General features: G+C 62.1%; 49 protein-coding genes and 1 other RNA gene (2 of these 50 running past the window's edge). 25 read left to right on the top strand and 25 right to left on the bottom strand.

Features of this window, described 5'->3' with window-relative positions; all coding sequences use genetic code 11:
- The 12 genes from algK to M2394_RS06340 all read left to right on the top strand — a co-directional run.
- On the top strand, nt 1–779 hold the 3' portion of the coding sequence (gene algK / locus M2394_RS06285; RefSeq protein WP_405046553.1) for an alginate biosynthesis TPR repeat lipoprotein AlgK. 646 nt of this gene lie to the left of the window's left edge; only the last 779 of its 1,425 coding nucleotides appear in the window; the start codon falls outside the window, past its left edge; its stop codon occupies nt 777–779.
- Entirely contained in the window at nt 776–2,263 is a 1,488-nt protein-coding gene (locus tag M2394_RS06290) for an alginate export family protein (RefSeq protein ID WP_176995001.1), read from the top strand. Before algK ends, M2394_RS06290 begins: the two co-directional genes overlap by 4 nt.
- Nucleotides 2,263–3,852 (top strand): mannuronan 5-epimerase AlgG, encoded by a 1,590-nt coding sequence (algG, locus tag M2394_RS06295; protein ID WP_178922813.1) that lies wholly within the window; start codon nt 2,263–2,265, stop codon nt 3,850–3,852. Before M2394_RS06290 ends, algG begins: the two co-directional genes overlap by 1 nt.
- Nucleotides 3,853–3,863: 11 nt before the next feature.
- Nucleotides 3,864–5,312, top strand: a complete 1,449-nt coding sequence (locus M2394_RS06300) for an alginate O-acetyltransferase (protein ID WP_178922972.1) — start codon at nt 3,864–3,866, stop codon at nt 5,310–5,312.
- A gap of 8 nt (nt 5,313–5,320) precedes the next feature.
- Nucleotides 5,321–6,430: a mannuronate-specific alginate lyase gene (locus tag M2394_RS06305; RefSeq protein WP_176995003.1), complete on the top strand. Its 1,110-nt coding sequence runs from the start codon at nt 5,321–5,323 to the stop codon at nt 6,428–6,430.
- A 142-nt stretch (nt 6,431–6,572) separates the two neighbouring features.
- Nucleotides 6,573–8,105, top strand: coding sequence for an MBOAT family protein (locus M2394_RS06310; protein WP_178922812.1), 1,533 nt, complete (start codon nt 6,573–6,575; stop codon nt 8,103–8,105).
- Nucleotides 8,106–8,116: 11 nt separating this feature from the next.
- Nucleotides 8,117–9,289: an alginate O-acetyltransferase gene (locus tag M2394_RS06315; protein WP_259171918.1), complete on the top strand. Its 1,173-nt coding sequence runs from the start codon at nt 8,117–8,119 to the stop codon at nt 9,287–9,289.
- A 16-nt stretch (nt 9,290–9,305) separates the two neighbouring features.
- Complete coding sequence (locus M2394_RS06320; protein WP_176995006.1) at nt 9,306–9,962, top strand: alginate O-acetyltransferase AlgF; 657 nt, start codon at nt 9,306–9,308, stop codon at nt 9,960–9,962.
- Nucleotides 9,963–10,111: 149 nt separating this feature from the next.
- On the top strand, nt 10,112–11,563 hold the full coding sequence (locus tag M2394_RS06325) for a mannose-1-phosphate guanylyltransferase/mannose-6-phosphate isomerase (RefSeq protein ID WP_176995007.1): 1,452 nt from the start codon (nt 10,112–10,114) through the stop codon (nt 11,561–11,563).
- Between the two features lie 274 nt (nt 11,564–11,837).
- Complete coding sequence (locus tag M2394_RS06330) at nt 11,838–12,302, top strand: multidrug transporter (protein WP_178922808.1); 465 nt, start codon at nt 11,838–11,840, stop codon at nt 12,300–12,302.
- A gap of 14 nt (nt 12,303–12,316) precedes the next feature.
- Entirely contained in the window at nt 12,317–13,129 is an 813-nt protein-coding gene (locus M2394_RS06335; protein WP_259171919.1) for an SDR family oxidoreductase, read from the top strand.
- On the top strand, nt 13,129–13,530 hold the full coding sequence (locus M2394_RS06340) for a DUF4440 domain-containing protein (protein WP_178922804.1): 402 nt from the start codon (nt 13,129–13,131) through the stop codon (nt 13,528–13,530). The genes M2394_RS06335 and M2394_RS06340 overlap by 1 nt, the downstream gene beginning before the upstream one ends.
- Before the next feature lie 41 nt (nt 13,531–13,571).
- Here the strand turns inward: M2394_RS06340 and M2394_RS06345 are convergent, their stop codons facing one another.
- The 4 genes from M2394_RS06345 to M2394_RS06360 are packed head-to-tail and all read right to left on the bottom strand — an operon-like array spanning nt 13,572 to nt 18,323.
- Nucleotides 13,572–14,423, bottom strand: coding sequence for an HlyD family secretion protein (locus M2394_RS06345; protein WP_178922802.1), 852 nt, complete (start codon nt 14,421–14,423; stop codon nt 13,572–13,574).
- Nucleotides 14,424–14,433: 10 nt separating this feature from the next.
- Nucleotides 14,434–14,634: a DUF1656 domain-containing protein gene (locus M2394_RS06350; RefSeq protein ID WP_176995013.1), complete on the bottom strand. Its 201-nt coding sequence runs from the start codon at nt 14,632–14,634 to the stop codon at nt 14,434–14,436.
- The gene (locus M2394_RS06355) at nt 14,624–16,801 is read right to left on the bottom strand and encodes an FUSC family protein (RefSeq protein ID WP_259171920.1); all 2,178 of its coding nucleotides are present in this window, start codon (nt 16,799–16,801) and stop codon (nt 14,624–14,626) included. Before M2394_RS06355 ends, M2394_RS06350 begins: the two co-directional genes overlap by 11 nt.
- A gap of 10 nt (nt 16,802–16,811) precedes the next feature.
- Nucleotides 16,812–18,323, bottom strand: a complete 1,512-nt coding sequence (locus M2394_RS06360) for an efflux transporter outer membrane subunit (protein ID WP_259171921.1) — start codon at nt 18,321–18,323, stop codon at nt 16,812–16,814.
- Between the two features lie 181 nt (nt 18,324–18,504).
- Here M2394_RS06360 and M2394_RS06365 point away from each other — a divergent pair, with 181 nt between their 5' ends.
- The 5 genes from M2394_RS06365 (at nt 18,505) to M2394_RS06385 (ending at nt 23,120) form a co-directional block, all read left to right on the top strand.
- Nucleotides 18,505–19,473 carry a LysR family transcriptional regulator gene (locus M2394_RS06365; RefSeq protein WP_176995016.1) on the top strand — a complete coding sequence of 323 codons (969 nt, stop codon included), beginning with the start codon at nt 18,505–18,507 and terminating at the stop codon, nt 19,471–19,473.
- A 214-nt stretch (nt 19,474–19,687) separates the two neighbouring features.
- Nucleotides 19,688–20,662 (top strand): D-glycerate dehydrogenase, encoded by a 975-nt coding sequence (locus M2394_RS06370; RefSeq protein WP_259171922.1) that lies wholly within the window; start codon nt 19,688–19,690, stop codon nt 20,660–20,662.
- Between the two features lie 217 nt (nt 20,663–20,879).
- Nucleotides 20,880–21,782 carry a chemotaxis protein CheV gene (locus M2394_RS06375; protein WP_176995018.1) on the top strand — a complete coding sequence of 301 codons (903 nt, stop codon included), beginning with the start codon at nt 20,880–20,882 and terminating at the stop codon, nt 21,780–21,782.
- A 3-nt stretch (nt 21,783–21,785) separates the two neighbouring features.
- A complete protein-coding gene (locus tag M2394_RS06380; protein ID WP_259171923.1) occupies nt 21,786–22,268 on the top strand; it encodes an N-acetyltransferase in 483 nt (160 codons plus the stop codon).
- A gap of 108 nt (nt 22,269–22,376) precedes the next feature.
- Nucleotides 22,377–23,120 (top strand): YkgJ family cysteine cluster protein, encoded by a 744-nt coding sequence (locus tag M2394_RS06385; protein ID WP_178922792.1) that lies wholly within the window; start codon nt 22,377–22,379, stop codon nt 23,118–23,120.
- Between the two features lie 109 nt (nt 23,121–23,229).
- Here M2394_RS06385 and M2394_RS06390 read toward each other — a convergent pair whose 3' ends face one another.
- The 3 genes from M2394_RS06390 to M2394_RS06400 form a co-directional block, all read right to left on the bottom strand.
- A complete protein-coding gene (locus M2394_RS06390; protein WP_259171924.1) occupies nt 23,230–24,798 on the bottom strand; it encodes a PAS domain-containing methyl-accepting chemotaxis protein in 1,569 nt (522 codons plus the stop codon).
- Between the two features lie 107 nt (nt 24,799–24,905).
- Entirely contained in the window at nt 24,906–25,688 is a 783-nt protein-coding gene (locus M2394_RS06395; protein ID WP_259171925.1) for a transporter substrate-binding domain-containing protein, read from the bottom strand.
- Nucleotides 25,689–25,851: 163 nt separating this feature from the next.
- Complete coding sequence (locus M2394_RS06400; protein WP_178922786.1) at nt 25,852–26,085, bottom strand: hypothetical protein; 234 nt, start codon at nt 26,083–26,085, stop codon at nt 25,852–25,854.
- 214 nt (nt 26,086–26,299) lie between these two features.
- On the opposite strand from M2394_RS06400, the gene M2394_RS06405 reads away from it, so the two are divergent.
- The 7 genes from M2394_RS06405 to M2394_RS06435 all read left to right on the top strand — a co-directional run bounded on the left by M2394_RS06405 (nt 26,300) and on the right by M2394_RS06435 (nt 37,391).
- Nucleotides 26,300–27,466, top strand: coding sequence for an efflux RND transporter periplasmic adaptor subunit (locus M2394_RS06405; RefSeq protein WP_259171926.1), 1,167 nt, complete (start codon nt 26,300–26,302; stop codon nt 27,464–27,466).
- A complete protein-coding gene (locus tag M2394_RS06410) occupies nt 27,463–30,558 on the top strand; it encodes a multidrug efflux RND transporter permease subunit (protein WP_178922782.1) in 3,096 nt (1,031 codons plus the stop codon). Before M2394_RS06405 ends, M2394_RS06410 begins: the two co-directional genes overlap by 4 nt.
- A gap of 9 nt (nt 30,559–30,567) precedes the next feature.
- A complete protein-coding gene (locus M2394_RS06415) occupies nt 30,568–31,245 on the top strand; it encodes a heavy metal response regulator transcription factor (protein ID WP_064450771.1) in 678 nt (225 codons plus the stop codon).
- On the top strand, nt 31,235–32,599 hold the full coding sequence (locus tag M2394_RS06420; RefSeq protein WP_259171927.1) for a heavy metal sensor histidine kinase: 1,365 nt from the start codon (nt 31,235–31,237) through the stop codon (nt 32,597–32,599). Before M2394_RS06415 ends, M2394_RS06420 begins: the two co-directional genes overlap by 11 nt.
- 323 nt (nt 32,600–32,922) lie before the next feature.
- The gene (locus M2394_RS06425) at nt 32,923–34,245 is read left to right on the top strand and encodes an OprD family porin (protein WP_259171928.1); all 1,323 of its coding nucleotides are present in this window, start codon (nt 32,923–32,925) and stop codon (nt 34,243–34,245) included.
- A 76-nt stretch (nt 34,246–34,321) separates the two neighbouring features.
- A complete protein-coding gene (locus tag M2394_RS06430; RefSeq protein ID WP_259171929.1) occupies nt 34,322–35,815 on the top strand; it encodes a sensor domain-containing diguanylate cyclase in 1,494 nt (497 codons plus the stop codon).
- Nucleotides 35,816–35,891: 76 nt separating this feature from the next.
- Nucleotides 35,892–37,391, top strand: coding sequence for a sensor domain-containing diguanylate cyclase (locus tag M2394_RS06435; RefSeq protein WP_259171930.1), 1,500 nt, complete (start codon nt 35,892–35,894; stop codon nt 37,389–37,391).
- A gap of 169 nt (nt 37,392–37,560) precedes the next feature.
- Here M2394_RS06435 and lpxC read toward each other — a convergent pair whose 3' ends face one another.
- The 18 genes from lpxC to rsmI all read right to left on the bottom strand — a co-directional run bounded on the left by lpxC (nt 37,561) and on the right by rsmI (nt 57,099).
- Entirely contained in the window at nt 37,561–38,472 is a 912-nt protein-coding gene (gene lpxC, locus M2394_RS06440) for a UDP-3-O-acyl-N-acetylglucosamine deacetylase (RefSeq protein WP_003171886.1), read from the bottom strand.
- A gap of 112 nt (nt 38,473–38,584) precedes the next feature.
- Nucleotides 38,585–39,790 carry a cell division protein FtsZ gene (gene ftsZ / locus M2394_RS06445; protein WP_178922772.1) on the bottom strand — a complete coding sequence of 402 codons (1,206 nt, stop codon included), beginning with the start codon at nt 39,788–39,790 and terminating at the stop codon, nt 38,585–38,587.
- Between the two features lie 82 nt (nt 39,791–39,872).
- The gene (gene ftsA, locus M2394_RS06450; protein WP_178922770.1) at nt 39,873–41,135 is read right to left on the bottom strand and encodes a cell division protein FtsA; all 1,263 of its coding nucleotides are present in this window, start codon (nt 41,133–41,135) and stop codon (nt 39,873–39,875) included.
- Nucleotides 41,136–41,150: 15 nt separating this feature from the next.
- Nucleotides 41,151–42,020 carry a cell division protein FtsQ/DivIB gene (locus tag M2394_RS06455; RefSeq protein WP_176995031.1) on the bottom strand — a complete coding sequence of 290 codons (870 nt, stop codon included), beginning with the start codon at nt 42,018–42,020 and terminating at the stop codon, nt 41,151–41,153.
- A gap of 4 nt (nt 42,021–42,024) precedes the next feature.
- Nucleotides 42,025–42,981 (bottom strand): D-alanine--D-alanine ligase, encoded by a 957-nt coding sequence (locus tag M2394_RS06460; protein ID WP_178922768.1) that lies wholly within the window; start codon nt 42,979–42,981, stop codon nt 42,025–42,027.
- A complete protein-coding gene (gene murC, locus M2394_RS06465) occupies nt 42,978–44,423 on the bottom strand; it encodes a UDP-N-acetylmuramate--L-alanine ligase (protein WP_178922766.1) in 1,446 nt (481 codons plus the stop codon). The genes M2394_RS06460 and murC overlap by 4 nt, the downstream gene beginning before the upstream one ends.
- Entirely contained in the window at nt 44,416–45,486 is a 1,071-nt protein-coding gene (gene murG, locus M2394_RS06470; protein WP_178922765.1) for an undecaprenyldiphospho-muramoylpentapeptide beta-N-acetylglucosaminyltransferase, read from the bottom strand. The genes murC and murG overlap by 8 nt, the downstream gene beginning before the upstream one ends.
- Nucleotides 45,476–46,699, bottom strand: coding sequence for a putative lipid II flippase FtsW (gene ftsW, locus M2394_RS06475; protein WP_259171931.1), 1,224 nt, complete (start codon nt 46,697–46,699; stop codon nt 45,476–45,478). The genes murG and ftsW overlap by 11 nt, the downstream gene beginning before the upstream one ends.
- The gene (murD, locus tag M2394_RS06480) at nt 46,696–48,042 is read right to left on the bottom strand and encodes a UDP-N-acetylmuramoyl-L-alanine--D-glutamate ligase (RefSeq protein WP_259171932.1); all 1,347 of its coding nucleotides are present in this window, start codon (nt 48,040–48,042) and stop codon (nt 46,696–46,698) included. The genes ftsW and murD overlap by 4 nt, the downstream gene beginning before the upstream one ends.
- 6 nt (nt 48,043–48,048) lie before the next feature.
- Nucleotides 48,049–49,131, bottom strand: coding sequence for a phospho-N-acetylmuramoyl-pentapeptide-transferase (mraY, locus tag M2394_RS06485; RefSeq protein WP_123714635.1), 1,083 nt, complete (start codon nt 49,129–49,131; stop codon nt 48,049–48,051).
- Nucleotides 49,131–50,501: a UDP-N-acetylmuramoyl-tripeptide--D-alanyl-D-alanine ligase gene (murF, locus tag M2394_RS06490; RefSeq protein ID WP_259171933.1), complete on the bottom strand. Its 1,371-nt coding sequence runs from the start codon at nt 50,499–50,501 to the stop codon at nt 49,131–49,133. Before murF ends, mraY begins: the two co-directional genes overlap by 1 nt.
- Complete coding sequence (locus M2394_RS06495; RefSeq protein WP_259171934.1) at nt 50,494–51,957, bottom strand: UDP-N-acetylmuramoyl-L-alanyl-D-glutamate--2,6-diaminopimelate ligase; 1,464 nt, start codon at nt 51,955–51,957, stop codon at nt 50,494–50,496. Before M2394_RS06495 ends, murF begins: the two co-directional genes overlap by 8 nt.
- Entirely contained in the window at nt 51,957–53,699 is a 1,743-nt protein-coding gene (locus M2394_RS06500) for a penicillin-binding protein 2 (protein WP_176995252.1), read from the bottom strand. The genes M2394_RS06495 and M2394_RS06500 overlap by 1 nt, the downstream gene beginning before the upstream one ends.
- Nucleotides 53,699–53,992 carry a cell division protein FtsL gene (ftsL, locus tag M2394_RS06505; RefSeq protein ID WP_003171871.1) on the bottom strand — a complete coding sequence of 98 codons (294 nt, stop codon included), beginning with the start codon at nt 53,990–53,992 and terminating at the stop codon, nt 53,699–53,701. The genes M2394_RS06500 and ftsL overlap by 1 nt, the downstream gene beginning before the upstream one ends.
- Nucleotides 53,989–54,936, bottom strand: coding sequence for a 16S rRNA (cytosine(1402)-N(4))-methyltransferase RsmH (rsmH, locus tag M2394_RS06510; RefSeq protein ID WP_405046554.1), 948 nt, complete (start codon nt 54,934–54,936; stop codon nt 53,989–53,991). The genes ftsL and rsmH overlap by 4 nt, the downstream gene beginning before the upstream one ends.
- Nucleotides 54,933–55,388, bottom strand: a complete 456-nt coding sequence (mraZ, locus tag M2394_RS06515) for a division/cell wall cluster transcriptional repressor MraZ (protein ID WP_003171868.1) — start codon at nt 55,386–55,388, stop codon at nt 54,933–54,935. Before mraZ ends, rsmH begins: the two co-directional genes overlap by 4 nt.
- A gap of 355 nt (nt 55,389–55,743) precedes the next feature.
- Nucleotides 55,744–56,097, bottom strand: an RNA gene (gene rnpB, locus M2394_RS06520) — RNase P RNA component class A.
- Nucleotides 56,098–56,193: 96 nt separating this feature from the next.
- Nucleotides 56,194–57,099, bottom strand: coding sequence for a 16S rRNA (cytidine(1402)-2'-O)-methyltransferase (rsmI, locus tag M2394_RS06525; protein ID WP_178922761.1), 906 nt, complete (start codon nt 57,097–57,099; stop codon nt 56,194–56,196).
- A 176-nt stretch (nt 57,100–57,275) separates the two neighbouring features.
- Here rsmI and M2394_RS06530 point away from each other — a divergent pair, with 176 nt between their 5' ends.
- Nucleotides 57,276–57,671, top strand: the beginning of a protein-coding gene (locus M2394_RS06530; protein WP_178922760.1) for a penicillin-binding protein activator. It continues 1,416 nt past the right edge of the window; only the first 396 of its 1,812 coding nucleotides appear in the window; it begins with the start codon at nt 57,276–57,278; its stop codon lies off the right edge, out of view.

Below are 57,671 nucleotides of genomic sequence, written 5' to 3' on the forward strand. Positions count from 1 at the left end.
ACCAGAAAAAAGCCGAACCCGAAAAACAGGCCGAGCTGCTCAAGCAAATGGAAGCCGGCTACAGCCGTGGCACCGTCACCGCGCAACGGGTCGACAGCGTCGCTCGCGTCCTCGGCGATGCCACCCTGGGCAAGCCGGACGAGAAAACCGCCCAGGCCCTGCTGGAAAAAATCGCCCCTGGCTACCCAGCGTCCTGGGTCAGCCTGGCACAACTGCTTTACGACTTCCCGGAACTCGGCGACGTCGACCAGATGATGAAGTACCTGGACAACGGCCGCGCCGCCGACCAACCGCGCGCCGAGCTGTTGCTGGGCAAGCTCTACTACGAAGGCAAGTGGGTGCCGGCCGATGCCAAGGCCGCCGAAGCACACTTCGAAAAAGCTGTGGGCAAGGAAGTGGCGGCCGATTACTACCTCGGCCAGATCTACCGCCGTGGCTACCTGGGCAAGGTCTACCCGCAAAAAGCCCTGGACCACTTGCTGACCGCTGCGCGCAACGGCCAGAACAGCGCCGACTTCGCCATCGCTCAATTGTTTTCCCAAGGCAAGGGCACCAAGCCCGACCCGTTGAACGCCTATGTCTTCAGCCAGTTGGCTAAAGCCCAGGACACGCCAGAGGCCAACGACTTGGCCACTCAGCTTGAAGCCCCGCTGACCCCGGAGCAACGCACCCAGGGCCAACGCCTGGTGCAACAAGAGCTGGCCGCCCGCGGCACCCTGGCCCAGAGCACGCTGCAATTGCACGCCCTGGATGAAGAAGACGGTGAGGAATCCCTATGAAGCTCAATCCATTCGTCAAGGCCGGTATCGGCCTGACCTTCGCCCTGTTGTGGTCGTGCCCGACCCTGGCTGCGCTCACCGAAGCCAAGAACTTCGGCCTGGAAGTCAAAGCCACCGCGCAGTCCGAAGATGACCGCGACCTCGGCACCCAGAAAGGCGGCGACGTCAACGGCATCGGCCTCGACCTGCGCCCGTGGATCTACGGCGAAAGCGGCGCGTGGAGTGCCTACGCCATGGGCCAGGCCGTGACGTCCAGCGACATCATCGAGACCGACACCCTGCAACAGTCGGCCGATGACACCACGGAACAGTCGAGCAACGATGACCGCAAGGCCAAGAAAAACTACCTGGCCCTGCGCGAGTTCTGGGTCGGCTACAGCGGCTTCACGCCCTACCCCGGCGAGATCCTCAAGTTCGGTCGCCAGCGCCTGCGCAATGACGACGGCCAATGGCGCGACACCAACATCGAGGCGCTGAACTGGACCTTCGACACCACCCTGCTCAAGGCCAATATCGGCGCCGCTGAACGCTTCAGCGAATACCGCACTGACCTCAAGGAACTGTCGCCCAAGGACAAGGACCGCCAACACTTCTACGCCGACGCCGCCTACCAGTGGACGCCGGGCCAGTGGATCGGCCTGCGCGGTCACCACACCCATGACGACGGCAAGCTCGACTACGCCGAACCGGGCGTGGCGTCCGACCCGTTGGACAAGCGCGAAAACGGCGACCTGACCTGGCTCGGTATCGAAGCCAACAGCGACGCCTACAACTGGCGCAACACCAACACCGTCAACTACTGGGCCAGCGTCACCGGCATGCAGGGCAACCGTGACACGGTCAACGCGCTGAATGCCGACGGCACCCGCCCAACGAATGCCAAGCGCAGCGATGACGTGAACGGCTGGGCCACCGACCTGGGTATCCGCCTGCGCCTCGACCCGCAATGGCAAGTGGGCGCGGCCTACGCCCGTGCCAGCGCCGAGTACGAACAGAACGGCCTGCAAAGCAACCGTTCGAACTGGACCGGCACCCAATCGCGCCTGCACCGTTTCGGCGAAGCGTTCCGTGGCGAGATGAACAACATGCAGTCCATGAGCCTGTTCGGTTCCTGGCAACTGCGCGAGGACTACGACGCCAGCCTGGTGTACCACAAGTTCTGGCGCGTCGACGGCAACAAGCCGGTGGGCAGCAACGGCATCGATGCGGTGCAGAACAACACCGATGACGTGACCGGCGCGATCCTCTCCAGCACCTCCCTGCCCCTTGAAGACGGCAAGAAAGACCTGGGCCAAGAGATGGACCTGGTCGTCACCAAGTACTTCAAGAAAGGCCTGCTGCCGGCCGCGCTCAGCCAGTCGATCGACGAACCGTCGGCCCTGGTGCGCTTTCGTGCCGGCGTGTTCAAACCGGGTGACGCCTATGGCAGCCAGGTGGACTCGTACATGCATCGCGCCTTTGTCGACGTGATCTGGAAATTCTGATGGGAGCCTGCGCGATGAACCCTCAAGCCCTCAAAGGCTCGGTCAGCCTGCTGGTCGCAGCCATGCTGCTGGCCAGCACTTCGGCCTTTGCCGACGGTGCGGCGGTGAAGGCGCCGACCATCGCCAAAGAGCTGCAACAGGCCAAGACCTACACCATTTCCAGCCCGCCGACGGCGCCGCTGGAAATGACCAAGCCGGCCCTGCCAGACCTGTCGGGCTATACCGCCGCCGCGATGGACAAGAAAATCGTGCGGACCAAGCCGGGCAAAATCAGCCTGCGTCGCATGATGCAGGAAGACGCCCTCAAGGACTTTATCGGTGGTGACAACAAGATGGCCGAGTGGGTGGTGCGCCAGCACGGCATTCCCCAGGCGATCTTCGTCGATGACGGCTACATGAACCTCAAGGACCTGCTGGGCAAGGTGCCCAAGCAGTACTTCAGCGAAACCTCGCCGGGTGTGTTCCTGGCCAAGCTGCCGATTGTGGTCGGGCGCAAAGGCATCCTGGAAATCGACAAGAAGACCCAGGAATTGCGCCTGTCCCAGGAAGCCGGTTCGTTCCTGATCAACGACGGCCAACTGTTTGTGCGTGACACCCGGATCACCGGCTGGAGCGAAAAAGCCAACGGCCCGGCGCTGTTCAAGTCGCCCAAGGAATTCCGCCCGTTCCTGCTGGCCTGGGGCGGCACCGAGACCTACGTCGCCAACAGCAAGATGGCCAGCTTCGGCTACGCCAACAGTAAGTCGTACGGGGTGAGTATTTCCCAGTACACGCCGAACATGGCCAAGGTGCTCAAGCGCCCGGAACCGACCGGCTGGATTATTGATTCCGAATTCTCGGACATGTGGTACGGCTTCTACTGCTACGAGACCACCGGTTTTGTACTCAAGGGCAATACCTACAAGGACAACATCGTCTACGGCATTGACCCCCACGACCGTTCCCACGGCCTGATCATCGCGGACAACACCGTGTACGGCACCAAGAAGAAGCACGGCATCATCATTTCCCGGGAAGTGAACGACAGCTTCATCTTCAACAACCGCAGCTACGACAACAAGTTGTCGGGCCTGGTGATCGACCGTAACAGCGTGAACAACCTGATCGCCGACAACGAGATCTACCGCAACCACACCGACGGCATCACCCTCTATGAGAGCGGCGACAACCTGCTGTGGGGCAACAAGGTGATCAGCAACCGTCGCCACGGCATCCGCGTGCGTAACAGCGTGAACATCAAGCTGTACGAGAACACCGCCATGGCCAACGGCCTGACCGGCGTCTACGGCCACATCAAGGATTTGACCGACACCGACCGCGACATCGCCCTCGACCCGTTCGACGCCAAGGTCTCGCTGATCCTGGTGGGCGGCGAGCTGGCCGGTAACGGCAGCGGGCCACTGTCGATCGACTCGCCCTTGAGCATCGAGCTGTACCGCGTGTCGATGTTGGCGCCGACCAAATCCAGTGGCATCAGCTTCTCCGGCGTTCTTGGTGATCGCCAGGAAGAGATTCTCGACCTGCTGGTGCGCCAGCAGAAAGCCGTGCTGATCGACCCTGTCGAACGCCAGACCGAAATGCAGGACTGAGGATGACCCTTATGCACCCACACATGATCAAACTGCTGAGCCTCTCGGGTCTGACCCTCGGCCTGCTGGCGGCCAGCCAGGGCGTACGCGCCGACGAAGCAAAGGCCCCGACCTTTACCGCCGAACCCTGCTGCAGCCTGTGCCCGGCCGCCCACGATGCGCGCAACTACACCACACGCTACCAGCAGAACTTCACCACCCTGGTGCAAGCCCAGGGCGACTGGTTGTTCCGTACCCAGGAAGACCTGCGCACCGAGTTCGACACCAGCCCGGCCGGCTACAAGCGCATGCAACAGTTGCACGATGCGTTCAAGGCCAAGGGCGTGGAACTGGTGGTGGTCTACCAGCCAACCCGTGGTTTGGTGAACCGCAACAAGCTCAATCCTGAAGAAAAAGCCAAGTTCGATTTCGACAAGGCCCTGGCCAACTACAAGACCATGCTCGGCCGTTTCGCCAAGATGGGCTACGTGGTGCCGGACCTGTCGCCGCTCACCAACGAGCAACTCCCGGATGAACTGCCGGCCCACGATTTCTACTTCCGTGGCGACCAACACTGGACGCCGTACGGCGCCCAACGCACGGCGAAAATCGTCGCTGAAAAAGTGCGCGCCATGCCGGAGTTCGCCGACATTCCCAAGCGCGAATTCGAGACCAAGCGCTCCGGGCGCATGGGCAAGACCGGCACCCTGCACAACATGGCCGGGCAACTGTGCGGCACCAGCTACGCGATCCAGTACATGGACCAGTTCACCACCGAGCCCAAGGGCGAAGCGGGTGACGGCGACCTGTTCGGCGATTCGGGCAACCCGCAGATCACCCTGGTGGGCACCAGCCACAGCGGCAAGAACTACAATTTCGCGGGCTTCCTGGAACAGGAAATCGGCGCTGACATCCTCAACGTCGCCTTCCCGGGCGGTGGCCTGGAAGGCTCGATGATCCAGTACCTGGGCAGCGATGAATTCCAGAAGAGCCCGCCGAAAATCCTCATCTGGGAATTCTCGCCGCTGTACCGCCTGGACCAGGAAACCATCTACCGCCAGATGATGGCGTTGCTCGACAACGGCTGCGAAGGCAAGACCGCGCAGATGACCTCCAGCACCACCTTGAAACCCGGCAAGAACGAATTGCTGGTGAACAGTTCGAACAAAGACCTGCGTAACGCCAACCACCAGGTAGACATCCGCTTCGCCGATCCATCGGTGAAAACCTTGCAAGCCACCCTCTGGTACATGAACGGGCGCCACGAGGACCTCAAGATCGAAAAACCCGAAACATCCGATACAGACGGGCGTTTCGCCTTCGAACTGCGCACCGATGAAGACTGGGCCTCGCAGAACTTGCTGGCCGTGGAAGTCCAGGGCCCCGAAGCAGGCCAGGCCGCGCAGAAGGTTGAAGCGAAAATTTGCACACGCAACGTATTCCCAGCCGGTGGTCAACAGACCGCTTCAACTGGGCAATGAGGTTACCTATGCAGAAGTTATTGATCCCCACGTTACTCGGCCTTGCGATCTTCGCAGGCTCGGTTAACGCCGCCGCGCCACTGCGCCCGCCTCAGGGCTACTTCGCCCCGATCGAGGCGTTCAAGACCGGCGACTTCAAGAATGACTGCGACGCCATGCCGGCGCCGTACACCGGTTCGCTGCAATTTCGCAGCAAGTACGAAGGCTCCGACAAAGCCCGCGCCACCCTGAACGTGCAATCCGAAAAAGCCTTTCGCGACAGCACGGCCGACATCACCAAGCTGGAAAAAGACACCAGCAAGCGTGTGATGCAGTTCATGCGCGACGGTCGCCCGGAGCAGTTGGAATGCACCTTGAATTGGCTGGCGACTTGGGCTCGGGCGGATGCGTTGATGTCCAAGGACTTCAACCACACCGGCAAGTCCATGCGCAAATGGGCGCTGGGCAGCATGGCGTCGGCCTATGTGCGCCTGAAGTTTTCCGACTCCCACCCGCTGGCCAACCACCAGCAGGAATCGCAGTTAATCGAGGCGTGGTTCAACAAACTCGCCGATCAGGTCGTCAGCGATTGGGACAACCTGCCGCTGGAAAAAACCAACAACCACTCCTATTGGGCTGCATGGTCGGTGATGGCAACGTCCGTCGCCACCAACCGTCGCGACCTGTTTGATTGGGCGGTGAAGGAATACAAGGTCGGCGTGAACCAGGTCGATGACCAAGGCTTCCTGCCCAACGAATTGAAGCGTCAGCAACGCGCCCTGTCGTACCACAACTACGCCCTGCCGCCGCTGTCGATGATCGCCAGTTTTGCTCTGGTCAACGGTGTTGATTTGCGTCAGGAAAACAACAGCGCACTCAAGCGCCTGGGCGACAAGGTGCTGGCCGGGGTCAAGGACCCGGACATCTTCGAGCAGAAAAACGGCAAAGAGCAGGACATGAAGGACTTGAAGCAGGACATGAAATTCGCCTGGCTCGAACCTTTCTGCACCCTCTACACCTGCGCCCCGGATGTGGTGGAGCGCAAGCACGGAATGCAGCCGTTCAAGACGTTCCGCCTGGGGGGTGACCTGACCAAGGTCTACGACCCGGCGCATGAGAAAGGCAACAAAGGCAGCTGATTACATGGCTCCCGGTTGGACTCGGTCCAATGTGGGAGCTGGTTTCGACAGTTGGAATGCTGTACCGCCCTCCCCCGAATTTTCGTGGGGGGGTTTGGGGGGGCTCTGGCCCTTGACTGTGATTAAACATGGAGAGATCGGGATGGTTTTCTCGTCCAATGTGTTCCTGTTTCTGTTCTTGCCGATCTTTCTCGGCTTGTACTACTTGAGCGGGCAACGCTATCGCAACCTGCTGCTGCTGATTGCCAGCTACGTGTTCTACGCCTGGTGGCGAGTGGACTTCCTGGCGCTGTTCGCCGCCGTGACGCTGTGGAACTACTGGATCGGCCTAAAAGTCGGTGCAGCCGGCGTGCGCACCAAGCCGGCCCAGCGCTGGCTGCTGCTCGGCGTGGCCGTCGACCTGTGCATCCTCGGCTACTTCAAGTACGCCAACTTCGGCGTCGACAGCATCAACGTGATGATGAAGTCCATGGGCCTTGAGCCGTTCATCCTCACCCACGTGCTGTTGCCGATTGGTATCTCGTTCTACATCTTCGAGTCCATCAGCTACATCATCGACGTGTACCGTGGCGATACCCCGGCCACCCGCAACCTGATCGACTTCGCGGCGTTCGTGGCGATCTTTCCGCACCTGATTGCCGGCCCGGTGCTGCGCTTTCGCGACCTGGCCGACCAGTTCAACAACCGCACCCACACCCTCGACAAGTTCTCCGAGGGCTGCACGCGGTTCATGCAGGGTTTCATCAAGAAAGTCTTTATCGCCGACACCCTCGCGGTGGTGGCCGACCATTGCTTCGCCCTGCAAAACCCCACCACGGGCGATGCCTGGCTCGGCGCGCTGGCCTACACCGCGCAGCTGTACTTCGACTTCTCCGGCTACAGCGACATGGCCATCGGCCTGGGCTTGATGATGGGTTTCCGCTTCATGGAAAACTTCAAGCAGCCGTACATCAGCCAGTCGATCACCGAGTTCTGGCGGCGCTGGCACATCAGCCTGTCCACCTGGCTGCGTGACTACCTGTACATCACCCTGGGCGGCAACCGCAAAGGCACGCTGATCACCTACCGCAACCTGTTCCTGACCATGCTCCTCGGTGGCCTGTGGCACGGTGCAAACATCACCTACATCGTGTGGGGTGCCTGGCACGGCATGTGGCTGGCGATTGAAAAAGCCATCGGCCTCAACACCGCGCCACGCAGCTTCAACGTCGTGCGCTGGGCCTTCACCTTCCTGCTGGTGGTGATGGGCTGGGTGATCTTCCGCGCCGAGAACCTGCACGTTGCCGGCCGTATGTACGGTGCGATGTTCAGCTTTGGCGAGTGGTCGCTGTCGGAACTCAACCGCGCCAGCCTCACCGGCCTGCAAGTGGCGACCCTGGTGGTGGCGTATGCAACCCTGGCGTTCTTCGGCCTGCGCGACTTCTACACCAACCGCCCAGCCGATAAAACCAAGCCCGCTGACCCGAGCCTGATCAAGGCCGTCCCGGGCGACACCCCCGGCAGCATCCACCAGCCCGGTTTCACCGTGGGCCAGGACGCCGCCGTGCAACCGGCCTACTGGACCGCTGACTGGCCACGCTACGCCATGCGCGCTGCGGTGCTGCTGCTGTTCGTGGCGTCGATTCTCAAACTGTCGGCGCAGAGTTTCTCGCCGTTCCTTTACTTCCAATTCTGAGGGAGCCGACCATGACCCGTTCATTACGCGTCCTCTATATCGGCCTGTTCCTGGTGGTGCTGCTGGCCCTGGGCGCCTGGTCGCTGCGCAGTTTTTTCGGCTTCAGCACCAATGCCGACGCTACCGTGCTCAACGGTCGCTGGACCAAAGCCGTCGAGACCCATTACGACGACGAGTTCCCGATCAAGCGCCTGGGCACCAACCTGTGGGCCGCGCTGGACTACAAGCTGTTCAATGAAGGTCGCCCTGGCGTGGTGCTGGGCCGCGATCACTGGTTGTACAGCGACGAGGAGTTCAACCCCGCCGTCAACGAAGACCAGAACCTTGAAGGCAACTACGCGCTGGTCGAAGGCGTGCGCCAGAAGCTCAAGGCCCAGGGCATCCAACTGGTGATGGCGATCGTGCCGGCCAAGGTGCGCCTGTACCCGGAGCACCTGGGTGAGGTGAAACCGGCGAGCATCCACGCCAACCTCTACCAGGACTTCCACGCCCGTGTCGCCGCCGACAAGATCATCGCCCCGGACCTGCTTGGCCCGCTGCAACAAGCCAAGCTGGGCGGCAAGCAAGTGTTCCTGCGCACCGACACCCACTGGACTCCAGACGGTGCCGAGATCGCCGCCAAGCAACTGGCAGCGACCATTCGCGAGAAAACCCCGCTGAGCGGCGAGCCACAGCGCTTCGTCACCGAGGCCGAGAACACTGCACCGCACAAAGGCGACCTGCGCCTGTTCCTGCCCCTGGACCCGCTGTTCGAAAACCTGATGCCGCCCAAGGAGCCGCTGGAAAAACGCGTCACGCACCTGGCCGAAACCAAAGGTGACAATGCCCTGTTCAGCGACAGCGAAACCCCGGTGGCTCTGGTCGGCACCAGCTACAGCGCCAACCCCAACTGGAACTTTGTCGGTGCGCTCAAGCAAGCCCTGCACAGCGACGTGGTCAGCTACGCCGAAGACGGCCACGGCCCGATCCTGCCGATGCTCAGCTACCTCAAGAGCGACGACTTCAAAAACAGCCCGCCCCAGGTGCTGATCTGGGAGTTTCCTGAACGTTATCTGCCCGTGAACAACGAAATCGGTGATGCCGACCCGTCCTGGGTTGCGCAGCTTAAACAAGCCGGTTCGCGCCAACAAAACATGGCTATCAACACACAAAAATCCGAGACGCCCGACCGGGCGCAAAACTGAAAGAGAGGTAACTCACATGACTTTCACTACAACTCCTCGTCGTCTCGCTAAAACCCTGGCCATTGCAGCCGGTTTGAGCGTCGTATCGATGTCCGCCTTCGCCGGCGGTGACGCCGCGCTCTATGGCCCAACCGCGCCGAAAGGTTCGAGCTTCGTGCGGATCTACAACGCCAGCAACCAGGAAGTCAGCGCCACCGTCGGCGCGACCAACCTGAGCGACGTTGCGCCCCTAGCCAGCAGCGACTTCAGCTTCATGCCGGGCGGTGACTACAGCGCCAAGGTGGGCAGCCAGACCGTGCCGGTCAAGCTCGCCCCCGACCACTACTACACCCTGGTCAACAGCGGCAGCGGCCAGCCCCAGCTGATCGAAGAGCCGCCGTTCAAGAACAAGCAGAAGTCCCTGGTGCGTGTGCAGAACCTGAGCGACAAGGCCCTGACCTTGAAGACGGCAGATGGCAAGACCGACGTGGTCCAGTCGGTGGCCGCCAAGGGCCGTGGCGAACGTGAAATCAACCCGGTGAAAGTGAGCCTGGCGTTGTATGACGGTGACAAGAAAGTCGGCGATGTGAAGCCGGTTGCGTTGGAACGTGGTGAAGCGGCGGTGCTGTATGTGACGGGCTCCGGTTCGAGCCTCTCGCCAGTCTGGGTGAAACGCCCGGTGTCGACCCGCTGATTAGCTTTTGAAATTGACGCTCCCTCTGTGGGAGCGGGCTTGCTCGCGAATGCGGTGGTTCATCCACAGATGTGCCGACTGACACGCCGCTTTCGGGAGCAAGCCCCCTCCCATAGGCTCTGACCCATATCGATTCAAGGAGAAACAGCATGATCCCAGTAATCCTTTCCGGTGGTAGCGGCTCACGTCTTTGGCCGCTTTCCCGTAAACAGTTCCCTAAACAATTCCTGGCGCTGACCGGCGAGCACACCTTGTTCCAGCAAACCCTGGAGCGCCTGGTGTTCGAAGGCATGGACACGCCAATCGTGGTCTGCAACAAGGACCACCGTTTCATCGTCAATGAGCAACTGAGCGCCCGCAAGCTGGAAAGCCAGCGCATCCTGATGGAGCCGTTCGGCCGCAACACCGCGCCGGCCGTGGCCCTCACCGCGATGATGCTGGTCAATGAAGGCCGCGACGAACTGATGCTGGTGCTGCCCGCCGACCACGTGATCGACGACCAGAAAGCCCTGCAACGCGCCCTGGCCCTGGCCACCGTGGCCGCCGAGCGTGGCGAGATGGTGTTGTTCGGCGTGCCGGCCACCCGCCCGGAAACCGGCTACGGCTACATCAAGTCCACCAACGATTCGCTGCTGCCCGAGGGCGTGAGCCGCGTCGAGCAGTTCGTGGAAAAACCCAATGAAAAACGCGCCGTCGAGTTCGTCAAAAGCGGCGGTTACTTCTGGAACAGCGGCATGTTCCTGTTCCGTGCCAGCCGCTTCCTCGAAGAGCTGAAAAAGCACGATCCGGACATCTACGACACCTGCCTGCTGACCCTGGAGCGCAGCGAGCAGACCGCCGACACCGTGTCCTTCGACGAAGCCACCTTCGCCTGCTGCCCGGACAACTCCATCGACTACGCCGTAATGGAAAAAACCCAGCGCGCCTGCGTGGTGCCACTGAGCGCCGGCTGGAGCGACGTGGGTTGCTGGGCGTCGCTGTGGGCCGTCAACGATAAAGACGCCAACGGCAACGTGAGCAAGGGCGATGTGGTGATCCAGGACAGCAAGAACTGCATGATCCACGGCAACGGCAAGTTGGTGTCGGTGATCGGCCTGGAAAACATCGTGGTGGTGGAAACCAAGGACGCGATGATGATTGCCCACAAGGACAAGGTCCAGGGTGTCAAGCAGATGGTCAACACCCTCAACGAACAGGGCCGCAGCGAGACCCAGAACCACTGCGAAGTCTACCGTCCGTGGGGCTCCTACGACTCGGTGGACATGGGCGGTCGCTTCCAGGTCAAGCACATCTCGGTCAAGCCGGGCGCGTGCCTGTCGTTGCAGATGCACCACCACCGCGCCGAACACTGGATTGTGGTCAGCGGCACCGCCGAAGTCACTTGTGACGAGAACGTGTTCCTGCTCACCGAGAACCAGTCCACCTACATCCCGATTGCCTCGGTGCACCGCCTGCGCAACCCGGGCAAGATCCCGTTGGAAATCATCGAAGTGCAATCGGGCAGCTACCTGGGCGAAGACGATATCGAGCGGTTTGAAGATATCTACGGTCGCTCGACGCCGGTTGAGCGTGGCGTGTCGGTGAAAACCATCGCGCAGTAATACTGTCGTACAAGAAGCCCCCGTCCAGCCGACTGCGTCCCCTATCCGCAGCCGGTTGGGCGGGGGCTTTTTCTTTGGGTTTTGCAGTGATGCTGAAGGCGCCATCGCAGGCAAGCCAGCTCCCACAGTTGACCGAGTACATCCTTTGGAACACGGTCAACTGTGGGAGCTGGCTTGCCTGCGATAGCGCCCGCCGAATCAACACTTATCTCAAGCTGACCAATCCCACCTACGCTTACGTTAGGATGCTCGTTCCCAATTCGAGGTGGTCTCCATGTTCTTCGGCGTTCTCCTGATCATCACCTGGCTGATCCTGCTGCTGCGCTACCCCGCCAAGGCCTTGCCGGTGTCCCTCGCGGCCGCCGTGGGCCTGGGTTTCGTGGCGATCTGGGTGGTGTGGCTGGACAACCGCGAAGCCTCGCAACTGGCGCGCCTGGAGCTGCGCATCACCTACGCGGCCGACGAATGCCCTGCCGATCGGCCGCTCAAGCTGACCCTGAACAACGGTAACGACGTGCCCCTCACCGAACTGCGCTGGCGCGTCGCCGCCTATGCGCCGGGTGACACCGTCAACCTGGCCGACAACGTCTACGCCGCCCCGCGCTACCGCGGCCCCGGCGAGCTGCAAGCCGGCGCCACCTGGGAAGACTGCTTGCCCACCCCGCCACTGCGCCCCGGTTACCGCCCGCAAACCCTGGAATTTCGTGCCGAACACCTGCAAGGTGGCTTCTCGGACTGACAAAGGATTGACCCATGCCCAACGTACTCATCACCGGCTGCTCCAGCGGTATCGGCCGCGCCCTGGCGGATGCCTTCAAGGCGGCCGGCTATCACGTGCTGACCAGCGCCCGCCGCGAAGCCGACGTGATCGCCCTCAACGACGCCGGTTTCCACGCCGTGCTGCTGGACGTGAATGACAGCACCGCCCTGCAAACCCTGGCCACCCAGGTGGGCGAACTGGACGTGCTGATCAATAACGCCGGCTACGGCGCCATGGGCCCGCTGCTCGACGGCGGCACCGACGCCCTGCAGCGCCAGTTCGAAACCAACGTGTTTTCCATCGTCGGCGTGACCCAGGCGCTGTTCCCGGCCCTGCGCCGCAGCAAAGGCCTGGTGGTGAATATCGGCAGCGTTTCCGGCGTGCTGGTCACCCCGTTTGCCGGCGCCTACTGCGCCTCGAAAGCCGCCGTGCATGCCTTGAGTGATGCGCTGCGCATGGAATTGGCGCCGTTTGGCGTGCGAGTCATGGAAGTCCAGCCCGGCGCCATCAACACAAGCTTCGCGAAAAATGCCGGGGCCCAGGCGGAATTGCTGATCAACGAACAATCGCCGTGGTGGCCCATCCGCGACGGCATCCGCGCACGCAGCCAGGCCTCCCAGGACAAACCAACCCCGGCCACGCAATTCGCCGCCGAGGTGCTCAAGGCCGTTCAGCAACCCCGGCCACCACGCCTGCTGCGCGCGGGCAATGGCAGCCGGGCGTTGCCGTTGATGGCGGCGTTGTTGCCCAAGGGTTTATTGGAACGCGTCTTGAAGAAGCGCTTTGGCTTGGAACGGAGTTTGTAATGATCGACTACAGCGACTTTTTTGAAGAAGTGATCCAGACCCACGTCGAGATCGAGCAATGGTTTGCCGGAGTTGCGCCTGAGGGCACGTTGGAAAACCTGCTGGCGCGCTTCTCCCCCGAGTTCAGCATGGTGGCGCCCGCGACGGGGACGCGGGTCAATGCGGCCGGCGTTAAAGCGCTATTCACACGCCTGGGCGGCATGCGCCCGGGGCTGAAAATCACCTTGAGCGAAATGGCCGGGATTGACCGGCATGCGCGTGGCGCGACGGTGACTTACCGCGAGCATCAGGTGGATGACAGCGGCACTCAGACAGACCGCCGCGCCACCGTAGTGTTCGAGAAACAGGCCAGCGGCGCGCTGTTGTGGCGCCACCTGCATGAAACCTTCATCAAGGCCTGACACCACCTACTGTAGGAACCGGCTTGCCGGCACCTACAGGGTTATTCGTTGACGATAACGGTGCAAGTGATGCCCGCCGCCAACAACACACCTTCCGGCACTTCATCAATGTGAATCCGCACCGGAACCCGCTGGGCCAACCGCACCCAGTTGAACGTCGGGTTCACATCGGCGATCAGCTCACGGCTCTCGGGGTTGTCGCGGTCGTAGATGCCGCGCGAGATGCTTTCCACGTGGCCCTTCAAGGTCTCGCCGCTCATGAGCTGCATATCGGCTTTGTCACCGACTTTAACGTGGGGCAGCTTGGTTTCTTCAAAGAAGCCATACACCCAGAACGAGTTCATATCGACCACGGCCATCTTGGCCTCGCCGATGCGCGCGTAGTCACCGCGATGCACATTCAGGTTGGTGACGTAACCGTCCACCGCCGCCACCACTTGGGTGCGTTTCAGGTTCAGCTCGGCCGCTTCCAGTTGCGCCAGCGCGTGCTGGTAATCAGCGAGTGCGGAGTCGGCGATGTTGCTGGCGTCGTCGCGGTTTTCCTTGGAGATCACCAGGGCGTCGAGGTCGGCGCGGCGGTGGGCGTTGACCTTGCGCATTTCCCAGGTGGCTTTGCGTGACGCCACCAGCGACTGCGCTTGCTTGACGGCAATGCGGTAGTGCTCGGGGTCGATCTGCATCAGCAGGTCGCCCTTCTTCACCAACTGGTTGTCGCGCACCGGCACGTCGACCACTTCACCGGTAACGTCGGCGGCCACGTTGATGATGTCGGCGCGCACACGGCCGTCGCGGGTCCAGGGGGTCTCCATGTAATGCACCCACAACGTGCGGCCAATCCAGATCGCCAACGCCAATACCAGCAAGGTGGCGAGCAGGCTGAAAAACTTTTTCATCAGGGCATTCTCAACGGTAGACGGTCAGCGCCAGCGCGCCGAACAGACAAACGAACAGGCTCAGGCGCAGCAACGCCGGGTGCCAGAAAAAACGGTACAGGTCGTACCCGGCCAGGAAGCGGTCCACGCCCCAGGCCAGCCCCGCCGCGATCAGGAACATCAGGGTCATGGTCGGCATATAAATGCCGTGGAACGCGATTTCACGGGGCATGCGCAGCTCCTTTGAGGGCAGCGAGGGGCGATTGCGGGTCGAGCAACGAGGTGCGGATAAAGTGCAGGTAGCTTTTCACCCGGCGCAGGGCCGAGGTGTCGAAGTGCGGCGCGAAGGGTTCGTCGGTGGCCTGCACGCGGCTGATCGCATGGTCTACGGCGATCAAGCCGCGCTCCAGGTTGCTGGCGCTGGGTTGCAGGAACAACCGCACCAGCGAACGGCCCATCACACGGATCGCCTGGCGCCACGGCTGGGACTCGGCATACGCCGGATGCACCGGCAGAATCGCCTGTTCCTTGCGCAATTCGATGATCGCGTGGCCGACTTCCAGCACCACGAACATCCAGCGCAGCAGGTCGCGCTGCACCTGCGGCTGGCCGACGGCGAGGCCGTAAGCCTGGTGCAGCAGGTCGCGGGTGCGGCTTTCAAAGCTCGACGCCAGGCCCTTGAGCTTGCCGCTGATGGCATACACCACCTGCTCACGCAGGTCCTGCTCCAGCCGGCGCCACAACCAGCGGCTGTTGGGCGGCAGGATGATCGCGCCGGCCGCCGCGCACACCAGCATGCCGATGACCATGGCGATGTAGTCGTTGATGAAAGTGTAGGGGTTGTAGACCGTGAGGTTGTCGGGCACCGAGCCGGTACTGAAGAAGATCAGCAGGCCCACGCCAACACCGGCGTACTGGGGGCGTGATGCCAGGAACGAACCGAAGATGATCACCGGCGCAAGCATCACGCACAGCAGCGGGAAGCCGTCGATCCAAGGGAACACGAAGAACATTTCGACAAAACCCACCAGCGCACCAATGAAGGTGCCGCAGGCCATTTGAAAGGCCATGCGTTTCGGGTTGGGCGTAGCGGCAGACAAGCCCACGGTGGCGGCGGCGATCAGGGTCATGGTCGCGCCGCTGGGCCAGGCCGTGGCCACCCAGTAACTGCCGAGCACAACCAGAATGAATGACGCACGAATGCCCGATGCCGCACAGGCCAGCCAGTTGGTCTTGGGGGTAAAGGTTTCGTCCCACTGTTCGCGTTCGTGGCTGTGATCGGCCAGTGACGCATGGGTTTGCGCGTAGTTGTGCAGGTCGTCGACGAAGCGGTAAAGCAGCTCGTAGGCGGTGTGGAAATCCAGCTGCTCGGCTTCGCTGGGTTCACCTTCCTGGAAGGCCGTGCGCAGGGCACGCACCTTGGCGGGCAAGCCGTCCTTGTAGGCGCTGAGTTGGGCCACCAGCCCTGCGGCGTCGGGGCTGGTGAGGGCACGGCCGGAAAAACCATCGAGCAGTTCGGCCAGGTCCTGCAGACCGGGCTTGATCGCAGCGACCACGTGGTCCGCCGCATCGGCACGCAAGCGTTCGAGCAACTGGTGCAAGGCGTTGAAGCGTGTGGTGATGCTCATGAATTCGCTGTTCAAGCGACTGAGCCGGCCATTGCGCCGACGCATGTGCGGGTCTTCAAACACCGTGACACTGCGCAGCCCTTCCAAGCCCACGGCTTGCGCGATAAAGCGCACGTTGCTGGCCTCGAAGCCCTCGCGCTGGCTGCGCCCACGCAAGCCGTCGGTGACGAACAGCGCGAACACGCCAAAACGCTGGTACAAGGCATTGCGCATCGCGGCGCTGGAGGTTTGCGGCAAGATCGCGGCGCTGACCAGCGTGGAGCACAGAATCCCCAGGGAGATTTCCAGCACGCGCCATACCGCCGCCATAAAGGCACCGTCCGGATGGGCCAGGGCCGGCAAGCCGACCATCGCCGCCGTGTAGCCGGCCAGCACAAAACCATAGGCGCGAAAGTTACGGTTGCGCGTGGCGCCAGCCGTGCAGATACCTACCCAGATCGCCAGTGCGCCGAGGAACAGCTCGGTGTTTTGCGCAAACAAGGCGATCAAAAACACCATCACCGCCGACCCCGCCAGGGTGCCGAGGAAGCGATAGAAACTCTTGGCGAACACCTGGCCGCTCTGGGGCTGCATCACGATGAACACGGTGATCATCGCGGTTCGCGGTTGCGGCAACTCCAGGCGCATGGCCAGCCACAGCGTGAGGAACGCGGCGATCAGCACCTTGAAGATATACACCCAGGTCACGCCGTCGCTGCGTGCCCAGTCGAAAAAACCGCGGCGCCACTCAAGGGAATGCAGCCAGCGCAGCGGTGCAGGCAAGGGAGTCATCGACACCTACTCAGTGATCAAACACGGCCAGCGCCGCCGGGGTCTTGCTCGGGAGCGTCTTGGCGTCCTGCGGCACATCGTTGCCCGCTCCCAGGCCACCGCCCAGGGCGGTGATCAGTTCGGCATGGGCACTCAGCCGCGCGGCCTGCACTTGCTGCTCGATCTGTTGCTGATGGAACAGCAAGGTCTGGGTGTTCAGCACGTTGAGGTAATCGGTGAGGCCGCGCTGATAGGCGATCATCGCGATGTCGTAGGTTTTCTGCGCCGAGGCCACCGATTGCGCGGCGAAGGTCGCTTGTTTGTCCATGGATTCGCGACGGATCAACTGGTCGCTGATGCCCTTGAGCGCATTGACCAGGGTCTGGTTGTACTTGGCGACGGCAATGTCATAACCCGCGCTGGCTTCGCCCAGTTCGGCGCGCAGGCGGCCACCGTCGAAGATCGGCAAGGTGATCGCCGGGCCGACGTTGTAGTTGAATTTCTTGCCGGCCAGGAATTCCAGCATGCCGCCGCCGGTGGCCATGTAGCCCAGGCTGCCGACCAGGTCGACGTTGGGGTAGAAGCCGGCATGGGCCACGTCGATACCACGGGCCTGCGCCGCCACTTGCCAGCGGCTGGCGACCACGTCCGGGCGTTGGCCGAGCAGTTGCGCGGGCAGGCTCGACGGCAATGCCAGCGGGGCGGCCAAGGCCAGTGTCGGGCGCTGCAAGTGCGCGCCCTCCCCCGGGCCCTTGCCCGCCAGCGCCGCCAATTGGTTGCGGGTCAAGGCGATTTCTTCATCGAGCGCATCCAGCTGGCGATGGGTTTCCGGCAACGGGGTCTCGGCCTGGCTGACGTCGAAGTGGGTGCCGATGCCAGCGTTCAGGCGTTTGTTGGCCAGGTCCAGGATCTGCTGTTGCTGGGCCAGGGTGGCGGCAACGATGTCGCGGTGGGCGTAGTGCAACGACAGTTGGATATAGGCGCGCACCACGTTGTTCTGCAGTTCGAGCTGGGCCAGGCGCGCTTCGGCAACGCTCATGTGTGCCAGGTCGACAGCACGCTCGGTGGTGTTACTTTCACGCCCCCACAGGTCCAGGGCGTAGCTCAGGCCCAGGGACGCATTGTTGTCCCAGGTGTTGGCACCGCTGAGTTCACCCGGGCCGTAGAACTGATCTTTCGGCCAGTTGTGGCGCTTGAGGCTGGTGTCGCTGTTGACCTGCAACGACTCGGCCGATTCGGCAACCCCGGCCATGGCACGGGCCTGGCGCACACGGGCGGCGGCCATGGCCAGGCTCGGGCTGTTTTGCGTGGCGAGGTCGACCCAGCGGTTCAGTTGCGGGTCGCCGTATGTTTGCCACCATTGCGCGGTGGGCCAACGGGCGTCGCGGGCGGCGCTCTGGATCGCTTCGTCGGTGGCCAGGGAGTTGACGCTGAGGGCCCGGCCTTGGGGGGCGATTCCTCCGGTTCCGATGCAGCCGCTGATTGCTAACGATAAGGCCAAAACACTGAGAGTCTTTAGCTCTCTGCTGATGCGAAGCGGCACGGCACGCGTATTCCTGAGAGGTGGAGCGGGAAAGGTGGCGCAATTCTAGGCGGCGGCATGGAGGACGATAAGCTGGCATTCCTGTGAATCTTTGTTACCGTTCAGGCGATAATCCGTTGGTAGGGATCACTGGACGGCGTAACTTTCTGTCACAATTTGTTATCTCCCCTGAGAACACTCCATGGACACTTTGCAAAACATGCGCGCCTTCAGTTGCGTGGCCGAAGCCGGCAGCTTCACCGCCGCCGCCGTGCAACTGGACACCACCACAGCCAACGTCTCGCGCGCGGTCTCCAACCTTGAGGCCCACCTGCAAACCCGCTTGCTCAACCGCACCACCCGCCGTATTGCGCTGACCGAAGCCGGCAAGCGCTACCTGCTGCGCTGCGAGCAGATCCTGGCCTACGTCGAAGAAGCCGAGGCCGAAGCCAGCGACGCCCACGCGCGCCCGGCCGGGCAGTTGAAAGTCCACACCATGACCGGTATCGGCCAGCATTTCGTCATCGACGCCATTGCCCGCTACCGCCGCACCCACCCGGACGTGACCTTCGACCTGACCCTGGCCAACCGCGTGCCGGACCTGCTCGACGAGGGCTACGACGTGTCCATCGTGCTGGCCAGCGAACTGCCGGACTCGGGGTTTGTGTCCCAGCGCCTGGGTATTACCTACAGCATCGCCTGCGCCTCGCCGGACTACGTCAAGGCCAAAGGCTGTGCGCAACGTCCGCAGGACCTGCTCAACCACGCCTGCCTGCGCCTGGTGAGCCCGGTGATCCAGTTGGACAAATGGACCTTCAACGGCCCCGAAGGCCAGGAAAGCGTGGCGATCAACACCTCGCCGTTCCTGGTGAACTCGGCCGATGCGATGAAAACCGCGATCACCAGCGGCATGGGCGTCGGCCTGTTGCCGGTGTACGCGGCCATCGAAGGTTTGCGTAACGGCACGCTGGTACGGGTGATGCCGACCTACCGCTCGCAGGAACTGAACCTGTACGCCATCTACCCGTCACGCCAATACCTGGATGCGAAGATCAAGACCTGGGTGGAATACCTGCGCGGTTCGCTGCCGGAAATCCTCGCAGCGCACCAGGCGGAGTTGGCCGCCTATGAACTGAGCGGCGGCCTGGGCGGCGTGCGCATGGCCACCTGATCTCTAACCGTCAATAAAGATCAAATGTGGGAGCGGGCTTGCTCGCGAAAGCGGTGTATCAGACAAAGATGTATTGACTGACACTCCGTCTTCGCGAGCAAGCCCGCTCCCACATTTTGAGCAGTGTTCACATTGGTTCGGTGGTGTCCTGACAACTTTGGATAAGAATGTTAGCGTGCTTGGCATTCTCCCGTAGTCGATGAGCCCGCCTGCAATGAAAAAGACTGTCCTCGCCTTCAGCCGTATCACCCCGCCAATGATCGAACGCCTGCAACAGGAATTCGAGGTGATCGTGCCCGACCCCAAGCGCGGGGACATCAACGCTCAATTCAATGAAGCCCTGCCCCATGCCCACGGCTTGATCGGTGTGGGCCGCAAGCTGGGTCGCGCGCAGTTGGAAGGTGCAAGCAAGCTGGAGGTGGTGTCCAGCGTGTCGGTGGGCTACGACAACTACGACGTGCCCTACTTCAACGAGCGCGGGATCATGCTCACCAACACCCCCGACGTGCTCACTGAAAGCACTGCTGACCTGGCCTTCGCCCTGCTGATGAGCAGCGCGCGTCGGGTAGCCGAGCTGGACGCCTGGACCAAGGCCGGCCAATGGAAAGCCAGCGTCGGCGCACCGCTGTTTGGCTGCGATGTGCACGGCAAGACCCTGGGCATCGTCGGCATGGGCAATATCGGCGCAGCCGTGGCCCGACGTGGGCGCCTGGGCTTCAACATGCCGATCCTGTACAGCGGCAACAGCCGCAAGACCGCGCTGGAACAGGAGTTGGGCGCGCAGTACCGCAGCCTGGACCAACTGCTGGCCGAGTCGGATTTCGTGTGCCTGGTGGTGCCGTTGAGTGACAAGACCCGTCACCTGATCAGCACCCGCGAGCTGGGCTTGATGAAGTCCAGTGCGATCCTGATCAACATTTCCCGTGGCCCGGTCGTTGATGAACCGGCGTTGATCGAAGCCTTGCAGACCCAGCGTATTCGTGGCGCCGGGCTGGATGTGTACGAGCAGGAGCCGTTGGCGGAGTCGCCGCTGTTCCAACTGAGCAACGCGGTGACCCTGCCGCATATCGGCTCGGCGACCCATGAAACCCGCGAAGCCATGGCCAACCGCGCCCTCGCCAACCTGCGCAGTGCCTTGCTGGGCGAGCGCCCGCAGGATCTGGTAAACCCGCAAGTCTGGAAGGGCTGATTCAGCAGCCCCGATTGCTCCCCTTAACCTGTAGGAGCCCGGCTTGTTGTGGCGAGCGAGCTTGCTCGCGCTGGAGTGCGGAGCGCTCCTTAGCTTTTAGGGCCGCTTCGCAGCCCAGCGGGAGCAAGCTCGCTCGCCACAGGTAACGTCTACAGTTTTTGGCGTGCGGGTCGATAACTCTGTATAGATCGTCATCCCTGATCCACAGAAGGTTTTTATGTCCACCACCAAAGCCCGCGCAGATTCACTCTCGCTTCTGCTCTTTACCTTGCGCAGCGGCAAGCTGATGGCGATCAACCTGCTGAAAGTCAGCGAAATCATCCCCTGCCCGCCCCTGACCCGGCTGCCGGAATCCCACCCGCACGTCAAAGGCATCGCCACCCTGCGCGGCGCCTCGCTGTCGGTGATTGACCTGAGCCGTGCCCTGGGGGAAATGCCCCTGCAAGACCCCGACGGCGGCTGCCTGATCGTCACCGACGTGAGTCGCTCCAAGCAGGGCCTGCATGTGCAGGCGGTGAGCAAGATCGTGCACTGTCTGACCACCGACATTCGCCCGCCGCCCTATGGTTCCGGCGGCAACCGTGCGTTCATCACCGGGGTCACCCAGGTGGAAGGCGGGCTGGTGCAGGTGCTGGATATCGAGAAAGTCATCCACGGCATAGCGCCGGCACCGATCGAAGCGGCGCCCACCGACCTGACCATGGAAGAGGCCGAAGTGCTGGGCAATGCGCGGATTTTGGTGGTGGACGACAGCCAGGTCGCCCTGCAGCAATCGGTGCACACCTTGCGCAACCTCGGCCTGACCTGCCACACCGCCCGCAGCGCCAAGGAAGCCATTGATGTGCTGCTGGAGCTGCAAGGCACGGTGGAGCAGATCAACGTGGTGGTGTCGGACATCGAGATGTCTGAAATGGACGGCTATGCGCTCACCCGCACCCTGCGCGAAACCCCGGATTTCAAGGACCTCTATGTGCTGTTGCACACCTCCCTGGACAGCGCGATGAACAGCGAGAAAGCCCGCCTGGCCGGTGCCGACGCGGTGCTGACCAAGTTCTCCTCGCCCGAGTTGACCAAGTGCCTGGTGGTCGCGGCCCAGACCGTGGCACAAAAGGGCCTGTAAGCCTTGGCCGAATACTTCCAGCTGCTACGCCGCGACCTCCTCGGCAGCCTGCCTGCGCCGCAATGGCCGGCGGGTACACAGCTGGACCATTACCGCGATGAACTGGCCCCGGCAATTCATGCCGTGTTGAGCATGCCCCAGGCGCAAGGCGGCGGCCGCGTGGCCAGTCTGGAGGAATGGCGCCAGCAGTTCACCACCGATGCCGAGTTCGACCCCAGCCTGTGCCTGGTGGCCAGTAACCGCGATGGCATCCTTGGCGTGGCCCAGTGCTGGACCAGCGCCTTTATCAAGAACCTGTCCGTACACCCCTGCGCCCAGGGCCAGGGGCTGGGTCGGGCCTTGTTGCTGCACACCTTCCACGTGTTCAAGCAACGGGGCGAACCCTACGTGGACCTCAAGGTGCTGGAGAGCAACGGGCGTGCCCGGCAGTTGTACGAAAGTGCGGGCATGCGGTTTGTCCTGCGCGATGTCGTGCAAGACCACTGATAGGCACTGGCGCACAACTTGCTTCCAGAGAGCCTGAACGGCGGATAGAGGTAAAAACCCGCCGCCGTTCGAGAGTGCCCTCTGACCTTGCCTGGTGACAGATCCTCCATGAATACTCACTTTTCCTGCGTGGGTTGCGGCAAATGCTGCACCGACCATCACGTGCCCCTGACCCTCGACGAAGCCCGGCAGTGGGCGGCTGACGGCGGAAACGTCATTGTTCTGGTGGAGGGTTTCCTGGGCAATGGCCTGGGCCTGCCACAGGCCCAACGCGAACACGCCGAGCGTCGTTCGGTGGTGGTGCCCAGCGGCAATACCGAGGCGTTTGTGGCAATCACCTTTGCCGCTTACAACGCCGGGCGCTGCCGGAATCTTGACGAAGACGACCGTTGCCGCATCTACGAGCGCCGGCCATTGGTGTGCCGTATCTACCCGATGGAGATCAATCCGCACATTCCATTGAACCCGGCCGCCAAGGACTGCCCGCCAGAATCCTGGGAGCAAGGGCCGGCGCTGATCGTTGGCGGCGAACTGATGGATCAGGAATTAGCCGAGCTGATTCGCCGTTCACGCCAGGCCGACCGTGATGACGTGCAAACCAAGGAAGCCGTCTGCGCCTTGCTGGGCATTCGCACCACGGCGCTCAAGGGCGACGGGTTTACTGCCTACCTGCCGGACATGCATGCCTTTGCCCAGGCGATCGCCTTGGCCGTTGACCAGCCCGCCGTGTCAAACGAGTGGGTGTTCCATGTGTCGGGGATGGACATCGCCGAACAGTTGCTGGATGCCGGCGCGCAGATTGCCACCGAGGTGCCGGCCAACTATGCGTTTATTTCGTTGAGGGCTGCGTAAGGCCGACTGGCCTCATCGCGGGCAAGCCCGCTCCCACGGGGAATCGCATTCCAAAATGTGGGAGCGGGCTTGCCCGCGATGAGGCCAGCACATTCAACGCCAACCCAGATCAGTGCCGCCTGCCCCAGAACTCCTGCGCCAGCTGCCGCAAGTCATCGGCCAGCGTCGCCACATCGCCAGAACTGAGCTGGCTTTGCCGGCCAGCGTTGACGGTGGCCTCACCGGCGTTGCGGATGCCAACGATATTGCGATTGATGTCTTCGCTGACGGCGCTCTGCTCTTCCACCGCCGCCGCGATCTGCTGGCTCATGGCGGTGATCTGGGTCACGCGCTGGCTGATACCGTCCAAGGCCGCCGCTGCCCGCTGCGCCTGCTGGACACTGGCCTCGACATGTTCGCTGCTGTGGGCCATGGCTTGCACGGCATCGCGCGCGCCGCTTTGCAGGGTGCTGATCATGCGCTGGATTTCGTTGGTGGATTGCTGGGTGCGCTGGGCCAGGCCGCGTACTTCATCGGCGACCACGGCAAAACCCCGCCCCTGTTCACCCGCGCGCGCAGCCTCAATGGCGGCGTTGAGAGCCAGCAGGTTGGTCTGCTCGGCAATCGCGCGGATCACCTCCAGTACGCCGCTGATTTCACCGCTGTGGCTTTCCAGTTGATGGATCACCTGTGTCGCGCGCGCCAGCTCATCGGACAGGCGCAGCACCGCATCGCGGCTCTCATCGACGCGCTGGTGACCTTCACGGGTTTCACTGCCGGCCTGGTCGGCGGCCTTGGAGGCCTCCAGCGCATGGTTGGCGACTTCGGCAACGCTGGCGGCCATCTGGTGGATCGCCGCCGCCACTTGGTCGGTCTGGGCCTGCTGGCCCTGGCTGCTGGCCTGGCTGCTGTCCAGATGCGCCACCAGTTGCGCCGCATGCCCGGACAAACGCAACGACGCATCACCGATGCGCCCCACTACCGCGCCCACCTGGGCTTCGAGCATCTGCAAGGCGAACTCGACCTGCCCGCACTCGTCGCTGCGCCCGGTGTAGATCGCCTGGCTCAGGGGGTTGTCTGCAATCAGCCGCGCCCGCTGATTCAACTGTGCGAGAGGGCGCATGATCACCTTGACCCCCGCAGCCCCCACCGCACACCCCGCCACCAAGGCCAGCAGTTGCCAAGCGAGGGAATAGGTGACCAAACCCAATGCCCAGGTCATACCACTGGTGCCAATCACCCAAGCCGATAACTTCGCCCCCATGCCGAACGCCGGCAGTCTGCGGCGCTTGCCCGCCCGTAACTGCGCATACGCGCGCTCCGCTGCCACCACCCGGCGCGTGTCGGGCTTGGTGCGCACCGACTGGTACTCCACCGCCTTACCCTCGCGTGTCACCGGTGTGGCGTAGGCACTGACCCAATAATGGTCGCCGTTCTTGCAACGGTTCTTCACCATGCCCATCCACGACCGTCCGCTCTTCAGGGTGCGCCACATGTGCGCAAACGCAGCGGCCGGCATATCCGGATGACGTAACAGATGGTGGGGTGAACCGAGCAGTTCCTCGCGGCTATAGCCACAAACGTCGATGAAGTCCCCGTTGGCGTAGGTAATCGCGCCTGTCAGGTCGGTGGTCGAAAGGATGTTGGCGTCAGGGGCAAAGTCCACATTTCGACCGGTGACCGGCAGATTGATCTTCATGGATAAGCGCGCTCGTAATTATTGGAGGAGTCGGCAGGGCGTCGACTCTAAGCGCACCGAAAGGGCAAAGATTGATCCAGCTCATGTTCCGCGCAATTAATTAGCCATCACTGCATGGCAAACGGAGCATCAAGCCGATAGGGCTGCAGGATGCGCTGGTATTCGCCGCTCTGCCTCAGTTGCTCCAGCGCGCGGTTGAGTTGGTTGCGCAACGCGGTGTCGGTCTTGCGCAGGGCGATCGATACGCCGTCACCGAGCAGGTCAGCCGAAACGGCGGGACCAAGAAAGTCGAACCCCTCGCCGTCGGCCGTGTCGAGCAGCGCCTCGCGGATCTCCACCGAGCCTTGCAACGTGGCGTCGATATCACCGGCAACCAGGCTGCGGACCAACTCCTGGTTAAGCCAGAAACTTTTGATCAGCACACCTTGCGGCTCCCACTGCGAACGCGCAAAGGCTTCACGATTACTGCCCAGCAACACCCCTACGCGCTTGCCGCGCAGGGAACGCGCAGTCGGCCTCAGGCCTGACGTTCTGCGGGCAACCAGGCGGGTGGTGAAGGGATGGAGGTTGTCGGTGAAACTCACCCATTGGCGCCGTTTCGGCGTCGGCGCAATGCCCATGATCGCGTCGAATTGCCGGGCTTCCAGGGAGGAAAAGTCCTCGACGACCCGCTGGTCGACCCAGGTACATCGCACGTTGAGTTGCGTGCACAGGGCGTTACCCAACTCGATGTTCAAGCCGACCAACTGCCCTTGCGGGTTACGGTTCTGGAAAGGGGGAAAGAGTGCGGCAACGCCGAAACGGATTTCTTCGCGCGGTTGCTCGACGACCGCGACCGCATCAACGGAGAGTAACAAGGCAAGCGCTACACAAATGTGTATCAAGACCACGGAAACATCCTTTTCCTGAAAAACGGCAGCAACCGCCCCAGTCGACATCAACCGGGGCGAGACCAATGCTGCGCAAGCTTTCAAGAAATGGAGACGGACCTACAAGCAGAAATGTCGACTAACGCTGTAGGCAACAATCGACGCAATGTGTGACCCATTACTCTCAGCGTTTACCCATCGAGCGACGTGTACCCGGTGGTGCCATGCCTGGGGTCTTGGTATGGCCGTTCTTGGCACCGCCCTTGTACCAAGGCTGCGCGGCAGGCTTGGCCCCGGCCAATTCCCCCGGCTTGAACGGAAACTTGAACGCCGGGATCTCGGCTTTTTCAACGCTTTGAGCGTCGGCCGGATCGACGAGGTCGGCCGCTTCAACAGGGGGGTGTGTCGGGGAAGTCATGGAAGCTCCGGGGCGTGCAGAAAAGGAGGCGAGGCCGGCTTGCGGGCCCCACTGGCGCGCAGTATACCTGTGCCTCCCTAATCTTTAACCACCGCCTGTACGAATGGTCCTACCTTAACTGACAGCGCTGTCAGATAGCGGTCACTTTGTTGACCGGGTCCACAGGCTATAAGTACGCCTTCATCCTCCCACTTTCTGTCCCGGCGCCCTCAGCATGCTTACTCGACGCAACACCGCCTTGATCGCAGGCATCCTCGTGATAGTGGTCATCGCAGCCTGGGTGTTCACCCGGCCCGCCAAGACCAAACTGGTGGCGTCGACGGCCGTGCCGGTGCGCGTGATCAACGTGGTCGAACAGGACCTGCCGCGTTATGTCAGCGGCATCGGTTCGGTGCTGTCGCTGCACAGCGTGGTGATCCGCCCGCAGATCGACGGCATCCTCACCAAACTGCTGGTCAAGGAAGGCCAACTGGTCAAGGCCGGCGACCTGCTGGCAACCATCGACGACCGTTCGATCCGCGCCAGCCTCGACCAGGCCAAGGCGCAGTTGGGCGAGAGCCAGGCGCAGTTGCAAGTGGCATTGGTCAACCTCAAGCGCTACAAGGAATTGAGCATCGACGACGGCGTGTCGAAACAGACCTACGACCAGCAACAAGCCCTGGTCAACCAGTTGAAAGCCACGGCGCAAGGCAATCAGGCCGCGATCGACTCGGCCCAGGTTCAGCTTTCGTACACACAGATTCGTTCCCCGGTTACAGGCCGCGTCGGCATTCGTACGGTGGACGAGGGCAACTTCCTTCGCATGAGCGACACCCAAGGGTTGTTCTCCGTCACCCAGATCGATCCCATCGCCGTGGAGTTTTCCCTGCCACAGCAAATGCTGCCGACCTTGCAGGGGCTGATCGCCGCCGAGCACCCGGCCAGCGTCGACGCCTTTCTCGGTGCCGATACCGAAGGTGAACACAGTGAGCTGCTGGGCGAAGGCCGCCTGAGCCTGATCGACAACCAGATCAACAGCACCACTGGCACTATCCGCGCCAAAGCCGAGTTCCGTAACAACACGCAGAAGCTCTGGCCGGGCCAGCTGGTGACGATCAAGATCCAGACCGCCCTCGACCGCAACGCCCTGGCCGTGCCGCCGACCGTGGTGCAGCGAGGCCTGGACTCGCACTTCGTGTATCGCGTCAACGGCGACAAGGTGGACATCGTGCCGGTGCAGGTGCTGTACCAGGACAGCGAACTCAATATCCTCAAGGGCATCCAGGCCGGTGACGTGCTGGTCAGTGATGGCCAGTCGCGCCTCAAGTCCGGTGCCAAGATCGAGATTCTCAAGGAGCCACCCCAGGTGATCCAGACCGCTGACGCCAAGGTGCAGCCATGACGGCGCGGGGGTCGGTTTCCGCCTGGTGCATTGATCGCCCGGTCGCCACCCTGCTGCTGACATTCGCCCTGGTGCTGCTGGGGGTGATCGCGTTCCCCAGACTGCCGATCGCCCCTCTGCCGGAAGCCGAATTCCCAACGATCCAGGTGACCGCCCAGCTACCCGGCGCCAGCCCCGACACCATGGCGTCCTCCGTGGCGACGCCGCTGGAAGTGCAATTCAGTGCCATCCCTGGCATGACCCAGATGACCTCCAGCAGCGCCCTGGGATCAAGCCTGCTGACCCTGCAATTCACCCTCGACAAGAGCATCGACACGGCGGCGCAGGAGGTGCAGGCCGCCATCAACACCGCGGCCGGCAAACTGCCCAGTGATATGCCGAGCCTGCCGACCTGGCGCAAAGTCAACCCGGCAGACAGCCCGGTGCTGATCATCAGCGTCAGTTCCCATGACATGCCCGGTACCGAGTTGAGCGACCTGGTAGAAACCCTGCTGGCCCGGCAGCTCAGCCAGGTCGACGGCGTCGGCCAGATCAATATCACCGGCCAGCAACGCCCGGCGATCCGCGTGCAGGCCTCGCCCGACAAGCTCGCAGCCATCGGCCTGACCCTGGCGGACGTTCGCCTGGCCATCCAGCAATCCAGCCTGAACCTGGCCAAGGGCGCGCTGTACGGCAAGAACAGCGTGTCGACCCTGGCGACCAACGACCAGCTGTTTCACCCGGATGAATACGGCGACCTGATCATCTCCTACAAGAACGGCGCCCCCGTGCAACTGCGGGATGTGGCCAAGGTGGTCAATGGCTCGGAAAACGCCTACGTCCAGGCCTGGGCGGTTGACACTCCCGGCGTCAACCTGGTGATTACTCGCCAGCCCGGCGCCAACATTGTCGAGACCGTAGAACGCATCCAAGCCGAAATGCCGCGCCTGGAAGCCATGCTGCCGGCCTCGGTCCAGGTCAGCGTGCTGATGGACCGCACCACCACCATCCGTGCCTCGCTGCACGAAGTGGAAATGACCCTGCTGATCGCCATCCTGCTGGTGGTAGGGGTGATGGCGATTTTCCTGCGCCAGTGGTCGGCCACCATCATTGTGTCCAGCGTGCTGGGCGTGTCGCTGATTGCCAGCTTTGCGCTGATGTACGTGATGGGCTTCAGCCTGAACAACCTGACCCTGGTCGCCATCGTGGTGGCCGTGGGGTTTGTGGTGGACGATGCGATCGTGGTGGTGGAGAACATCCATCGCCATCTCGAAACCGGCCTGGACAAGCGCGAGGCGGCGATCAAGGGTGCCAGCGAGATTGGCTTTACCGTGGTGTCGATCAGCGTGTCGTTGGTGGCCGCGTTTATCCCGCTGCTGTTCATGGGCGGCGTGGTCGGCAGGCTGTTCAAGGAATTCGCCTTGACCGCCACCTCGACCATCCTGATTTCCGTCGTGGTGTCCCTGACACTTGCGCCGACCCTGGCGGCGCTGTTCATGAAGGCGCCCCACCATCGGCCCCATGACAAACCCGGCTTTGGTGAACGCCTGCTGGCGGGGTACGAAAGAAACCTGCGACGTGCCCTGGCCCATCAACGCACGATGGCAGGTATTTTCCTGCTGAGCCTGGGCCTGGCCGTGGTCGGCTACGTGTTTATCCCCAAGGGTTTCTTCCCGGTACAGGACACCGGTTTCGTGCTCGGCACCAGCGAAGCCGCAGCGGACGTGTCGTATCCGGACATGGTTGCCAAGCACAAAGCACTGGCCGAAATCATGAAGGCCGACCCTGCCGTGCGAGCCTTCTCCCACTCCGTCGGCGTCACCGGCAGCAACCAGACCATCGCCAACGGCCGCTTCTGGATCTCCCTCGTGGACCGGGGTGACAGGGACGTGTCCGCCAGCCAATTCATCGACCGCATCCGGCCCAAGTTGGCCGCAGTACCGGGGATTGTCCTGTATCTGCGCGCCGGCCAGGACATCAACCTCAGCTCGGGCCCCAGCCGCAGCCAGTACCAATACGTGCTCAAAAGCAACGACGGCGCGACGCTCAATACCTGGACCCAACGCCTGACCGAAAAACTGCGCTCCATTCCGGCGTTCCGCGATATTTCCAACGACCTGCAACTGGGCGGCAGCATCACCCACATCACCATCGACCGCCGCGCGGCTGCACGCTTCGGCCTGACCGCCACCGACGTCGACCAGGCGCTGTACGATGCCTTCGGGCAACGCCAGGTCAACGAGTTCCAGACCGAAATCAACCAGTACCAGGTGGTGCTGGAACTCGACACCCGCCAGCGCGGCAAGGCCGAAAGCCTGAACTACTTCTACCTGCGCTCGCCCCTGACCAATGAGATGGTGCCACTGTCGGCACTGGCCAGCGTCGATGCCCCCACGGTCGGGCCCTTGTCCATCAGCCACGATGGCATGTTCCCGGCCGCCAACCTGTCGTTCAACCTGGCGCCCGGCGTGGCCCTGGGCGATGCGGTGATCCTGCTTAACCAGGCGAAAAACGAGATCGGCATGCCGACCTCGATCATCGGCAACTTCCAGGGTGCCGCCCAGGCGTTCCAGAGTTCGCTGGCGAGCCAGCCGTGGCTGATCCTCGCCGCGCTGGTGGCGGTCTACATCATTCTGGGGGTGCTGTATGAGAGCTTTGTGCACCCGCTGACCATCATCTCGACCCTGCCCTCGGCGGGCCTGGGTGCACTGGTCATGTTGTGGCTGCTGGGCCAGGACTTTTCGATCATGGCGCTGATCGGCCTGGTGCTGCTGATCGGTATTGTGAAGAAGAACGGCATCCTGCTGATCGACTTCGCCCTGGAGGCCCAGCGTACACGCGGGCTCACCCCGCAGGATGCGATCTTCGAGGCCTGCATCACACGGTTCCGTCCTATCATCATGACGTCCTTGGCGGCCCTGCTCGGCGCCCTGCCACTGATGCTCGGCTATGGCGCCGGCGCCGAGTTGCGCCAGCCACTGGGTATCGCGGTGGTCGGCGGCTTGCTGGTGAGCCAGGCGCTGACGCTGTTCACTACACCGGTCATATACTTGTACCTTGAGAAGTTTTTCCACCGGCCCACACCTGCGCCTGCGTTGGCGACCACACACTGAGGCGGTGTCATGCGCGTCCTGATTATTGAAGATGAAGAAAAAACCGCGGACTACCTGCACCGCGGCCTGACAGAACAAGGCTACACCGTCGATGTAGCCCGCGAAGGTGTCGAGGGCTTGCACCTGGCGCTGGAGAACGATTACGCCGTGATAGTGCTTGATGTGATGCTGCCGGGCCTCGATGGCTTCGGTGTGCTGCGAGCCTTGCGCGCGCGCAAGCAGACGCCGGTGATCATGCTCACCGCCCGCGAGCGCGTGGAAGATCGCATTCGTGGCTTGCGCGAAGGCGCCGATGACTACCTGGGCAAACCGTTTTCGTTCCTGGAACTGGTAGCGCGCCTGCAGGCGTTGACCCGTCGCAGCGGTGGCCATGAGCCGGTGCAGGTGACGGTCGCCGACCTGTGGATCGACCTGATCAGCCGCAAGGCCAGCCGCAACGGCCTGCGCTTGGATCTGACGGCCAAGGAGTTCTCGCTGCTCAGCGTATTGGCACGGCGCCAGGGTGAGATCCTGTCCAAGACCGCCATCGCGGAAATGGTCTGGGACATCAATTTCGACAGTGACGCCAACGTGGTGGAAGTGGCGATCAAGCGCCTGCGCGCCAAACTCGACGGGCCGTTCGAACAGAAACTGCTGCACACCATCCGTGGCATGGGCTACGTGCTGGAGAACCGCAGTGTCGGCTAACTCCATCGCCCTGCGCCTGAGCGGTATGTTCACGCTGGTGGCACTGCTGATCTTCATGCTGATCGGCGGCGCGCTGTACCAGCAGGTGGACCGTGGCCTGGGGTTGTTGCCGGGTGCCGAATTGGACGCGCGCTACAGCGTGCTGGAGTCGTCGGTGAACCGCTTCGGCACGCCGGACCATTGGGCGAAAATCACCGCCAAGCTCAAGCTGCTCGGCGAAGAAGACAAGCGCATCCGCTTCTGGGTGGTGAGCAGCGATCCGATGTACGAGTACGGCAACCCCGACGCCCAGATCCGCGCTTTCGCCGAAGGGCCGACCGGCAAGCGCGACCTGCGTCTGCCCGGGCACGAGTACCCGTTCAAGGTGCTGTTGAGCCAGTTCCCGGCCAAGGAACAACGCCCGCCCCTGCGCTTCATGATCGCCATCGACACCGAGAACTTCCGTGCCACCCAGCACCAACTGCTGATGGCCTTGATCGGCCTGGCCTGTGTCGGCGTGGCGCTGGCGGCGCTGCTGGGCTTCTGGGTCTCGCGCATCGGCCTCAAGCCGTTGGGCAAACTCTCGGATGAAGCGCAGAAACTCGCCCCGCCCAAACTGTCCGGGCGCCTGCACTTGTCGCCGCTGCCGCCGGAATTGAGCCAGTTCGTCAACTCGTTCAACTCCACCCTCGACCGCGTGGAGCAAGCCTACTCGCGCCTTGAGTCATTCAATGCCGACGTGGCCCACGAACTGCGCTCGCCGCTGACCAACCTGATCGGCCAGACCCAGGTGGCGCTGACCCGTGGGCGCTCGGCCGAGCACTACTTCGAGGTGCTGCAATCGAACCTCGAAGAACTGGAACGGCTGCGCTCGATCATCAACGACATGCTGTTCCTCGCCAGCGCCGACCAGGGCAGCAAGGCCACCAAGCTGATCGAAAGCTCCCTGGCCGATGAAGTGGCAACCACCCTCGATTACCTGGACTTCATCCTCGAAGACGCCCAGGTCAAGGTGAGGGTGCGCGGGGATGCCTTGGTCCACATCGAAAAAGCCCACCTGCGCCGCGCCTTGATCAACCTGCTGAGCAACGCGGTGCAGCACACCGCGCCCGGGCGGGTCATCGAGGTGAACATTGAAGTGCAGGACCAACAGGTGGCAATCGGGGTCACCAACCCGGGAGACGAGATTGCCAGCGAGCATTTGCCACGCCTGTTCGAGCGCTTCTACCGGGTGGATGCCTCGCGCAGCAACAGTGGCGCCAACCACGGCTTGGGGCTGGCCATCGTCAAGGCGATTGCATTGATGCATGGCGGGGATGTGTTTGTGCGCAGTGATGGCGGCGGCAACACCTTCGGCATCACCCTGCCCGTATAGCCCCAAAACACCTTGGCCCAAATGTGGGAGCTGCGGTGTATCAGGTAAGCCCTCCACGTCTCTAACTGTTGCGATTTGGGCAACAGTCATTATCTTGTTACACTCTGTATCGCACCGCTCATCTGCGTTAATTTGACGCACCGATGAGCGAGACGGCAAGGCAGCTTCCCGCTTACCCGAATTTCCCTCGACTTATTTCCAGGGCTCTACACTGGGAATCTGTTCAAAGCCGCTGACTTCAGCGGCTTTTTTTTGCCGTAAAAAAGGCCAGGCACACCCCCACGACATTGGCCGTTTTCGATTGACCCAAAGGAGCTCCACCGGTGAAGAACTCGCTGACGTTCACCCCGTTATTCCTCGCAATTACAGCAACGATTACCCCCCTTGCCCACGCGGCAGACACCACCCCCGCCGACGGTTTCGTCGAAGGCGCCCACCTCACGATCAACACCCGCAACTACTACATGAACCGCGACCGTCGCGACATCCACACTGATGACAGCAAGGAATGGGGCCAGGGCTTTCTCGGCACCTTCGAATCCGGCTACACCCAGGGCACCGTCGGCTTTGGCCTGGACGCCCACGCCATGCTTGGCCTCAAGCTGGACGGCGGCGGCGGCACCGACGGTTCCAGCATCCTGCCCGTGGGCTCGGGCAACGGCAAAGCCCCGGGGTCGTTCTCGACCGCTGGCGGCACGCTGAAAATGCGCGCGTTTGATAGCGAATTGAAAGCCGGCGACCTGTTCCTCAACAACCCGGTGATCGCCGGCGGCATGACCCGCATGCTGCCGCAGACGTTCCGAGGTGTGAGCCTGGCCAACCACAGTTTCGATGGCTGGATGTTCGAAGGCGGCCAGGCCAGTTTCACCAAGCTCTACAACCAGAGCGGTCATCGCCGCATCGGCACCAGCTACGGCGCCTTGCCCGACCACGCCGACAGCCAGCACCTGGACTGGGCCGGCGTGTCCTTCAGCGGTGTGCCAGGGCTGACCAGCAACCTGTACGCCTCCGAACTCAAGGACGTGTGGCACCAGTACTACTACGACCTGGACTACACCTACGCCCTGAACGACCAGGTCAGCCTCAACCCGGGCCTGCACTACTACCGCACACAGGACACCGGGCAATCGCTGCTGGGGGCGATCGACAACAACACCTACAGCCTGCATTTCACCGTGGGCGTGGGCAACCACAGCGTTACCGCCGCCTACCAACGGGTGAACGGCAACACACCGTTCGACTACATCACCCAGGGCGACAGCATCTATCTGGACAACTCCCAGCAGTACTCGGACTTCAACGGGCCCAACGAGCGCTCCTGGAAACTCAAGTACGCCTATGACTTCGCCGGCCTTGGCCTGCCGGGCCTGACGTCTGCCGTGTCCTACATCAGCGGCAAGACCGACCTGACCAAAGTCGACCCCGATAGCCGTGGCTACAGCGCCTGGTACAGCGCCGATGGCAAAGATGCCAGGCATTGGGAACGGGACATTGACCTGAAATATGTGGTGCAGGGTGGCAAGGCCAAGGACCTGGCGGTACGCCTGCAATGGGCGACCAACCGGGGTGGCAAGGGCTACTCGGCGGTGGATCGGGACGTGGATGAATACCGGGTGATCGTGGACTATCCGATCAACGTGTTCTGATTTCCTGTTAACCAATCATTTAATTTTCATCGCGCAGCACTAAACTGCCAGCATCTACTCCGTTGAAGTCTGCGCGATGAGTCAACCCCGTACTGGTAACCTGCCCTCCCGCTCAGAGCTGTTGCTGATGCTGGGCAGTGGTTTCACCGTCCTCCTGATCGTGATCATCGTGGCCGCCCTGCTCAGCCGCGAACATGCCAGCACCCTGCTGGCCGCCAAGCGATCGACCACCAACATTACTCAGCTGATCAATGCCGATGTGCTGCGCAACGTCGAGCTCTACGACCTGGCTCTGCAAGGGCTGATCGCCGCCGCCACGCGCAAGGACCTGGCGCATGTGTCAGCCGATATTCAGCACCTTGTGCAGTTTGATCAATCCACCGCCGCGCCCTTCAAGGGCGAAGTGCTGTTGCTGGATGCCAACGGTGCGGTCATCGCCGACTCCTCGACACCGCACCCGACACCGCGCAATTTCGCCAACCGGGATTACTTTCTGGCTCACCAGAACAACAGCACGGCGGGGCTATTTATCAGCCGCCCGTTCAAGATCCGCTGCGACTGCGATCAGGTGTGGCGCATTGCATTCAGCCGCCGAGTGTCGGGGCCCAATGGCGAATTTGCCGGGGTCGCGGTGGCGACGATGCGCCTGGCGTACTTCGATCAACTGTTCAACCGCCTCACCATCGGCAACGGCAGCTCGGTGAACCTGCTGAACACCCGCGGCATTCTCCTGGCCCAGCAACCGCTGCTGGAACGCGACATGATCGACAAGGACCTGAGTGACCGGCCCAACTTCAAACGCATGTTGCGCGAAGGTGAAGGCAGTTTCCGGGCGATCTCGTCGCTCTCGGGTACAGAGCGGCTGTATACGTTCAGCAACGTCGGCGAGTTGCCCTTGATCGTGGTGGTGGCACTGGCCAGCGAGGACGTCTTTGCGCCCTGGCAACGCGCCGCGCTGCTGACCAGCGGCGCCACCGGCGTGCTGTGCATTGGCCTGTTGTGGCTGACCTGGATGTTGCGCCGGGAGTTGCGCCGTCGCCATCGTGCCGAGGAGGTGCTGTCGGAACTGGCGGCCACCGACGCCCTCACCGGCCTGGCCAACCGCCGCACCCTGGACCAGCGCCTGCGCCTGGAGTGGGAGCGGGCACAGCGCTCCACCGAGTCACTGACGCTGCTGATGATCGACGTGGACCATTTCAAGGCGTTCAATGACCGCCATGGTCATCACGGTGGCGACGCGGCACTGCGCACGGTGGCCCAGGTGATCGGCAGCAATATCCGTCGCCCCGCCGACCTGGCTGCCCGCTATGGCGGCGAGGAGTTTGCGGTGGTGCTGCCCGATACCGACGCCAAGGGCGCCCGGGTCATTGCCGAACACATCCGCAGCAGCATCGAGCATTTGCCCTGGGTGGCCGGCGCCGAACGGCCGATCACGGTGAGTATCGGCATGAGCACCTGGCACAAACGCAACCGCCAACCGCTGGAGGCGCTGTTGCTCAGTGCCGACCAGGCGCTGTACCAAGCCAAGCACAGCGGGCGCAATCGGGTGGCAGAGGCTGGCGCCTGCTGAACGGGCTCATCGGCGATACCCGACAGTGCAATTCAAGGGCTACGCTAAGGGCATCCTTGCAGCAGAAGTACACCCGATGAGCCCGAGCCTGTCCCGCCCAACACGCCGCCCGGAACGCCTGCTGATCGTGGGCAGCGTCCTCACCGTCCTGCTGATCATGGCGATCGTGACGGCCCTGCTGATCCGCGAACACGCCAACACCCTGCAGAGCGCCAAACGCACCGCCAACAACATCACCCAATTGATCGACGCCGATGTGCTGCGTAACGTCGAACTCTACGACATGGCCCTCAAGGGTCTGATTGCCGCCACCGAGCGCAATGACCTGCAAGGCGTCTCGGCGAGCATCCGCCACCTGGTGCTGTTTGATCGCTCCGCCGCTGCGCCCTACAAGGGCGATATCCTGCTGCTGGACGCCAATGGCGAAGTGATTGCCGACTCTTCGTTGCTGACGCCCAAGACTGGCAACTTTGCCGACCGTGACTATTTCCAGGTGCATCGCAAGGCACCTGATATCGGGTTGTATATCAGTCGCCCGTTCATGGCGCGGTGCATCTGCGATGACCAATGGCGCATCGCATTCAGCCGGCGCATTTCGTCGCCGGACGGGCGCTTCCAGGGCGTTGCGGTGGCGTCCATGCGCTTGTCGTACTTCCACCAGTTGTTCAGCAGCCTGAACATCGGCAGCAACGGCACCATCAACCTGATCAACCACCAGGGCATCCTGCTGGCGCAGCAACCGATGCTGGAGCTGGACATGGTCGACAAGGACCTCAGCCAGCGCCCGAACGTGGCACGCATGCTCAAGGAGCGCGACGGCAGCTTCCAGGGCACGTCCAGCGTTGACCGCCAGGAGCGGCTATACACCTTTTCCACCGTGGGCACCTTGCCGTTGATCGTGGCCGTGGCGTTGTCCACCGATGAGGTGTTCGCCCAATGGAAGCGTGCCGCCGTGCTCATCAGCCTGGCCACCGGGGTGCTGTGCGCAGGCCTGTTGTGGCTGACCTGGATGTTGAGCAAGGAACTGCGCCGCCGTCATCGCGCCGAACAGGTGCTGTCAGAACTGGCAGCCACCGACGCCCTGACCGGCCTGGCGAACCGTCGCACCCTTGATCAACGCGTGCGCCTGGAATGGGACCGGGCACAGCGCTCAACCGAGCCGCTGACCCTGCTGATGATCGATGTGGATCACTTCAAGGCCTTCAACGATCGTCATGGCCATCATGGCGGGGATGAAGCGTTGCGCAGGGTGGCCCAGGTGATCGGCGATAACATCCGCCGCCCTGCCGATTTGGCGGCGCGCTACGGCGGGGAAGAATTCGCGGTGGTGCTGCCGCATACCGACGCCAAGGGCGCCTGGGTGATTGCCGAGCATATTCGCTGCAGCGTCGAGCGCCTGCCTCGGCTGTCGGTTGATGAGCCGCCGATCACGGTGAGCATTGGCATGAGCACGTGGAACAAGCGCAGCCGTGTGTCATTGGAGGCGCTGTTGTTGAGTGCGGACCAGGCGTTGTATGAGGCCAAGCATACGGGGCGCAACCGGATCGTGGATGCCGCTACGCAACAAAATCTGTGAACCCGATCACTGTGGGAGCTCGCTTGCCTGCGATGGCGACGGTGGATTCAACACTGCCATCGCTGGCAAGCCAACTCCCACATTTGAACTGCGGCGCAATCGAACTCGCAGGCATAAAAAAAGGCCACCCGAAGGTGGCCTTTCAAAACTAAAGAAAGAGAGTTGTTACTTACACCGCCGCAACGGGACGCATGTAAGAGATCGGTGCGGTGCTGGCATCTTCGAAGGTCACGACTTCCCAAGCGTCTGTCTGCTCAATCAACTTGCGCAGCAGCTGGTTGTTAAGGGCGTGGCCCGACTTGAAGCCTTTGAACTCGCCTATCAGGCTATTGCCCAGCAGGTAGAGGTCACCGATTGCATCGAGGATCTTGTGCTTCACGAATTCGTCTTCATAGCGAAGGCCGTCTTCGTTCAGTACACCATCCGCGTCGACCACGATGGCGTTTTCAACGCTGCCGCCGAGTGCGAGGTTGTGCTTGCGCAGGTACTCGATGTCACTCATGAAACCAAAGGTACGGGCGCGGCTGACTTCTTTTACGAACGAAGTGCTGGAAAAATCCACGCTTGCACTTTGGGTGCGGTCACGGAATACCGGGTGATCGAAATCGATCTCAAAGCTCACTTTGAAGCCTTCGAACGGGACGAAGGTGGCGCGCTTGTCGCCGTCTTCTACTGTCACTTCCCGCAGAATGCGAATGAACTTCTTGGCTGCGTCCTGTTCTTCCAGGCCGGCAGATTGAATCAAGAATACGAAGGGTCCAGCGCTGCCATCCATGATCGGGACTTCGGACGCGGAGAGCTCGACGTAGGCGTTATCGATGCCCAGGCCAGCCATGGCCGAGAGCAAGTGCTCCACCGTGTCCACTTTGACGTCACCGTTGACCAATGTGGTCGACATCGTGGTTTCGCCAACGTTTTCCGCGCGAGCAGGAATCTGCACCACAGGGTCCAGGTCGGCACGAACAAACACGATGCCGGTGTCGACAGGTGCAGGCTTGAGGGTCAGGTATACCTTCTCCCCGGAGTGCAGACCTACACCTGTGGCACGGATAATATTCTTCAGGGTGCGTTGTTTAATCATGGCTTGGACCGCTTGAGCGCAAATTGCGAACTGGTATCAACAAAGGCTGGCGATAATAGCAGACCAGACCTTTGCTGAACACCAATCACCTTCATAGCCCTGATACATTCCATTAATCGGCCTGACGACGCAAGAATGCCGGGATGTCCAGATAGTCCAGATCATCTTGCGGATTCGGGCTACGGGACGCCGCAGCACCGGCCTGAGCCTGGTTGCGCATCACGGTCGGACGGTCCAGGTCACGGTAGTTCACCGACGGCAGTTCCTGGCGCGCAGGCGCTGGAGCGGCAGCCGATTGGCTCGCGTGGCTGGCTTGGCTGTTGTGCAGGGTGTTGTCGATGACCTTCACAGGCTTCTCGATTTTTGCACCCAGGCCGGTGGCAACCACGGTCACATGCAGCTCGTCGCGCATGTCCGGGTCGATCACGGTGCCGACTTTGACCATGGCGTGCTCGGAAGCGAAGGCTTCAATGATGCTACCCACGTCGGAGTACTCACCCAGGGACAGGTCAGGACCGGCGGTGATGTTCACCAGGATGCCGCGTGCACCTTGCAGGTTCACGTCTTCGAGCAACGGGTTGCGGATGGCCGCTTCAGTGGCTTCACGTGCACGGTTCGGACCGCTGGCGCAACCAGTGCCCATCATGGCCATGCCCATTTCGCTCATGACAGTACGGACGTCGGCAAAGTCGACGTTGATCATGCCTGGGCGCTTGATGATGTCGGAAATACCGCGAACGGCACCGGCCAGTACATCGTCAGCCTTGGCGAACGCGGACAGCAGGCTTGCGTCCTTGCCCAGGATGGTCAGCAGCTTCTCGTTGGGGATGGTGATCAACGAGTCGACGCTTTCAGACAGCAGACGGATACCTTCGTCGGCGATCTGCATGCGCTTGCGGCCTTCGAACGGGAACGGACGGGTCACGACTGCAACCGTCAGAATGCCCATTTCCTTGGCCACTTCGGCAATGATCGGCGCAGCACCGGTACCGGTACCACCGCCCATGCCCGTGGTGATGAACACCATGTTGGTGCCTTGCAGCACTTCCGCGATACGCTCGCGGTCTTCCAGGGCGGCTTGACGGCCGACTTCCGGGTTCGCGCCAGCGCCGAGGCCCTTGGTCACGGCGGTGCCCAATTGCAGGATGGTCCGCGCGCCGATGCTTTTCAGCGCCTGGGCATCAGTGTTGGCGCAGATGAATTCAACGCCTTCAATGTTGCTCTTGACCATGTGGTTGACAGCGTTGCCGCCGCCACCGCCGACACCGATCACTTTGATGACCGGGCTTGCGGGGATGTTGTCTACGAGTTCGAACATGTTCCCTCTCCTTTCATTTCTCTAGTTTTTTCGCCTACTGCTTACAACGGTGCTGCGGTGTGTCGGTGTTGCGGTAAATCGCTTAGAAGTTGCCCTTGACCCAGGCCTGCAAACGCTCGAACAACGGCGCCTTGGCTTCGTCGTCGCCGCGGTAGCTGTCACGGATGCTCGGGCCCGACAGGGAAATGCCGTCGGTCTGCTTTTGCAGCCCGTACAACAGCAAGCCCACGCCAGTGGAGTAAATCGGGTTGCGCACCACGTCGCCCAGGCCCTTGACGCCATGGGGCACGCCCAGGCGAACCGGCATGTGGAAGATTTCCTCGGCCAGTTCGACCGCGCCTTCCATCTTCGAGGTGCCACCGGTCAGCACGATGCCGGCCGGGATCAAATCTTCGTAGCCGCTGCGGCGCAGTTCAGCCTGGATCAGGGTGAACAGCTCGTCGTAGCGTGGCTCGACCACTTCGGCCAGGGCCTGGCGCGACAGCTCACGCGGTGGACGGTCGCCCACGCTCGGCACCTTGATGGTCTCGCCGGCACCGGCCAGCTTGGCCAGGGCGCAGGCGTAGCGGATCTTGATTTCTTCGGCGTACTGGGTCGGTGTGCGCAACGCCATGGCGATGTCGTTGGTCACCTGGTCGCCAGCAATCGGGATCACGGCGGTGTGACGGATCGCACCCTCGGTGAAGATCGCGATGTCGGTGGTGCCGCCGCCGATGTCCACCAGGCACACGCCCAGTTCTTTTTCGTCGTCGGTCAGTACCGAGTAGGCCGAGGCCAACTGCTCCAGAATGATGTCGTCGATTTCCAGGCCGCAGCGGCGCACGCATTTTTCAATGTTCTGGGCGGCGTTGACGGCGCAGGTCACCACGTGGACCTTGGCTTCCAGACGTACGCCCGACATGCCCAGGGGCTCGCGAACGCCTTCCTGGTTGTCGATCACGTAGTCCTGCGGCAGGGTGTGCAGCACGCGCTGGTCAGCCGGGATCGCCACGGCCTGGGCAGCGTCGAGGACACGCTCAAGGTCGGCGGAGCTGACTTCGCGGTCGCGGATCGCCACGATGCCGTGGGAGTTCAGGCTGCGGATATGGTTGCCCGCCACGCCGACGAACGCCGAGTGGATCCGGCAACCGGCCATCAGCTGCGCCTCTTCGATGGCGCGCTGGATCGATTGCACGGTGGACTCGATGTTCACCACCACGCCCTTCTTCAGGCCCCGGGACGGATGCGTGCCAATACCGACGATTTCGATCGTGCCGTCTTCCCCGACCTCGCCGACCAGCGCCACCACCTTGGAGGTGCCGATATCGAGACCGACGATCATTTTGCCGCTTTGCACGTTTGCCATGGGTCCTGCCTCTTCTTAATTCTTCGCGACAGCGGGTTGCGCTGCCGTGGGCGCAGCCGGTTCACGCCAGCCGACGGCAAGGCCGTTGGCGTAACGCAGGTCGACGCTCGCAATGTTCGTAATCTGTTCTTTCAAGGTCTTGTCATAGATGGCAATGAAGCGGCGCATCTTTTCCACCAAGCGGTCGCGTCCCAGCAACAACTGGATGCCCGGGCCGGAACTGCCTGCCCCGGTCGTCAAAAACCAGCTACCCCGTTCACGCAGTTCCAGGCGTGCAATGGAGAAGCCCAGTGGCCGCAGCATCTGGCTCAGGGCCTGGTACTGCTGCATCACTTGCTGCTGCGCCCGCTGCGGCCCGAACAGCTGCGGCAGGTGCTCGTAGTTGGCCAGCTCACGCGGGGTGAACGCCTGGCCCTGGTTGTTCAACAGCGCTTCGTCACCCCACCGGGCCACGGGCAGTTGTTCTTCCAGGCGGATCGTCACCTGGTCCGGCCATACGCGACGGACTTCGGCGTGGGCGATCCACGGCATCTGTTCCAGTTCCGAGCGCATGCCGGCCAGGTCGATGGTGAAGAAGCTCGCCGCCAGGTACGGGCCGATGCGCTGCTGCACCGCTTGCTGGCTGATATAGCTCAAGTCGCCCTGCACGCTGATCTTGGTGATCGGCCGGTCGGCATACGGCAACAGACGCTGCGCGCCCTCGTAGGTTCCGAAGCCCAACACCACCAGCAGCACCGGCCAGAACAGCGCCTTGAGGAAACCAAAATTGGCTTTCGGCAGGCGCGCCGACATCGGCTCTTTAGCCACCATTCGGCTGGCACCCCGTGGCACCGGCTTGCGGCTCGGTGCTTGTGGGGGCTGATGACGAAGCGATGCGCCGTTCATGTGCTTAGCCTCGAGGCTCAATGCTGGCTGCAAGGATCGCCAGCACCAACTGCTGGAAGTCCAGGCCGGCGGCACGAGCTGCCATAGGAACCAGGCTGTGGTCGGTCATCCCTGGCGCGGTGTTGACTTCCAGGAACCAGAAATTCCCTTGGTCATCCTGCATCACGTCTGCCCGCGCCCAACCGGCGATACCCAGCGCCTCACAGGCTTTCGCCGTGAGGTCCATCAATTCCTGTTCTTTGGTTGCGTCAAGGCCGCACGGGATCCGGTACTGGGTATCGGAAGCCAGGTACTTGGCGTCGTAGTCGTAAAAGGTGTGGGGCGTGCCCAATGCGATAGGCGGCAATACCTGGCCACGCAGGGTGGCGATGGTGTACTCGGGACCGGAAATCCACTGTTCCACCAACACTTGCGAATCGTAGGTACTTGCCGCTTTCCATGCGTCGATCAATTCGGCGGCCGAGTTCACTTTGGCCATGCCGATACTGGAGCCTTCATGGGCAGGTTTGACGATCAAAGGCAGGCCCAGTTCCTTGGCTGCAGAAATACAATCGTCTTCGCTGCACAGAACGCTGTGACGCGGGGTTGGAATGCCCAGGCTGTGCCACACCTGCTTGGTGCGCAGCTTGTCCATCGCCAGGGCCGAAGCAAGGATGCCGCTGCCGGTGTACGGGATGCCGGCGCATTCCAACAGGCCTTGCATGCTGCCGTCTTCACCGCCACGGCCGTGGAGAATGATGAAGGCGCGGTCGATCTTCTCGGCCTGCAGACGAGCGAGGAAGTCATCGCCCACGTCGATGCCAAATGCGTTCACGCCGGCGCTTTGCAGGGCTTCGAGCACGGCATTGCCGGACTTGAGCGACACTTCGCGCTCAGCGCTCTTGCCGCCGAACAGCACGGCCACGCGGCCGAAGTCGGCAGGCGAAATAGTCGAAAACAGGGAGCCGTAATCAGTGGTCATTTCGACTTCCCCTTCTCGGCGGCAAACAGCGGGCTCGCCAGCAATTTAGGGGCAAGGCCGCCAATGTCACCGGCACCCTGGCACAGCAGGATGTCGCCGGCACGCAGCAGCGGCTTGACCAGCGGCGCCAGGTCCACGCCACGCTCGATGTAGATCGGGTCCAGTTGGCCACGCTGGCGGATGCTGTTGCACAGCTTGCGGCTGTCGGCGCCCGGGATCGGTTCTTCACCGGCTGGGTAGACTTCCATCAGCAGCAACACGTTGGCGTCGGCCAATACATTGACGAAATCGTCGTACAGATCGCGCGTGCGGCTGTAGCGGTGCGGCTGGTAGACCATCACCAGGCGGCGCTCAGGCCAGCCACCGCGCACGGCCTTGATCACGGCCGCGACTTCGGTCGGGTGGTGACCGTAGTCATCCACCAGCATCACGTCGCCACCTTCTACCGGCAACTGGCCGTAGACCTGGAAGCGACGGCCCACGCCGGCAAAGCGCGACAGGCCTTCGACGATGGCTTCATCGCTGACGCCTTCGTCGGTGGCGATGCAGATGGTCGCCAGGGAATTGAGCACGTTGTGGTTGCCCGGCATGTTCACCGAGACATCCAGCGGCTCGCGGTCCGGGCGCAGCACGGTGAAGAAGGTCTGCATGCCTTCCTGGCGCACATTGATGGCGCGCACGTCGGCGTCTTCGCTGAAGCCATAGGTCACGGTCGGACGCTTGACCAGCGGCAGGATCTCGCGCACCACCGGGTCGTCCAGGCACACCACGGCCAGGCCGTAGAACGGCAGGTTGTGGAGGAACTCGACGAAGGTTTTCTTCAACTTGTTGAAGTCACCGTCGTAAGTGGCCATGTGGTCTTCGTCGATGTTGGTGACCACGGCGACCAGCGGTTGCAGGTGCAGGAAGCTGGCGTCACTTTCATCGGCTTCGGCGATCAGGTAACGGCTGGTACCGAGCTGGGCATTGGTACCGGCTGCATTCAGGCGGCCACCGATCACGAACGTCGGGTCCAGGCCACCGGCGGCGAACACCGAGGCGATCAGGCTGGTGGTGGTGGTTTTGCCGTGGGTACCGGCCACGGCAATACCGTGGCGATAGCGCATCAGCTCGGCCAGCATCTCGGCGCGTGGCACTACAGGAATGCGACGCTCAAGGGCAGTGGCCACTTCCGGGTTGGAGGTGTTCACGGCGCTGGACACCACCAACACGTCGGCCTCGGCAGCGTTCTCGGCGCGGTGGCCGATGAAGATCTGCGCGCCAAAGGTTTTCAGGCGGTCGGTAACCGGCGACTCTTTCAGGTCGGAGCCGGACACCTGGTAGCCCAGGTTCAGCAAGACTTCGGCGATACCGCACATGCCCACGCCGCCGATGCCGACGAAGTGGATACGACGGATGCGGCGCATTTCGGGTTGCGGCATGGCTTTCTGATTCTCAACCATGGGCCACCTCCAGGCAGATATCGACCACGGTGCGGGTTGCGTCAGGTTTGGCCAGGCGGCTTGCGGTGCTCGCCATGCTGTTGAGTCGTTCCGGTTGCATCAAAACCTCGGTCAGGCGTGCGGCCAAATCGGCGGCGCCAGTCGTTCTTTGCGGCAGCAGGAAGGCAGCGCCCTCCCCGGCCAAATATTCGGCGTTGCGGGTCTGGTGATCGTCGATCGCGTGGGGCAAAGGCACCAGCAAGGACGGCAGACCGGCGGCAGCCAGTTCACTGACGGTCAGCGCACCGGAGCGGCAGACCACCAGGTCGGCCCAGCCATAGGCGTGGGCCATGTCTTTGATGAAGGGCTGTACGTTCGCCTCCACACCGGCTTCGCGATAACGCGTGGCGGTGACTTCACCGTGATCTTTGCCGGCCTGATGGAAGACTTCCGGGCGCAATTCCACAGGGAGTTGCGCCAGCGCTTCGGGCAGCAATTTGTTCAAGGGCTCGGAGCCCAGGCTACCGCCCATGATCAGCAGGTGTGCCTTGCGCCCGGCCAGTGCCTGGCGAGCGATGTCCATGAACAGTTCCGTGCGCACCGGGTTGCCGGTAGTACGCAATTTGTCGGATGCACCAAAGGTCTTCGGGAAGGCCTCGCACACCCGCGCGGCCAAGGGCACCAACAGGCGGTTGGCGGTACCGGCCACGGCGTTCTGCTCGTGCACGATCACCGGCACGCCCGCGAGCTTGGCGGCAACACCACCCGGCCCGGTCACGTACCCACCAAAACCAAGCACACACACAGGCTTCAATTCACGGATGACCTTGCGCGCCTGCCACACCGCCTTGAGCAACACGAACGGCGCCTTGAGCAGGGACAATTTGCTCTTGCCGCGCAGGCCGGACACATTGATCAGGTGCAGCGGCAAACCGGCGTTGGGCACCAGCTCGTTTTCGATCCCACGGGGCGTGCCCAGCCAGTGCACGGTGTAGCCACGGCTCTGGAATTCCCGCGCGCACGCCAGGGCCGGGAACACGTGGCCCCCGGTACCGCCTGCCATGATCAGCACATTAGCGCCCATGGGTCGGCTCCTCGGCGAAGTCGCTTTCGCTGAACTCCATCTCTTCGCTGCCCAAGTGAGTTCGACTCTCCCACTCGATGCGCAGCAACAAGCCCAGGCATGCACAGCAGATCACCAACGAACTGCCGCCGTAACTGAGGAACGGCAAGGTCAGGCCCTTGGTCGGCAGCAAGCCGACGTTCACACCGATGTTGATCAGGAACTGGCCGATCCACAGGAACGACAAGCCGTAGGCCACATACGCGGCGAAATACTGTTTGGCCTTCTCGGCCCACAAGCCGATGTACATGCCACGCACACACACGAATACGAACAGCGCGACGGTGCACAGCGAACCGACCACACCCAGCTCTTCGGCGAGTACCGAGAACACGAAGTCGGTGTGCGCTTCCGGCAGGTAGAACTGCTTCTGCACGCTGTTGCCCAGGCCCACGCCCAGCCACTCGCCGCGACCGAAGGCGATCAGCGCCTGGGTCAACTGGTAGCCGGAGCCGAACTGGTCGGACCATGGGTCGGTAAAGGTGATCAGACGGGCCATCCGGTAGGGTTGCGCCTGGACCAGAATGGTCACGGCCGCCACCGCCAGCACCACCATCAAGGTGAAGCGGAACAGGCCCACGCCCCCGAGGAACAGCATCGCCGCCGCCGCGCCCATCATCACGACGGTGGCACCGAAGTCGGGCTCCATCAGCAACAGGCCGGCCATGGGCAGCAGCACGATGAACGGCTTGAAGAAGCCCATCCAGCTTTCGCGCACTTCCTTCTGACGACGCACCAGGTAACCGGCGAGGTAGATCACCACAAACACCTTGGCGATTTCCGACGGCTGTACGTTGAACGCACCGAAGCCGATCCAGCGCATCGAACCGTTCACCTCGCGGCCGATGCCGGGCAGGATCACCATGACCAGCAAGCCAAACGCACCGATCAGCATCAACCAGCCCAGGCGTTGCCAGGTGGCGATAGGGATCATCATGGTGACGATGCAGGTGCCGAGGCCGATCACCAGGTACACCAGGTGACGGATCATCATGTACAGGGTGTTGCCCGACTGCACGGCCGCCACTTCGGAGGAGGCCGAGGTGATCATCACCAGGCCCAGGCCCAGCAGCGCGAGGCAACCGGCGAGCATCGGGAAATCCAGGTCGATGCCACGGCCAGTAATGATCGGCGACGGGTAGGGCTTGATGATGTTACGGAAGTTGATACTCATGCCAAGGCCTCCACGCCGCGGGCGAACAGCTGGCCGCGCTCTTCGTAGTTCTTGAACATGTCGAAACTGGCGCACGCCGGCGACAGCAGCACGGCATCGCCGGGCTGGGCCAGGGCATGGCACTGGGCGATGGCATCGTCCAGGGAGGTGGCACGTACCTGCGGCACGCCGTCACCGAGGGCGGCGGCGATCACGTCGGCGTCGCGGCCCATCAGCACCACGGCGCGGCACTGAGCAGCCACCGGGCCTTTAAGGTCTTTGAAGTCGGCGCCTTTGCCGTCACCACCAAGGATCAGCACCAGCTTGCCCTCGATATCGGCACCCAGGCCTTCGATAGCGGCCAATGCAGCACCAACGTTAGTGGCCTTGGAGTCGTTGTAGTAGCTCACGCCATTCAAGTCGCGCACCCACTGGCAACGGTGCTCAAGCCCGGCGAAGGTGCGCAGGCTCGACAACATGGCATCGAACGGCAGGCCCACGGCATGCCCCAGCGCCAACGCCGCCAGGGCATTGGACTGGTTATGCGCGCCACGGATCTTCAACTCACGCACCGGCATCAGGTTCTGGAATTCGAAGGCCAGGTATTTCTCGCCATTCTCCTCACGAATGCCAAAGGCTTTGAAATCGGGTTTGCCCAGGCCAAAGGTCCAGCACGGCAGGCCTTCGCCCATCAGCGGACGGCTCAGGGCATCCTGGCGGTTGACCACCACTTGCCTGGCACCTCGGAAGATCCGGTGCTTGGCCAGGTGATAAGCCGGCAGGCCGCTGTAGCGGTCCATGTGGTCTTCACTCACGTTCAGCACGGTCGCCACTTCGGCGCCGAGGTCGTGGGTGGTTTCCAGCTGGAAGCTCGACAGCTCCATCACGTACAGCTCGACATCGTCGCTGAGCAGGTCCAGCGCCGGGGTGCCAAGGTTGCCGCCCACGGCCACGCGCTTGCCGGCCGCAGCCGCCATCTCGCCGACCAGGGTGGTCACGGTGCTTTTCGCGTTGGAGCCGCTGATGGCCACGATGGGCGCCTTCGCGTTACGCGCGAACAGGTCGATGTCGCCGGACAGCTTCACGCCACGGGCCGCAGCGGCTTGCAGGGCCGGTGTCGCCAGGGCCAGGCCGGGGCTCACGTAGAGCTCGTCGGCGCGGCACAGAAACTCGACATCCAGCTCGCCACAACGCACTTCCACGTGCGGGTAGTCACGGCGCAGCGTGACCAGCTCCGGTGGATTTTCCCGCGTGTCGGCCACGGCAAACGACGTGCCCCGGTTCGCCAGGAAGCGAACCAGGGACATGCCGCTCTTGCCGAGGCCGACAACGATGCGGAAGTGGTCTGAAGCGATCAGGGACACTCGTTTCTACCTCAGTTTCAGGGTGGCAAGGCCGATCAGCACCAGAATCACGGTGATGATCCAGAAGCGGACGATCACGCGTGGCTCGGGCCAGCCCTTGAGTTCAAAGTGGTGGTGAATCGGCGCCATGCGGAATACACGGCGCCCGGTCAATTTGAAGGAGGCCACCTGGATGACCACCGACAGGGTTTCCATCACGAACACACCGCCCATGATGAACAACACGATTTCCTGGCGAACGATCACCGCGATGGTGCCCAGGGCCGCGCCCAGCGCCAGTGCGCCGACGTCACCCATGAAGACTTGCGCCGGGTAGGTGTTGAACCACAGAAAGCCCAGACCGGCACCAATCAGCGCGCCGCAGAACACGATCAACTCACCTGCGCCCGGTACGTAGGGGATCAGCAGGTATTCCGCGAATTTCACGTTACCCGACAGGTAGCAGAAGATGCCGAGCGCGCCGCCCACCATCACCGTCGGCATGATCGCCAGGCCGTCGAGGCCGTCAGTCAGGTTGACCGCGTTGCTGGAGCCCACGATCACGAAATAGGTCAGCACCACGAAGCCGATGCCCAGTGGAATGCTGGCATCCTTGAGCATCGGGATGATCAAGGTGGTTTCCACCGCGCTTGGCGCCGTGGTGTAGAGGAAGATCGCTGCGGCCAGGCCGAACACCGACTGCCAGAAATATTTCCAGCGGCTCGGCAGGCCCTTGGAGTTTTTCTCGATCACTTTGCGGTAGTCATCGACCCAGCCGATGGCGCCGAACAACAGGGTTACCAGCAGCACCACCCACACGTAGCGGTTGTGCAGGTCGGCCCACAGCAGGGTGCTGATACCAATGGACGACAGGATCAACGCACCGCCCATGGTCGGGGTGCCGGATTTGGACAGGTGAGACTGCGGGCCGTCATTGCGAACCGATTGACCAATTTGCAGGTTCTGCAGGGTGCGGATCATCCACGGCCCTAGGAACAGCGACAGAGACAGCGCGGTCAGCACACCCAGGATCCCGCGCAGGGTCAGGTACTGAAAGACCGCGAAGCCTTTGTAGAACTGTTGCAGATACTCAGCCAGCAGCAGCAGCATTAATGTTTCTCCGTACTTGAGCCACACAAGGCCGCGACGACGTTTTCCATCACCGCGCTGCGCGATCCCTTGATCAAAATGGTTGTCTGTTTGTCTTGTTCAGCCGTGACCAGCGCCTGGATCAGCTCGGCCTGGCTCGCGAAATGCCGCGCGCCGAGGCCGAAGGCGTCGACGGCATGGGCCATGTTCGTGCCGACCGCGTAGAGCGCGTCGACTTTGCCAGCGGCATAGGCACCCACTTCGCGGTGACCTTGCTCGGCCCAATCACCCAACTCGCCGATGTCACCCAGCACCAGCACTTTGCGCCCGGCAAAGGTCTTGAGCAGGTCAACGGCGGCATTGATCGAGGACGGGTTGGCGTTGTAAGTGTCATCAATGACGCGCATGCCATTGGTGGCCAGTTGCGCGACGGTGCGCCCTTTGACCGGCTGCACGGCGCCCAAGCCCGTGGCGATGCCGAACAGCGACACGCCCAAGGCGTAAGCCGCAGCCGCAGCCGCCAGGGCATTGGCGACGTTATGGTTGCCCAACAGGTTCAACTGCACGTGCTCGCTGCCTTGCGGGGTATGCAAGGTGAAGGACGGGCAACCACGGGCATCCACGGTGATGCTGGAGGCATGGAAGTCGGCGGCGGCGTTGAGCACGGCAAACGTCAGGACCTTGCGCCCGGCAGCGCGTACGCGCCAGGTTTCAAAAGCCTTGTCGTCCAGGTTCAGTACAGCGGTGCCCGAGGCATCAAGACCTTCAAGGATTTCACCCTTGGCCTCGACGATTTTTTCCGGGCCGCCGAACTCGCCCACGTGGGCGGTGCCGGCATTGTTGATGATTGCCACGTGGGGCTTGGTCAACGCCACGGTGTAGGCGATTTCGCCGATACGCGAAGCGCCCAGCTCGATGACGGCCGCCGTGTGTTCCGGGGCCAGTTCGAGCAGGGTCAACGGTGCGCCGAAGTCATTGTTCAGGTTGCCACGGGTGGCGAGTACCGGCCCGCGCGTGCGTAGGATACCGGCGAGCAGTTCTTTAACGGTGGTCTTGCCGCTGGAACCGGTGACGGCGGCCACTGGCTTGTCAAACGCGGCGCGGTTGAGCGCACCCAGCTGACCCAGGGCCAGGCGGGTGTCAGCGACCAGCAGCTGCGGCAAGGTGGACTCTGCCACTTCGCGCTGCACCAAGGCACCTACGGCGCCTTTGGCGGCGACATCATTCAGGTAGTCATGGCCATCGAAGCGCGGGCCGGCCAGTGCTACGAACAACTGCCCCGGCTTGATGTTGCGACTGTCGATACTGACGCCGTCGAAGCTGCAATCGCTCGACAACACACGGGCCGACAGGGCCTGGGTCAGTTCGCTGAATGTCATCGCTTTAAGCATGGGCGACCTCCCAGGCGGTCAGGGCGTGATCCGCCTCGACCAGGTCGGAGAAGGCATGACGCTCGCCGTTGATTTCCTGATAGTCCTCGTGACCTTTACCGGCCAGCACCACCACGTCGTCAGCGCTGGCGCTGGCGATCAATTGGGCGATGGCTGCACCACGACCAGCAACGAAGGTCGCGTGGGACGCGTCTTTAAAACCGACACGGATGTCATCGAAAATCTGGCTCGGGTCTTCGCTGCGCGGGTTGTCGTCGGTGACGAGCACACCGTCGGCCAGGCGCTCGACGATCTCGGCCATCAGCGGACGCTTGCCGCGATCACGATCACCGCCGCAGCCGAACAGGCACAGGAGCTTGCCCTTGGCGTGTGGGCGCAGGGCGACCAATACTTTTTCCAGGGCGTCCGGGGTGTGGGCGTAATCGACCACCACCAGCGGCTGCTTGCCGCCACCCAAGCGCTGCATGCGACCTACCGGGCCTTCCAGCTTGGGCAGTACACGCAAGATTTCATCCAGTGCGTAATCCAGGCCGAGCAAGGCGCCGATAGCCGCCAGGGTGTTGCTCAGGTTGAAGCGGCCGAGCAAGCTGCTGCGCAAATGATGTTCGCCCTGCGGCGTTACCAAGGTCGCGAGCACACCTTCGTCATTGAAGTGGGCATCACGGCAATACAGGTACGCACTGGAATCTTCCAGGCTGTAGCTGATCAGGCGCGATTCACGGTCTTCGGCTGCCAGTTGGCGGCCGAATGCGTCATCCAGGTTCACCACGCGGCACTTGAGGTCGTTCCAGGCAAACAGCTTAGCCTTCTCGGCAGCGTAGGCCTCCATGGTGCCGTGGTAATCCAGGTGATCGCGGGACAGGTTGGTCATCACCGCCACATCAAAGGCCAGCGCCGCAACGCGCCCTTGGTGCAAGCCGTGGGACGACACTTCCATGGCAACCGCCTTGGCCCCGGCCTTTTTCAGGTCGGCCAGAGTCGCTTGCACGGCGATCGGGTTCGGCGTGGTGTGCAGGCCGCTTTGCAGCGCGCCATAGAAGCCAGTGCCCAACGTACCGACGATGCCACAGTGTTGCCCCAGCAGATCCAGGGCTTGGGCGATCAATTGGGTCACGCTGGTCTTGCCGTTGGTGCCGGTGACGCCGACCAGGTTCAGCTGGCGGCTCGGGTCGCCATAAAAACGCCCGGCGATATCCGACAGTTGTGCAGCCAGGCCCTTGACCGGAATCAGCGGCACGTCAGTGATCGGCAGTACGGTGGCGCCTTCTACTTCATACGCCACGGCGGCCGCACCGCGCAGCAACGCGTCGGCGATGTGCGCGCGACCATCGAACTTGCCACCGGGTACCGCCAGGAACAGGTCACCGGCGCGTACGTTACGGCTGTCCAGGCTCAACTCGCGAATCAGCAGATCACGACCGGCGTGGGCAAAAATCTTGTTCAGGCTAAGAGACATCAGCCGCGCCCTCCATTGGCTTTTGCAGCAGCGGCCGGTGGTCCGGCGTTCGCTTGTTGGGTCGGCGGCAGGTTGTCCGGCGTGATGTTCATCAGGCGCAGGGTGCCGGACATCACTTTGCTGAACACCGGCGCCGATACCAGGCCACCGAAGTAGCCTGCTTTACTCGGTTCATCGATCACGACGACGATGGCGTAGCGTGGGTCGCTCATCGGGCCGAAGCCGGCGAACAGCGAACGGTAGGAGTTCTCGGCGTAGCCCTTGGTGCCCACCGACGTCTTACGCGCAGTACCCGACTTGCCCGCCACGTGATACGCCGGCACCTGGGCACGGAACACACCGCGTGGCGCTTCGATCACTTGTTGCAGCATGCCCTGCATGGTCTTGGCGACGTTTTCCGGAATCACCTGGGTCGATTTCGGCGCTTCGTCGACATGGATCAGGCTCAGGGGCACCATGCGGCCATTGTTCGCCAGCACGGAGAAGGCGTGAGCCAGTTGGATGGCAGTCACCGACAGGCCGTAGCCGTAGGACAGCGTGGCGGTTTCGGCTTTTTTCCAGTCACGGTAGTTCGGCAGGTTACCGACGCGCTCACCTGGAAAATCGAGGCCGGTGGGCTGGCCCAGGCCGATTTTTTGCGCCAGGTGGTAGATGGTCTCGCCGCCGATATCGAAGGCGACCTTACTCATGCCCACGTTACTGGAGTTGATCAGGATACCTGTCAGATCCAACACCGGGCCTTCGGTACGCGATACGTCGCGAATGGTGTATTTGCCCAACTGCAGGGTGCCAGGGTACACCTCGACCTTGTCGCTGGGTTTCCAGCGTCCGGTTTCGAGGGCGGCACTCATGGAGATGGCTTTCATGGTCGAACCCGGCTCGAACACGTCGATCATGGCGCGGTTACGCATCATCGCCGGCTGCAGGTTGCGACGGTTGTTCGGGTTGTAGGTCGGCTGGTTGACCATGGCGAGGATCTCGCCGGTCTTCACGTCCATGATCACCAGGCTGCCGGCCTTGGCGCCGTTCTCGATGATCGCGTTACGCAGCTCGCGGTTGGCCAGGTATTGCAGGCGCAGGTCAATCGACAACGCCAAGGGCTTACCGGCCTTGGCGTTTTTGGTGACTTGGACATCCTTGATCAGTCTGCCGCGCCGATCCTTGATGACTTGCCGTTTGCCGGGAACCCCGGCCAGCCACTCATCGTAGGCCAGTTCCACACCTTCGCGACCGTGGTCATCGATGTCGGTAAAGCCGACCATGTGGGCGGTGGTTTCACCGGCCGGGTAGAAACGACGGAACTCCTCGATGCCGTAGACACCGGGGACTTTAAGGTCGAGCACTTGCTGGCCTTGCTCGGGGGTCAGCCCACGAACGAGGTAGATGAATTCTTTATTGGCCTGGGCTTCCAGACGCTCGGCGAGTGCCTTCGGGTCTTGGCCAAGGGCGGCGGCGAGTTCCGGCCACTTGTCCTTGGCCACCTGCAGTTCCTTGGCGTTGGCCCACAGGGTGGTGACCGGAGTACTGACGGCCAGGGGCTCGCCGTTACGGTCGGTGATCAGGCCGCGGTGTGCAGGAATAGGAATATGACGCAGGCTGCGGGCATCGCCCTGGCCGATCAGGAAGTCGCGATCGACCACTTGCAGGTCGATGATGCGCCAGGCAATCGCGCCCACCATCAACGCGAGCAAGCCCAGCACCACGCGGAAGCGCCATGGGTAGAGTGCGCCTTCAAGTTTCATCATGGCGCCACCATGCGGACTTCCGCCGCGCCTGGAATGTGCATTTTCAGCTGTTCGGTGGCCAGCACTTCGATACGGCTGTGGGCCGTCCAGGTGCTTTGTTCGAGGATCAACCGCCCCCACTCCGCCTGCGCCTTGTCACGCACGCTCAATTCCCCATACAGGGTGTTGAGCAACTGACGGTTCCAGTGGGCGCTGTAGGACACCGCAATCGCGGATACCAGCACGCCGATAAACAGCAGCAACATGAAGAAGCTGCCGCCCGGAAGGGGCTTGGCGAAAAGCTTGCTCACCGCAACTTCTCCGCAACACGCATGACAGCGCTACGGGCACGTGGGTTGGCCTTGAGTTCGGCTTCGGAAGCGAACTGCGCTTTGCCATGGATTTTGATTTTCGGCACAAAGGCTTCGAAACGTACCGGCAGGTTGCGCGGCAGGTTGTCGGACTCGCCCTTGACCAGACGACGCATGAACAGTTTGACGATACGGTCTTCCAGGGAGTGGAAGCTGATCACCACCAGGCGACCGCCCACTTCCAACGACTCGAGGGCCGCTTCGAGGCCAGCCTCCAGGTCGCCCAATTCGTTGTTGACGTGAATGCGCAGGCCCTGGAACGCACGGGTCGCCGGGTTCTTGCCTTTTTCCCACGCAGGGTTGGCGACCTTCAGCACTTCAGCCAGGTCGGCGGTGCGTTCAAATGGCTGGATCTCGCGGCGCTCGACCACGGCACGGGCCATGCGGCCGGCGAAACGCTCTTCACCGTATTCCTTGAAGACGCGGGCGATTTCTTCCACCGGTGCGGTGGCGATGAACTGCGCAGCACTGATACCCCGCGTGGGGTCCATGCGCATGTCGAGAGGGCCGTCGTTCATGAAACTGAAGCCGCGCTCCGGGTCATCGAGCTGGGGCGAGGACACGCCCAGGTCGAGCAAAACCCCGGCCACCTTGCCTGCCATGCCGCGCTCGGACACTTCAGCCCCCAACTCGGCAAAGCTACGCTGCACAACGACAAAGCGGCCGTCTTCGGCCGCTAGCGCTTGCCCGGTGGCAATCGCTTGAGGGTCTTTGTCGAACCCGAGGAGTTTGCCGTCGGACCCGAGCTGGCTGAGTATCAACCGGCTATGCCCGCCCCTGCCGAAGGTGCCATCCAGATAGCAGCCATCCGCGCGTACGGCGAGAGCCTCAACGGCTTCGTCAAGCAGTACGGTGATGTGGTTAAAGCCGCTATCAATAGTCACAGGATCAAATCACGCAGTTCATCAGGCATGGCGCCCGGTTGTTGAATAGCAGCCAGGTCCGCTGCAGACACAGCATCCCAGGCATCTTCGTCCCACAATTGGAACTTGTTCAGTTGGCCCACCAGCATTGCGCGCTTGTCCAGCTTGGCGTACTCGCGCAAACGCGGCGGCACCAGGAAACGACCACTGCCATCGAGCTCGAGGTCGACGGCATTACCAATCAGCAAACGCTGCAGGCGACGGTTTTCTTCACGCAATGAAGGCAGCGCGCGCAACTTGGTTTCAATCAACTCCCACTCATCGAGCGGGTAAACACACAAACAAGGGTCAACGGCATCAATGGTGATGATCAACTGTCCGGAACTTCGCGAAATGAGCTCGTCACGATACCGGCTCGGCATGGCGAGACGGCCTTTAGCATCGAGACTGATAGCGTTAGCTCCGCGAAACACAGATGCGTTTCTCCAAATTTTAGCGTTTTACGTTCAAAAAACCCACTTTGTGCCACTTTCCGCCACTTGCGCACACTATAGGAATGCGCCCACCACACCGTCAAGGCGCGGATTCAAGGAAAAGCCTTACAGAACGGAGATTTAGGAGCGTAAAAGGAGGAGAAACCAGAGTTCGGCGATGTTTTCGGCCCAACAAGCACAAATAGCTCAAAGAGCTATGGCTTAAAGTTAAAGTGATTTATTAAGAGTAAGATTTTTTTGGTATTACGAAGATGCATCTGCCAATGATTCGGCAGGGAGGGATTCTTGCGTTACTACCGGGTTTCTGCTCGAGATTCGGACAGAAGGAAAAAAGGTGGAGAGTCGATCTATAAGCCGGGTTCTGTCTTGAACAGTCATTCGTCTACGATGGCCATCACTGGACATCTTTAGCAACCTACCCGGTCCCAGCGCGGGCCACGCCTTGGGACCCTATTTGGTCTTGCTCCAAGTGGGGTTTACCTAGCCACGAACTGTTGCCAGTCGTGCGGTGCGCTCTTACCGCACCTTTTCACCCTTACCGGCACCGAAGTGCTTAGGCGGTTATTTTCTGTGGCACTTTCCGTAGGCTCACGCCTCCCAGGCATTACCTGGCACTTCGCCCTATGGAGCCCGGACTTTCCTCCCCCCCCTAATTCTCATAGAGGGCAGCGACTGTCCAATCGACTCTCCGCCGCGCAGGTTAACGGCACGACGGACTTAGGACAAGTAATAAAAGTTCAGAATGGCCATCACGTTCAGACGGAATACAGGATTAACCCCGGAACTATTCGCCTTTTTGTTTATCCAGCGCGGCTTGATATAAGAGATTCTTGCGCACACCGGTAATTTCCGCTGCCAACGCCGCTGCTCTTTTAAGCGGCATCTCCGCGAGCAATAGATCCAGAATACGCATGGCCTCGCTGCCGACCGCGTCTTCATTCTCGGGAGCGGCCCAGCCCGCCACCAGCACCACGCACTCGCCACGCTGCTGGTTGCTGTCCCCCTCGACAAAGGCCCGCAGCTCTTCGAGCGGCAGGCCTTTGAGGGTTTCAAAGGTTTTGGTCAGTTCGCGCGCCAGCAACGCCAGGCGCTCGCCCCCGAACACCAACTCCATGTCCTGCAGGCATTCAAGGATGCGATGGGGGGCTTCGTAGAAGATCAGGGTGCGCGGTTCTTCCTTCAGCGCCTGCAGGCGAGCACGCCGCCCCACCGCCTTGGCCGGCAGGAAACCTTCAAAGATAAAGCGGTCCGAAGGCAGCCCCGCTGCCGATAACGCGGCAATCAGTGCGCACGCTCCCGGAACAGGCACTACATTGATACCAGCGGCCCGCGCCTGGCGAACCAGGTGGTAGCCCGGATCGGAGATCAGCGGCGTGCCCGCATCGGAGATCAGCGCCACGTCGTCACCGGCCAACAGGCGCACGATAAAGCGACTGCCTTCTTCACGCTCGTTGTGCTCGTGACAGGCCGCTAATGGCGTGCTGATACCAAAATGCTGCATCAGGCGTTGAGAGTGACGGGTGTCTTCGGCCGCGATCAATTTTACGTCGCGCAACACTTTCAGCGCCCGGGCACTGATGTCGTCCAGGTTGCCAATGGGCGTCGCCACGACAAAAAGCGAGCCTGCAGTGGAATTCAAAGGACCTGGAGCAGTCAAAACGCACACCTCGATGGTTGGCAAAAGCGCCATTGTAGCGCGTAGATGCCTCGAAAATATGCCATCACGGCCGATGCCTTTTCAGCCGCCGATCGCCAATAGCAACATTTGCACGACCTAAATCGACGGTTTCACGCCAGTAACATCGCGCCTGGGCCAGTGCTTGGGTACAATTCCACGCTAATTTGATCGGTATCAGGAACACTTACATGATCGCTTGCCTGCGGCTGCTCTCCGCCCTCTGCCTCGCTGCCTTGCTGGCCGCTTGCGCCAGCTCGCCCTCGTCCAGCCTTGGCGACCTTCCACGGACCCCGGATGCCAGTATCGAGCAACTGCTCGAACAGGCCACTACCGCCAAGACGCCAGAAAAGGCCGCCCTGTTGCGCCTGAGTGCGGCAGACATGGCCTACAAGCAGAACAACCCTGCCCGCTCCTCGCAGATCCTTGCACAGGTGCCGCTGGATGCTCTCAAGCCCGCCGCGCAAGTCTTTGCCAGCACCCTGGCTGCCGAGCTGGCCATGGCGCGCAACCAGCCCAAGGCTGCGTTGACTGCCCTGAGCCACCCGAGCCTGCAAAGCCTGCGTGACTTGCCGGCAGACCAGCAG

Origin of the sequence: Pseudomonas sp. BIGb0164 (assembly GCF_024810135.1) — a bacterium.
Classification (GTDB): Bacteria; Pseudomonadota; Gammaproteobacteria; order Pseudomonadales; family Pseudomonadaceae; genus Aquipseudomonas.

Bases quoted from the DNA above. Each gene is read 5' to 3' on its own strand.
- M2394_RS06410 (WP_178922782.1), top strand. From the start codon at position 27,463: ATGACGGCGCGGGGGTCGGTTTCCGCCTGGTGCATTGATCGCCCGGTC.
- ftsW (WP_259171931.1), bottom strand. From the start codon at position 46,699: ATGAGTATCAACTTCCGTAACATCATCAAGCCCTACCCGTCGCCGATC.
- M2394_RS06415 (WP_064450771.1), top strand. From the start codon at position 30,568: ATGCGCGTCCTGATTATTGAAGATGAAGAAAAAACCGCGGACTACCTG.
- M2394_RS06400 (WP_178922786.1), bottom strand. From the start codon at position 26,085: ATGACTTCCCCGACACACCCCCCTGTTGAAGCGGCCGACCTCGTCGAT.
- rsmI (WP_178922761.1), bottom strand. From the start codon at position 57,099: ATGGCGCTTTTGCCAACCATCGAGGTGTGCGTTTTGACTGCTCCAGGT.
- M2394_RS06370 (WP_259171922.1), top strand. From the start codon at position 19,688: ATGAAAAAGACTGTCCTCGCCTTCAGCCGTATCACCCCGCCAATGATC.
- M2394_RS06315 (WP_259171918.1), top strand. From the start codon at position 8,117: ATGACCCGTTCATTACGCGTCCTCTATATCGGCCTGTTCCTGGTGGTG.
- lpxC (WP_003171886.1), bottom strand. From the start codon at position 38,472: ATGATTAAACAACGCACCCTGAAGAATATTATCCGTGCCACAGGTGTA.
- ftsA (WP_178922770.1), bottom strand. From the start codon at position 41,135: ATGGCAAACGTGCAAAGCGGCAAAATGATCGTCGGTCTCGATATCGGC.
- M2394_RS06405 (WP_259171926.1), top strand. From the start codon at position 26,300: ATGCTTACTCGACGCAACACCGCCTTGATCGCAGGCATCCTCGTGATA.
- M2394_RS06335 (WP_259171919.1), top strand. From the start codon at position 12,317: ATGCCCAACGTACTCATCACCGGCTGCTCCAGCGGTATCGGCCGCGCC.
- M2394_RS06310 (WP_178922812.1), top strand. From the start codon at position 6,573: ATGGTTTTCTCGTCCAATGTGTTCCTGTTTCTGTTCTTGCCGATCTTT.
- M2394_RS06455 (WP_176995031.1), bottom strand. From the start codon at position 42,020: ATGAACGGCGCATCGCTTCGTCATCAGCCCCCACAAGCACCGAGCCGC.
- mraY (WP_123714635.1), bottom strand. From the start codon at position 49,131: ATGCTGCTGCTGCTGGCTGAGTATCTGCAACAGTTCTACAAAGGCTTC.
- M2394_RS06385 (WP_178922792.1), top strand. From the start codon at position 22,377: ATGAATACTCACTTTTCCTGCGTGGGTTGCGGCAAATGCTGCACCGAC.
- M2394_RS06495 (WP_259171934.1), bottom strand. From the start codon at position 51,957: ATGTCTCTTAGCCTGAACAAGATTTTTGCCCACGCCGGTCGTGATCTG.
- ftsZ (WP_178922772.1), bottom strand. From the start codon at position 39,790: ATGTTCGAACTCGTAGACAACATCCCCGCAAGCCCGGTCATCAAAGTG.
- M2394_RS06460 (WP_178922768.1), bottom strand. From the start codon at position 42,981: ATGACCACTGATTACGGCTCCCTGTTTTCGACTATTTCGCCTGCCGAC.
- M2394_RS06305 (WP_176995003.1), top strand. From the start codon at position 5,321: ATGCAGAAGTTATTGATCCCCACGTTACTCGGCCTTGCGATCTTCGCA.
- murC (WP_178922766.1), bottom strand. From the start codon at position 44,423: ATGGTTGAGAATCAGAAAGCCATGCCGCAACCCGAAATGCGCCGCATC.
- M2394_RS06430 (WP_259171929.1), top strand. From the start codon at position 34,322: ATGAGTCAACCCCGTACTGGTAACCTGCCCTCCCGCTCAGAGCTGTTG.
- M2394_RS06435 (WP_259171930.1), top strand. From the start codon at position 35,892: ATGAGCCCGAGCCTGTCCCGCCCAACACGCCGCCCGGAACGCCTGCTG.
- M2394_RS06350 (WP_176995013.1), bottom strand. From the start codon at position 14,634: ATGCCCCGTGAAATCGCGTTCCACGGCATTTATATGCCGACCATGACC.
- M2394_RS06365 (WP_176995016.1), top strand. From the start codon at position 18,505: ATGGACACTTTGCAAAACATGCGCGCCTTCAGTTGCGTGGCCGAAGCC.
- M2394_RS06330 (WP_178922808.1), top strand. From the start codon at position 11,838: ATGTTCTTCGGCGTTCTCCTGATCATCACCTGGCTGATCCTGCTGCTG.
- M2394_RS06340 (WP_178922804.1), top strand. From the start codon at position 13,129: ATGATCGACTACAGCGACTTTTTTGAAGAAGTGATCCAGACCCACGTC.
- murF (WP_259171933.1), bottom strand. From the start codon at position 50,501: ATGCTTAAAGCGATGACATTCAGCGAACTGACCCAGGCCCTGTCGGCC.
- M2394_RS06320 (WP_176995006.1), top strand. From the start codon at position 9,306: ATGACTTTCACTACAACTCCTCGTCGTCTCGCTAAAACCCTGGCCATT.
- M2394_RS06375 (WP_176995018.1), top strand. From the start codon at position 20,880: ATGTCCACCACCAAAGCCCGCGCAGATTCACTCTCGCTTCTGCTCTTT.
- M2394_RS06390 (WP_259171924.1), bottom strand. From the start codon at position 24,798: ATGAAGATCAATCTGCCGGTCACCGGTCGAAATGTGGACTTTGCCCCT.
- M2394_RS06300 (WP_178922972.1), top strand. From the start codon at position 3,864: ATGCACCCACACATGATCAAACTGCTGAGCCTCTCGGGTCTGACCCTC.
- M2394_RS06345 (WP_178922802.1), bottom strand. From the start codon at position 14,423: ATGAAAAAGTTTTTCAGCCTGCTCGCCACCTTGCTGGTATTGGCGTTG.
- murG (WP_178922765.1), bottom strand. From the start codon at position 45,486: ATGGGCGCTAATGTGCTGATCATGGCAGGCGGTACCGGGGGCCACGTG.
- M2394_RS06290 (WP_176995001.1), top strand. From the start codon at position 776: ATGAAGCTCAATCCATTCGTCAAGGCCGGTATCGGCCTGACCTTCGCC.
- M2394_RS06500 (WP_176995252.1), bottom strand. From the start codon at position 53,699: ATGAAACTTGAAGGCGCACTCTACCCATGGCGCTTCCGCGTGGTGCTG.
- M2394_RS06355 (WP_259171920.1), bottom strand. From the start codon at position 16,801: ATGACTCCCTTGCCTGCACCGCTGCGCTGGCTGCATTCCCTTGAGTGG.
- M2394_RS06325 (WP_176995007.1), top strand. From the start codon at position 10,112: ATGATCCCAGTAATCCTTTCCGGTGGTAGCGGCTCACGTCTTTGGCCG.
- algG (WP_178922813.1), top strand. From the start codon at position 2,263: ATGGGAGCCTGCGCGATGAACCCTCAAGCCCTCAAAGGCTCGGTCAGC.